The sequence below is a fragment of the Aestuariivivens sp. NBU2969 genome (assembly GCF_019931125.1).
In the GTDB taxonomy this organism is placed as follows: domain Bacteria; phylum Bacteroidota; class Bacteroidia; order Flavobacteriales; family Flavobacteriaceae; genus Aestuariivivens; species Aestuariivivens marinum.
Genome location: NZ_JAIOUU010000004.1, coordinates 115,344 through 173,014 on the forward strand (window position 1 = coordinate 115,344; position 57,671 = coordinate 173,014).

The 57,671-nt window shown below is 34.9% G+C and carries 51 protein-coding genes (1 of these 51 only partly in view); 26 read left to right on the top strand and 25 right to left on the bottom strand.

Annotated features, from left to right (window positions below; translation table 11 throughout):
* Nucleotides 1-157 carry the 3' portion of a hypothetical protein gene (locus K7G79_RS04855; protein WP_223549705.1) on the top strand. Its footprint begins 86 nt before the window's first position, so 157 of the gene's 243 nt are visible here — the last part of the coding sequence; its start codon lies off the left edge, out of view; the stop codon is at nucleotides 155-157.
* On the opposite strand, the gene thiL is transcribed toward K7G79_RS04855, so the two are convergent.
* Entirely contained in the window at nucleotides 147-1,193 is a 1,047-nt protein-coding gene (thiL, locus tag K7G79_RS04860; protein ID WP_223549707.1) for a thiamine-phosphate kinase, read from the bottom strand. The two genes, K7G79_RS04855 and thiL, sit on opposite strands and share 11 nt — an antisense overlap.
* Before the next feature lie 164 nt (nucleotides 1,194-1,357).
* On the opposite strand from thiL, the gene K7G79_RS04865 reads away from it, so the two are divergent.
* The 17 genes from K7G79_RS04865 (at nucleotide 1,358) to K7G79_RS04945 (ending at nucleotide 16,853) form a co-directional block, all read left to right on the top strand.
* Entirely contained in the window at nucleotides 1,358-2,611 is a 1,254-nt protein-coding gene (locus tag K7G79_RS04865) for a choice-of-anchor B family protein (protein WP_223549709.1), read from the top strand.
* Entirely contained in the window at nucleotides 2,601-3,959 is a 1,359-nt protein-coding gene (locus K7G79_RS04870; RefSeq protein ID WP_223549711.1) for a hypothetical protein, read from the top strand. The genes K7G79_RS04865 and K7G79_RS04870 overlap by 11 nt, the downstream gene beginning before the upstream one ends.
* Nucleotides 3,952-4,725, top strand: a complete 774-nt coding sequence (locus K7G79_RS04875; protein ID WP_223549713.1) for an MbnP family protein — start codon at nucleotides 3,952-3,954, stop codon at nucleotides 4,723-4,725. The genes K7G79_RS04870 and K7G79_RS04875 overlap by 8 nt, the downstream gene beginning before the upstream one ends.
* 27 nt (nucleotides 4,726-4,752) lie before the next feature.
* Nucleotides 4,753-5,796: a cytochrome-c peroxidase gene (locus K7G79_RS04880; RefSeq protein ID WP_223549715.1), complete on the top strand. Its 1,044-nt coding sequence runs from the start codon at nucleotides 4,753-4,755 to the stop codon at nucleotides 5,794-5,796.
* A 104-nt stretch (nucleotides 5,797-5,900) separates the two neighbouring features.
* Nucleotides 5,901-6,230: an iron-sulfur cluster assembly accessory protein gene (locus K7G79_RS04885; RefSeq protein ID WP_223549717.1), complete on the top strand. Its 330-nt coding sequence runs from the start codon at nucleotides 5,901-5,903 to the stop codon at nucleotides 6,228-6,230.
* A 48-nt stretch (nucleotides 6,231-6,278) separates the two neighbouring features.
* Entirely contained in the window at nucleotides 6,279-7,730 is a 1,452-nt protein-coding gene (sufB, locus tag K7G79_RS04890) for a Fe-S cluster assembly protein SufB (protein WP_223549719.1), read from the top strand.
* 12 nt (nucleotides 7,731-7,742) lie between these two features.
* Nucleotides 7,743-8,162, top strand: coding sequence for a hypothetical protein (locus K7G79_RS04895; protein ID WP_223549721.1), 420 nt, complete (start codon nucleotides 7,743-7,745; stop codon nucleotides 8,160-8,162).
* A gap of 23 nt (nucleotides 8,163-8,185) precedes the next feature.
* A complete protein-coding gene (gene sufC, locus K7G79_RS04900) occupies nucleotides 8,186-8,938 on the top strand; it encodes a Fe-S cluster assembly ATPase SufC (protein ID WP_223549723.1) in 753 nt (250 codons plus the stop codon).
* Nucleotides 8,939-9,019: 81 nt separating this feature from the next.
* A complete protein-coding gene (sufD, locus tag K7G79_RS04905) occupies nucleotides 9,020-10,333 on the top strand; it encodes a Fe-S cluster assembly protein SufD (protein WP_223549725.1) in 1,314 nt (437 codons plus the stop codon).
* A gap of 120 nt (nucleotides 10,334-10,453) precedes the next feature.
* On the top strand, nucleotides 10,454-11,668 hold the full coding sequence (locus tag K7G79_RS04910; protein ID WP_223549727.1) for an aminotransferase class V-fold PLP-dependent enzyme: 1,215 nt from the start codon (nucleotides 10,454-10,456) through the stop codon (nucleotides 11,666-11,668).
* Nucleotides 11,669-11,816: 148 nt separating this feature from the next.
* On the top strand, nucleotides 11,817-12,908 hold the full coding sequence (locus K7G79_RS04915; RefSeq protein ID WP_223549729.1) for a zinc metalloprotease: 1,092 nt from the start codon (nucleotides 11,817-11,819) through the stop codon (nucleotides 12,906-12,908).
* 81 nt (nucleotides 12,909-12,989) lie between these two features.
* Entirely contained in the window at nucleotides 12,990-13,790 is an 801-nt protein-coding gene (locus tag K7G79_RS04920; RefSeq protein WP_223549731.1) for an META domain-containing protein, read from the top strand.
* Between the two features lie 40 nt (nucleotides 13,791-13,830).
* Nucleotides 13,831-14,253 (top strand): SufE family protein, encoded by a 423-nt coding sequence (locus K7G79_RS04925; protein WP_223549895.1) that lies wholly within the window; start codon nucleotides 13,831-13,833, stop codon nucleotides 14,251-14,253.
* A 65-nt stretch (nucleotides 14,254-14,318) separates the two neighbouring features.
* The gene (locus K7G79_RS04930; RefSeq protein ID WP_223549733.1) at nucleotides 14,319-14,645 is read left to right on the top strand and encodes an SUF system Fe-S cluster assembly protein; all 327 of its coding nucleotides are present in this window, start codon (nucleotides 14,319-14,321) and stop codon (nucleotides 14,643-14,645) included.
* Between the two features lie 148 nt (nucleotides 14,646-14,793).
* Nucleotides 14,794-15,372 (top strand): helix-turn-helix domain-containing protein, encoded by a 579-nt coding sequence (locus K7G79_RS04935; protein ID WP_223549735.1) that lies wholly within the window; start codon nucleotides 14,794-14,796, stop codon nucleotides 15,370-15,372.
* Between the two features lie 21 nt (nucleotides 15,373-15,393).
* Entirely contained in the window at nucleotides 15,394-15,900 is a 507-nt protein-coding gene (locus K7G79_RS04940; protein WP_223549737.1) for a DUF2480 family protein, read from the top strand.
* Nucleotides 15,901-15,908: 8 nt separating this feature from the next.
* Complete coding sequence (locus K7G79_RS04945) at nucleotides 15,909-16,853, top strand: DUF3078 domain-containing protein (protein ID WP_223549739.1); 945 nt, start codon at nucleotides 15,909-15,911, stop codon at nucleotides 16,851-16,853.
* A gap of 362 nt (nucleotides 16,854-17,215) precedes the next feature.
* On the opposite strand, the gene hflX is transcribed toward K7G79_RS04945, so the two are convergent.
* Nucleotides 17,216-18,433 carry a GTPase HflX gene (gene hflX / locus K7G79_RS04950; protein WP_223549741.1) on the bottom strand — a complete coding sequence of 406 codons (1,218 nt, stop codon included), beginning with the start codon at nucleotides 18,431-18,433 and terminating at the stop codon, nucleotides 17,216-17,218.
* A 74-nt stretch (nucleotides 18,434-18,507) separates the two neighbouring features.
* On the opposite strand from hflX, the gene K7G79_RS04955 reads away from it, so the two are divergent.
* Nucleotides 18,508-19,500, top strand: coding sequence for an endonuclease (locus tag K7G79_RS04955; protein ID WP_223549742.1), 993 nt, complete (start codon nucleotides 18,508-18,510; stop codon nucleotides 19,498-19,500).
* 22 nt (nucleotides 19,501-19,522) lie between these two features.
* On the opposite strand, the gene K7G79_RS04960 is transcribed toward K7G79_RS04955, so the two are convergent.
* Together K7G79_RS04960 and K7G79_RS04965 are read right to left on the bottom strand one after the other, a co-directional pair.
* Complete coding sequence (locus K7G79_RS04960; protein WP_223549744.1) at nucleotides 19,523-20,923, bottom strand: DUF5689 domain-containing protein; 1,401 nt, start codon at nucleotides 20,921-20,923, stop codon at nucleotides 19,523-19,525.
* A 10-nt stretch (nucleotides 20,924-20,933) separates the two neighbouring features.
* Nucleotides 20,934-23,702 (bottom strand): TonB-dependent receptor, encoded by a 2,769-nt coding sequence (locus tag K7G79_RS04965; protein ID WP_223549746.1) that lies wholly within the window; start codon nucleotides 23,700-23,702, stop codon nucleotides 20,934-20,936.
* 183 nt (nucleotides 23,703-23,885) lie between these two features.
* Here K7G79_RS04965 and K7G79_RS04970 point away from each other — a divergent pair, with 183 nt between their 5' ends.
* Entirely contained in the window at nucleotides 23,886-24,908 is a 1,023-nt protein-coding gene (locus K7G79_RS04970) for an endonuclease/exonuclease/phosphatase family protein (protein WP_223549748.1), read from the top strand.
* Between the two features lie 32 nt (nucleotides 24,909-24,940).
* Here the strand turns inward: K7G79_RS04970 and K7G79_RS04975 are convergent, their stop codons facing one another.
* The 10 genes from K7G79_RS04975 to uvrC form a co-directional block, all read right to left on the bottom strand.
* Nucleotides 24,941-25,378, bottom strand: coding sequence for a hypothetical protein (locus tag K7G79_RS04975; RefSeq protein WP_223549750.1), 438 nt, complete (start codon nucleotides 25,376-25,378; stop codon nucleotides 24,941-24,943).
* Nucleotides 25,379-25,477: 99 nt separating this feature from the next.
* Nucleotides 25,478-28,027 (bottom strand): TonB-dependent receptor, encoded by a 2,550-nt coding sequence (locus K7G79_RS04980; protein ID WP_223549752.1) that lies wholly within the window; start codon nucleotides 28,025-28,027, stop codon nucleotides 25,478-25,480.
* A 158-nt stretch (nucleotides 28,028-28,185) separates the two neighbouring features.
* Nucleotides 28,186-29,805 (bottom strand): glucose-6-phosphate isomerase, encoded by a 1,620-nt coding sequence (gene pgi, locus K7G79_RS04985; protein WP_223549754.1) that lies wholly within the window; start codon nucleotides 29,803-29,805, stop codon nucleotides 28,186-28,188.
* A gap of 2 nt (nucleotides 29,806-29,807) precedes the next feature.
* Entirely contained in the window at nucleotides 29,808-31,139 is a 1,332-nt protein-coding gene (locus K7G79_RS04990) for a peptidoglycan DD-metalloendopeptidase family protein (protein ID WP_223549756.1), read from the bottom strand.
* The gene (locus K7G79_RS04995) at nucleotides 31,097-32,014 is read right to left on the bottom strand and encodes a tryptophan 2,3-dioxygenase family protein (RefSeq protein WP_223549758.1); all 918 of its coding nucleotides are present in this window, start codon (nucleotides 32,012-32,014) and stop codon (nucleotides 31,097-31,099) included. Before K7G79_RS04995 ends, K7G79_RS04990 begins: the two co-directional genes overlap by 43 nt.
* A 6-nt stretch (nucleotides 32,015-32,020) precedes the next feature.
* Nucleotides 32,021-32,827, bottom strand: a complete 807-nt coding sequence (locus K7G79_RS05000) for a DUF3108 domain-containing protein (RefSeq protein WP_223549760.1) — start codon at nucleotides 32,825-32,827, stop codon at nucleotides 32,021-32,023.
* Between the two features lie 117 nt (nucleotides 32,828-32,944).
* Nucleotides 32,945-34,105, bottom strand: a complete 1,161-nt coding sequence (hppD, locus tag K7G79_RS05005) for a 4-hydroxyphenylpyruvate dioxygenase (protein WP_223549762.1) — start codon at nucleotides 34,103-34,105, stop codon at nucleotides 32,945-32,947.
* Nucleotides 34,106-34,231: 126 nt separating this feature from the next.
* On the bottom strand, nucleotides 34,232-35,389 hold the full coding sequence (locus K7G79_RS05010; protein WP_223549763.1) for a homogentisate 1,2-dioxygenase: 1,158 nt from the start codon (nucleotides 35,387-35,389) through the stop codon (nucleotides 34,232-34,234).
* Nucleotides 35,390-35,585: 196 nt separating this feature from the next.
* The gene (locus K7G79_RS05015) at nucleotides 35,586-37,829 is read right to left on the bottom strand and encodes a patatin-like phospholipase family protein (protein WP_223549765.1); all 2,244 of its coding nucleotides are present in this window, start codon (nucleotides 37,827-37,829) and stop codon (nucleotides 35,586-35,588) included.
* Nucleotides 37,830-37,921: 92 nt separating this feature from the next.
* Nucleotides 37,922-39,715 (bottom strand): excinuclease ABC subunit UvrC, encoded by a 1,794-nt coding sequence (gene uvrC / locus K7G79_RS05020; protein ID WP_223549767.1) that lies wholly within the window; start codon nucleotides 39,713-39,715, stop codon nucleotides 37,922-37,924.
* An 84-nt stretch (nucleotides 39,716-39,799) separates the two neighbouring features.
* On the opposite strand from uvrC, the gene K7G79_RS05025 reads away from it, so the two are divergent.
* From K7G79_RS05025 to K7G79_RS05040, 4 genes are read left to right on the top strand one after another with little or no spacing between them, the layout of a single operon-like run.
* Nucleotides 39,800-40,219, top strand: coding sequence for a RimK/LysX family protein (locus tag K7G79_RS05025; RefSeq protein WP_223549769.1), 420 nt, complete (start codon nucleotides 39,800-39,802; stop codon nucleotides 40,217-40,219).
* A gap of 1 nt (nucleotide 40,220) precedes the next feature.
* Nucleotides 40,221-41,096: a 30S ribosomal protein S6--L-glutamate ligase gene (rimK, locus tag K7G79_RS05030; RefSeq protein WP_223549772.1), complete on the top strand. Its 876-nt coding sequence runs from the start codon at nucleotides 40,221-40,223 to the stop codon at nucleotides 41,094-41,096.
* Between the two features lie 4 nt (nucleotides 41,097-41,100).
* Nucleotides 41,101-42,072: a succinylglutamate desuccinylase/aspartoacylase family protein gene (locus K7G79_RS05035; protein WP_223549774.1), complete on the top strand. Its 972-nt coding sequence runs from the start codon at nucleotides 41,101-41,103 to the stop codon at nucleotides 42,070-42,072.
* Between the two features lie 3 nt (nucleotides 42,073-42,075).
* Nucleotides 42,076-42,639, top strand: a complete 564-nt coding sequence (locus K7G79_RS05040) for a 5-formyltetrahydrofolate cyclo-ligase (RefSeq protein ID WP_223549776.1) — start codon at nucleotides 42,076-42,078, stop codon at nucleotides 42,637-42,639.
* Here K7G79_RS05040 and K7G79_RS05045 read toward each other — a convergent pair.
* From K7G79_RS05045 to panC, 11 genes are all read right to left on the bottom strand, one after another.
* Nucleotides 42,636-44,195 carry a hypothetical protein gene (locus K7G79_RS05045; RefSeq protein WP_223549778.1) on the bottom strand — a complete coding sequence of 520 codons (1,560 nt, stop codon included), beginning with the start codon at nucleotides 44,193-44,195 and terminating at the stop codon, nucleotides 42,636-42,638. The two genes, K7G79_RS05040 and K7G79_RS05045, sit on opposite strands and share 4 nt — an antisense overlap.
* On the bottom strand, nucleotides 44,150-44,518 hold the full coding sequence (locus K7G79_RS05050; protein ID WP_223549780.1) for a hypothetical protein: 369 nt from the start codon (nucleotides 44,516-44,518) through the stop codon (nucleotides 44,150-44,152). Before K7G79_RS05050 ends, K7G79_RS05045 begins: the two co-directional genes overlap by 46 nt.
* Nucleotides 44,519-44,608: 90 nt before the next feature.
* Nucleotides 44,609-45,229, bottom strand: coding sequence for a lipoprotein signal peptidase (locus tag K7G79_RS05055; RefSeq protein WP_223549782.1), 621 nt, complete (start codon nucleotides 45,227-45,229; stop codon nucleotides 44,609-44,611).
* Between the two features lie 231 nt (nucleotides 45,230-45,460).
* Complete coding sequence (locus K7G79_RS05060; RefSeq protein ID WP_223549784.1) at nucleotides 45,461-45,835, bottom strand: TraR/DksA C4-type zinc finger protein; 375 nt, start codon at nucleotides 45,833-45,835, stop codon at nucleotides 45,461-45,463.
* A gap of 5 nt (nucleotides 45,836-45,840) precedes the next feature.
* Nucleotides 45,841-49,245, bottom strand: a complete 3,405-nt coding sequence (gene ileS, locus K7G79_RS05065) for an isoleucine--tRNA ligase (RefSeq protein WP_223549786.1) — start codon at nucleotides 49,243-49,245, stop codon at nucleotides 45,841-45,843.
* Nucleotides 49,246-49,427: 182 nt separating this feature from the next.
* Complete coding sequence (radA, locus tag K7G79_RS05070) at nucleotides 49,428-50,786, bottom strand: DNA repair protein RadA (protein WP_223549788.1); 1,359 nt, start codon at nucleotides 50,784-50,786, stop codon at nucleotides 49,428-49,430.
* 95 nt (nucleotides 50,787-50,881) lie between these two features.
* Nucleotides 50,882-51,358 carry a hypothetical protein gene (locus K7G79_RS05075; protein ID WP_223549790.1) on the bottom strand — a complete coding sequence of 159 codons (477 nt, stop codon included), beginning with the start codon at nucleotides 51,356-51,358 and terminating at the stop codon, nucleotides 50,882-50,884.
* 63 nt (nucleotides 51,359-51,421) lie between these two features.
* Complete coding sequence (locus K7G79_RS05080; RefSeq protein WP_223549792.1) at nucleotides 51,422-52,573, bottom strand: alpha/beta hydrolase; 1,152 nt, start codon at nucleotides 52,571-52,573, stop codon at nucleotides 51,422-51,424.
* 76 nt (nucleotides 52,574-52,649) lie between these two features.
* Nucleotides 52,650-53,606: a lysylphosphatidylglycerol synthase transmembrane domain-containing protein gene (locus K7G79_RS05085; RefSeq protein WP_223549793.1), complete on the bottom strand. Its 957-nt coding sequence runs from the start codon at nucleotides 53,604-53,606 to the stop codon at nucleotides 52,650-52,652.
* A gap of 156 nt (nucleotides 53,607-53,762) precedes the next feature.
* On the bottom strand, nucleotides 53,763-54,113 hold the full coding sequence (gene panD, locus K7G79_RS05090; protein WP_223549795.1) for an aspartate 1-decarboxylase: 351 nt from the start codon (nucleotides 54,111-54,113) through the stop codon (nucleotides 53,763-53,765).
* Between the two features lie 13 nt (nucleotides 54,114-54,126).
* On the bottom strand, nucleotides 54,127-54,978 hold the full coding sequence (gene panC, locus K7G79_RS05095) for a pantoate--beta-alanine ligase (RefSeq protein ID WP_223549797.1): 852 nt from the start codon (nucleotides 54,976-54,978) through the stop codon (nucleotides 54,127-54,129).
* 108 nt (nucleotides 54,979-55,086) lie between these two features.
* Between panC and K7G79_RS05100 the strand changes: the two genes are divergently transcribed.
* The gene (locus K7G79_RS05100; RefSeq protein ID WP_223549799.1) at nucleotides 55,087-55,896 is read left to right on the top strand and encodes a glycogen/starch synthase; all 810 of its coding nucleotides are present in this window, start codon (nucleotides 55,087-55,089) and stop codon (nucleotides 55,894-55,896) included.
* Nucleotides 55,897-55,920: 24 nt separating this feature from the next.
* Nucleotides 55,921-57,585 carry a DUF4270 domain-containing protein gene (locus tag K7G79_RS05105; protein WP_223549802.1) on the top strand — a complete coding sequence of 555 codons (1,665 nt, stop codon included), beginning with the start codon at nucleotides 55,921-55,923 and terminating at the stop codon, nucleotides 57,583-57,585.
* Nucleotides 57,586-57,671: the final 86 nt, after the last annotated feature.

The window sequence follows — 57,671 nt, forward strand, 5'->3', positions numbered from 1 at the left end:
ACACTGTAACAAACAATTTACTACTGATCAATCAGGAAATTTAACTGAGCTCACTCCAAAACTTAAAGAAATAAATGCTGTTCTGGAAAATATACACAACAGACGCCTTTTAAAACGTCAGAAACAATATCCTGAATTATTGGTTTTTAGGCATTAAAGTTTTTCCACCCTTGAGCCTTTAGAGCAATTTTAGTATCTGCTCTAGTTACCAAATGCACCCCTTTTTCTTGTTCAGTCATAAAACCAATCACCGTAAAATTAGGGTTTGCTTTAATTTTAGGATAATCATCCTGAGAAATGGTAAATAAAAGTTCGTAATCCTCTCCTCCATTTAAGGCCACTGTTGTACTATCTATATTAAACTCTTCACATACTGAAATTACTTGAGGATCTAGTGGAATTTTATTTTCATATAAATCGCAGCCTACATTACTTTGCTTGCATATATGTAATATTTCAGATGACAACCCATCACTAATATCAATCATTGCTGTAGGTTTTATATCTAAATGATCAAACAACTTAACAATATCTTTTCTAGCTTCGGGCTTCAATTGTCTTTCAACAATATAAGTATATGGCTGTAAATCGGGTTGATTGTTGGGGTTCACCTTATACACCTCTTTTTCTCGTTCTAAAACTTGTAATCCCATATAAGCCCCACCTAAATCTCCTGTTACTACCAACAAATCATTTGGTTTTGCTCCAGATCTATAAACTGCCTTATCCTTTTTTAAAACACCAAAAGCTGTTACAGATATTAGCAATCCGGTATTGGAAGAAGTTGTGTCACCACCAACTACATCTATATTATACAACCTTGCTGCGGTTTCAATACCACTATATAATTCTTCTAAGGCTTCCAATGAAAATCTGTTGGATACTGCAATCGAAACCGTTATCTGGGTAGCAGAAGCATTCATAGCATAAACATCCGATAAATTAACCATTACTGCCTTATACCCTAAGTGTTTCAATGGCATATAGCTTAAATCGAAATGCACCCCTTCAACTAGCAGATCAGTTGTAACAACAACATTTTTGTTTTCAAAATTTAAAACTGCCGCATCATCCCCAATACTTTTAATGGTCGATTCTTGTTTAATTTCGAAATGTTTGGTAAGATGGTCTATCAGACCAAACTCACCCAACTCACTTAATGATGTCCTTTCTTGGTTCTTATCTTCTATCATGCTGCAAAAATAATAAGCTATTTGTATAAAACACCTATTTCTAGTATGATATTAACCAACATTACAACCATAACCTAATATATTTGAGCATTTTTTAAGTTAAAATTGACATCCTTTAAGGTCAATAACTAATTATCCACTAAATTTGACATAAAACTCTACCTATGAAATTTAACCTCAATAAAATTTTATCAACTTTTATTTTATGCATTTTTATATTGATCAGCTTCCAATATTGCAGTAACGAACCTGTTGATAATATTGATGATTCTTCTGGTGCCTTATTTGAATGTGAAAATGGTTTCGCTGGTATTTATCCTTGTAATGGTTATGACTTAATGGCCCAAATACCATTATCGACATTCAATGCCAATTCAGGAAATGATTCTTGGGGTTGGACAGACCCTGTCAATGGTAGGGAATATGCACTTATGGGCCTAGATAACGGCACTGCCTTTATTGACATTACAACTCCTGAAGAACTTGTTTATCTAGGTAAGCTCCCTACCCAAACCACTAGTAACGATTGGCGCGATATTAAAGTTCACAACAACTATGCTTACATAGTTGCCGATAATGCCGGTAATCATGGCATGCAAATTTTTAATTTAACACGTTTACGCAATATTACTAATCCCCCTGAAATATTTACTGCTGATATGGTTTACACCGATGTTGGAAGTTGTCATAATGTCGTCATTAATGAAAATGAAGATATAGCATATTTAGTAGGGTGTAATTTATATAATGGAGGTGTTGTTTTTGTTGATATTTCAAACCCACTTAATCCGGTAAGTGCTGGCGGTTATGGTGGCTCTGGTTATACTCATGACGCGCAAGTAGTGACCTATAATGGCCCAGACACCGAGCATAATGGCAAAAAACTTTTTATAGGCAGCAACGGGAATTACCTTGGATCCAATACAGTAGTCATTATAGATGTAACAGATAAATCCAATCCGCAACTTATCTCAGACGTTAGCTACCCTAATCCAGGCTATGCCCATCAAGGGTGGTTTACAGACGATATGTCACATTTTATATTCGGTGATGAATTGGATGAGCAGTTCTTTGGAAACAATACAGCAACCTTTGTTTTCGATTTTACCGATTTGGATGCCCCAGTCCTATCTTCAACCTATCATGGCCCAACTTTAGCCATAGACCATAATGGTTACGTTAAAGGCAACACTTTCTATTTAGCTAATTATGCAGCAGGACTTAGAGTGCTTGATATAAGCAATATTGAAGCATCAAGCAATGCCATGACCGAAATTGGATTTTTCGACACCTATCCCGAACATAATAATGCTAGCTATGACGGAGTGTGGAGTATATACCCATTCTTTGAAAGTGGCAATATTATTATAAGCGACATAAATAGAGGTTTATTTGTTGTTAAAAAAAGTGACTTATAACACTGAGATGCTTTTTATTAAGCCCCAATATTATCTTTTATCTTTTCTAATCTTTATTGCATTCAATTGTAGTTCTGATGATTCTGGAAATCCTACAAAACAGGAACCAACAGCAACAATTACAACCTTAGGTGGCGCAGGTAATGAAAGCGGAAAATCCATAGTAAAAACTTCCGATGGCGGTTATGCTATTTTAGGGTACACCCAAAGTATGGATGGAGATATTACCAATAAACAAAATACATCTTTTGATTATTGGCTTTTAAAATTTAGTGCAACCCACGAGTTGGAATGGCAGAAAACCTATGGCGGAAGCGATGAAGATAGAGGCAACGATATCATTCAAACCAATGATGGCGGATTTGCTGTTTTAGGCTTTAGTAAAAGTGTTGACGGTGATGTCTCTGCAAACAATGGCCTAACCGATTTTTGGTTTACAAAGCTTGATATCACAGGAAATGTCATATGGGAAAAATCGTTTGGTTTTTCCGGAGTAGATACGGGTATTTCATGTATTCAAACTAATGATGATGGTTTTTTATTAACAGGTATTTTAGATGTCACAGCTTCAGGTGGCGAAGGCAATAGCAAATCTTTTTCAGCAAAGCGACATGCTGGAGGGGATTTTTGGGTTATTAAACTAGATGCTTCGGGTGTAAAACAATGGAGCAAGTACTATGGTGGCACGTTTACTGATACGCCAAGCGGTATTGTTCAAACACAAGATAATGGCTATATCATTATAGGCTTTTCAGACAGCAGCGATGTAGATATCTCAAATAACAAAGGAAGCTATGATTTTTGGGGTGTTAAAATTTCAGAGTTGGGCAACTTGATTTGGGAAAGATCTTATGGCGGGAGTGAAATAGACGAAGCTTGGGATATTATTAATTCAGGAAATGGAAATTATCTTATCGTTGGCAATACTAGAAGTAATGACAAAGACGTTTCACTAAACAAAGGAGCTTCCGATTTATGGCTCATTAAAATAAATGATAACGGTGATATTGTTTGGGAAAAAGTTTTAGGCGGGAGTAGTTTTGATGCTGGTCGTTCTGTTTCAAAAACCCAAGATAATGGTTTTATCATATCTGGAAACTCCCGTAGCACTGATGGTGATTTAAAAGAAAATAAAGGCCAAAATGATGCATGGGTTATAAAAATTGATGCTAATGCTAATATTATATGGCAAAAAACAATTGGAGGCTCGGGCATCGACTTGGTTTATGATGCAGTTGAGCTAAAAAACAATAGCTTTATAGTAGTTGGAGAATCCAATTCGTCAAACCAGGATATTGTCAAAAATCAAGGTTTTACCGATTTACTAATTATTCAAATAAATGAATAAAACAGTTTCAATAGTAGTATTGTTTTTTACTATCTTTTTATCATGTCATACAGACAATGATGATAAAGCTAATAATACAACAGTAAGTTTTAATTTTTCACATCATTGGGACGGAACACCAGTTACGAATCAAGATTTCAATGTTATTAAATTTACGAATGAAAATGGAGAGCAACTAAGCATTGAACGTTTACGTTATCTTATTTCTGACATAACCTTTACAAAGCAATCAGGAGAAGTTTTGAAAACCAATGACTATAATTTAGTAGATGTCACCAATGGCGAAAATTTAACATTTACATCAACCATGATTATCCCAAATGAGATATATTCAAATCTATCATTTACCTTCGGCTTTAAAAATGAAAAAAATACTGATGCTGTCTACCAAGATTTAAACACAGCGTCATGGTTTGTCCCTGCGATGCTTGGTGGCGGTTATCATTACATGCAATTTGACGGCAAGTTTATAAACAACAGCAGTATTGAACAAGGATTCAACTATCATGCCATTAGAGCTGTAGACACCTCGGGAAGCGAACCAATATTTCCTCAAGACACATTTATCATTGTTAATCTAGGGCCAGTCACTGTAAACAATAACAGCACATTTAATATTGAAATGAACATTGCCGAGTGGTTTAAAAACCCCAATACTTGGAATTTAAACACCTACAATCAAATGCTAATGCCAAATGTATCAGCACAAATTATGATGTTTGAAAACGGTCAAAATGCATTCAGTCTAAAATCAATAGAACAATAAATTTTGAAACTGTGGCTTAAATATTTTATGTTAATTTCCACTTTTATTATATGGTCCTGCTCCAATGAAAGTGTGGATCGTTATAGCCCAACACCAAATCCTTTAAGGATTCCTCAGCTTTTTCAAGATAAAATTCTAAACCCCATACTTCCTCCCAACAACCCCCAAACTATTGAAGGCATTGCTTTGGGCAAAAAGTTATTCTTCGATCCGATACTTTCTGGCGATAATACGCAAGCTTGTGCCGATTGCCATACCCCAGAACATGCGTTTACAGATCTTAATCGGTTTAGTGAAGGCATCGATGGTTCCATTGGAAAAAGAAACTCTATGCCCTTATTCAACTTGGCGTGGAATTACGATGAAAAATTCTTTTGGGACGGTCGTGTATTTAGCTTGGAGCATCAGGCTTTTAGACCCGTTACAGATCCTACCGAAATGAAAAACACTTGGAATCAAGTTACTCAAAAACTGCAAGAACACCCCGACTATCCTACCCTGTTTCAACAAGCCTTTGGGAAAGCTAACATAGACTCTACTCTGGTCACCAAAGCCATAGCACAATTTGAACGTACTTTAATCTCTTCAAATTCCAAGTTCGATAAATTTCTACTGGGACAGACCACTTTAACTGCAGAAGAAGAGAACGGATTTAATGTGTTTATGGATGAAACCAAAGGTGACTGTTTCCATTGTCATGGTAGTGACAATAATCCGCTTTGGACAGATAATCTATTTCATAACAATGGTTTAGACGCTACGTTTACTGACTTAGGATTAGGAAAATTTACTGGAGACCCTGCGGACAATGGCAAATTCAAAACACCCTCACTCCGAAATCTAGCATTTACGGCGCCTTATATGCATGATGGAAGATTTGCCACTTTAGAAGAAGTGATTAACCACTACAGTGAAGGCTTAAAACATTCTACTACCATTGATCCTTTAATGAAAAAAGTGGCGCAAGGTGGTGTCCAGTTATCCAATCAAGATAAGTCCGATTTAAAATCCTTTCTTTTATCTCTATCTGATTACGAATTCGTTAATAATCCCAACTTCAAAAATCAATAATAAAAAACTATTAAACCATATACCAATATAATGTTAGGTTATATGGTTTTGCAGGACTTATATTGTATATTTGCACTCTATTTAGACGAAATCTAATTAAGGCTATGATAAAAGTTTCTGAAACAGCTAAGAAAAAAGTCATTGAGCTTATGACTGAAGACGGATATGATCCATCCTCAGATTACATTCGTGTTGGTGTTAAAAGTGGCGGATGTTCCGGTCTGTCTTACGACTTAAAATTTGACAAAGAAAAACAGGAAGATGACAAAGTGTTTGAGGATAATGGAGTTAAAATTATTGTTGATAAAAAAAGCTTTTTATACTTAATTGGAACTACGCTTGAATATTCTGGAGGATTAAACGGTACTGGATTCGTTTTCAACAACCCTAATGCCAACAGAACATGCGGATGTGGAGAATCATTCTCATTGTAATTCAATTTATACCCCATACAAAAAGATATTGAAAATTAAACTCGACAAATGAGTAATAAATATACAGAAGACGATTTAAGAGAAGAACTAAAGACCAAAGAATATGAATATGGTTTTTATACTGATATTGAATCGGATACGTTTCCTAATGGGTTAAACGAAGATATTGTTAAAGCTATTTCCAAAAAGAAAGAAGAACCTGAATGGATGACTGAATGGCGCTTGGAAGCTTTTCGTATTTGGAAAGACATGATTGAGCCTGAATGGGCCAATGTTAATTACGAAAAACCAAATTTTCAAGGCATCTCTTACTATTCAGCACCTAATAAAAAACCAAAATATAATAGTTTAGACGAAGTTGATCCTGAATTATTAGCTACATTCGAAAAGCTAGGGATTTCATTAGACGAGCAAAAGAAATTGGCTGGTGTTGCCATGGATGTTGTTGTTGATTCAGTTTCAGTAGCGACTACTTTTAAAAAAACCTTGGCCGAACAAGGCATTATTTTTATGAGTATTTCCGAAGCTATTAAAGAGCATCCCGATTTAGTAAAAAAATATATAGGAACGGTTGTCCCTAAAAAAGATAATTTTTATGCCGCTTTAAATAGTGCCGTATTTAGTGATGGTAGCTTCTGTTATATCCCTAAAGGTGTAAAATGTCCTATGGAATTGTCAACCTACTTTAGAATTAATCAAGCTGGAACTGGACAGTTCGAGCGTACATTAGTCATCGCTGATGAGGGCAGTTATGTAAGCTACCTTGAAGGTTGTACAGCACCAAGTAGAGACGAAAACCAATTACATGCCGCCGTTGTAGAGCTTATTGCCTTGGACAATGCTGAAATAAAATACAGTACCGTACAGAACTGGTATCCTGGAAATGCCGAAGGAAAAGGAGGCGTTTATAATTTTGTAACCAAAAGAGGCCTATGTGAAACCAATGCAAAGATTTCATGGACTCAAGTTGAAACAGGTTCTGCAGTGACATGGAAATATCCTAGTTGTGTGCTAAAAGGAGACAATTCAGTTGGAGAATTTTATTCCATTGCTGTTACCAATAATTTTCAACAGGCCGATACGGGAACTAAAATGATCCACTTGGGGAAAAACACCAAGTCTACCATTATTTCAAAAGGTATATCTGCAGGAAAATCGCAAAATAGCTATCGTGGATTGGTTCAAATAAATTCCAGAGCAGAAAACGCGCGTAACTTTTCGCAATGTGATAGTTTACTTATGGGTAACGAATGTGGGGCCCATACCTTCCCATATATTGAAGCAAAAAATAAATCGGCTAAAATAGAACACGAGGCTACAACAAGTAAAATTGGTGAGGACCAAATTTTTTACTGTAACCAAAGAGGTATCGATACCGAAAAGGCTATTGCATTAATTGTAAATGGTTTTAGTAAAGAAGTATTAAATAAACTTCCTATGGAGTTTGCAGTTGAAGCTCAAAAATTATTGGAAATAAGCTTAGAAGGATCTGTAGGTTAAAAATTATCATCAATGAAAAATTTATTTTTTGTCTCAGTAGTTTTATTTGCGTTTTTAAGTTGTAAAAATGAGGCTAGATCAAAAGAGGCAGACAAAGATGTTGTTACAGATGGTCCAGAGCGTACCGCTAAACAAAGTGATGGTCTTACCCTTTTAAAGGGTGATTTTGTGTATTTCGATGGCGCTGCTGTATTACAGACCCATGCGAACATTTATGGTGTTTTTGTTACTGATAAAATGCACGAATTAAACAAACTTGTCCAACCATATAAAAAGGTCCCTACAGATATGATTCCCGTAGAAATACGTGGAAAAATTACAGATAAAGAAGATGATGTAATCCTTTGGGAACAAAAAGTAGAAATTAAGGAAATCCTTAATGTTTTTGAACCCAAAAAAGAAAATAACGACGTTATAGAACTAGGAAGCTAATTAATGAGACTTAAAATAAGTATATGTTAAAAATAGACAATTTACACGCAAGTGTTGAAGACAAAAGCATCTTACAAGGTATTAATCTTGAAGTTAAATCAGGCGAAATCCATGCCATTATGGGACCAAACGGTTCTGGTAAAAGCACATTAGCTTCTGTTATAGCTGGCAAAGAAGAGTATGAGGTTACCAAAGGTAGCATCACGTTTAATGGTGAGGATATTGAGGAATTGGATGCCGAGGAACGTGCACACAAAGGCGTGTTTTTGTCTTTTCAATATCCCGTTGAGATCCCTGGAGTATCAGTTACCAATTTCATCAAGACAGCTATTAACGAATCCCGTAAAGCACAAGGTTTGGAAGAAATGCCCGCTAAGGATATGCTGAAACTCATCCGTGAAAAAGCCGATTTATTGGAAATCGATAGAAAGTTCCTGTCTCGTTCATTAAATGAAGGATTTTCTGGTGGTGAAAAAAAGCGAAACGAAATCTTTCAAATGGCCATGTTAGATCCCAAATTAGCTATTTTAGATGAAACCGATTCCGGATTGGACATTGATGCCCTTCGAATAGTTGCCAATGGCGTTAATAAATTAAAAAACAGGAACAATGCTGTAATCGTCATTACACACTATCAGCGTCTTTTAGATTATATCGTGCCAGACTATGTACATGTATTACATAATGGTAAAATTGTAAAATCGGGGACTAAAGAGTTAGCACTTGAGCTTGAAGAAAAAGGATACGATTGGATAAAACAAGAAATTGGCGCTTAATACTTGTAACCAGTTATCATTCTATAGTAAGCAGTTCATATACTCCTGCAACTAAAGATTATATACTGAACAATTGAAAATATGGATTTAAAAGAAAAGCTATTATCATCATTTATGATTTTCGAGGACAGGATAAACACCAATGCCTATGTTCACGATGTAAGGAATGATGCCATAAAAACATTCGAAAAAAAGGGCTTCCCGTCAAAAAAAGATGAGGCATGGAAGTATACGTCTTTAAATAAAGTATTAAAAGAGGATTATAGTGTTTTCCCAAAACAGGAGAATGCTCTGGAATATAGGGATGTAAAAAAATATTTCATTCATGATATAGATACTTATAAAATTGTATTTATAGATGGTAAGTACTCCTCACATTTGTCCCAAACCACACATGAAGGCATGGATGTTTGCCTTATGTCTGCTGCATTATCGAAGCCCAAGTACAGATTGGTTATTGAAAACTATTTTAATAAAGCAGCAAACAATGACAGTTTAGCATCTTTAAACACAGCTTTCTCAAGTGAGGGTGCATATATTTATATTCCTAAAAATAAACTAGTTGAAAAGCCCATTCAAATTATCCATTTTTCTACAGGAAATGAATCGGCTTTAATGCTTCAACCAAGAAACCTAGTGGTTGTTGGAGAGAATTCGCATATACAAATTATTGAACGTCACCAAAGCCTAACTAGCAACCCTGTTCTTACTAATAGTGTTACTGAAATTTTTGCAAGCAAACGGGCTATTGTTGATTATTACAAAATTCAAAACGATAGACTAAACGCATCGTTAATTGATAACACCTACATCAAGCAAAAACAGGAAAGCATAGCGTCAGTACATACCTTTTCATTTGGTGGAAATTTAACTCGAAATAACCTTAATTTCTATCAAGAAGGCGAGCGTATTGATTCTACCTTAAAAGGAGTTACTATTATTGGCGATAAGCAGCATGTGGACCACAACACATTAGTTCACCATATTAAGCCAAACTGTGAAAGTCATCAAGATTACAAAGGTATTTTTGCCGATAATTCAACAGGCGTTTTTAATGGCAAGGTTATAGTAGAAAAAGAAGCTCAAAAGACCAATGCATTCCAAGCCAACAATAACATTTTGGTGAACGATAAAGCGACTATCAATACCAAACCCCAGCTGGAAATTTTTGCAGATGATGTAAAATGCTCACATGGTTGTACTATAGGACAGTTGGACGAAAGCGCATTGTTTTATCTACGTTCCCGTGGTATTCCCGAAAAAGAAGCTAAAGCTCTATTAATGTTTGCCTTTAGCAATAATGTATTGAGCTCGGTTAAAATACCTGAGCTTAAACAACGTATCACTAAAATTATTGCCAATAAATTAGGAGTAAACATTGGGTTTGACTTATAAAATATTTGAAGTGTTTTCCATACTAAGTAGTCACTTATCATTTTTAAGAACAAAGAGTTTATAAGTCAAGAAATATAAAAAAACATTAATACTCGCCTTAATCTAAGTTATACTCTAATAATGTACAATATAGAAAACATCCGAAAAGATTTTCCAATACTATCTCGAAAAGTAAACGGTAATCCTTTGGTATATTTTGATAATGCGGCTACCTCACAAACCCCTCAGCAGGTTATCGATTGTATTGTAGACTATTATTCCAATTACAACGCCAATATTCATCGCGGTGTTCATAGCTTAAGCCAGGAAGCCACAGATAAATACGAACAGGCTCGCAAAACCATTCAGCAGCATTTTAATGCAAGGCATACGCACGAAATCATTTTCACTTCTGGAACTACACATGGTATAAACTTGGTGGCCAATGGATTTTCTTCATTGTTAAAGAAGGAAAACGAGATTATTGTATCTGCCCTAGAACACCATAGTAATATTGTGCCTTGGCAAATGCTATGTGAGCGTACAGGAACCACCTTACGAGTTATCCCTATGAACGACCAAGGTGAATTAGTGATTTCAGAATTTGATAAACTACTTTCAACCAATACCAAACTGGTATTTGTCAATCATATCTCAAACGCTTTGGGAACCATAAACCCTATTAAATATATTATTGAAAAAGCCCATGAGGTTGGTGCTGCTGTTTTAATTGACGGTGCACAGGCTTGTCCACACATAAAAACAGATGTACAAGAACTAGATGTCGATTTTTACGTGGCATCGGCCCATAAAATGTGTGGCCCAACAGGGGTGGGCATGCTTTATGGAAAAGAGGAATGGCTAAAAAAATTACCGCCTTATCAAGGTGGCGGGGAAATGATTGCTGAAGTGACTTTCGAGAAAACCACTTATGCAGATTTACCCCATAAGTTCGAGGCAGGCACCCCAAATATTTGTGGCGGTATTGCCTTTGGTGCTGCAATGGATTATATGAATACGGTTGGTTTTGACACTATTGCTTCTTACGAAAATGACCTCTTACAATATGCCACCAAAAAGCTTTTAGAGATAGACGGTCTAAAAATCTACGGAACATCAAAACAGAAAACTTCGGTCATATCATTTAATTTGGAAGGCATACACCCCTATGATGTTGGAACCATTCTAGACAAACTAGGTATTGCCGTTCGGACCGGTCATCACTGTGCACAGCCCATCATGGACTTTTACAAGATTCCCGGTACAGTAAGAGCCTCTTTTGCATTTTATAATACCAAAGCAGAAATAGATGCTTTGGTTAAAGGCGTTAAAAAAGCAAAAATGATGCTTTCTTAAAGTGTCTATATCTACCTAATTATACCCCTTAATTTTTTATAGCTTAAATCCTCTTTATCGATTATTTAATGCTTTCAGTGTAAAATATTTAATTTGTTTCCCGAAAAAAATTATCTTCAACATTAACTAATCCAAAAACTATTTAATAATGAAAAAAGCTTTCTTAAGTATGGCTACTTTAGCCTTATTTTTCACAGCTTGTAATGACGATATTCAAGCCCCTGTTCAAGAGCAGCAAATTGACATGAGTGATTTTTATGTATACACAGACATTCAAACAGATTTAACATCAAAATTTACAGAAAATAAAAATCAAAATAGAACCTGTTACACCATGAACAACTTAAATAGGCTATTGGATGAAAATCCTGGACTGGAAAAGCGTATGTATGACATAGAATATCAAACCAGGAAGTTTATTGCAACCAAAGGCAAACCCTCTAATGGTGGTGGCAAACCTGACAACAACACAGGGGATACAGATGTAAATGTTGAACCAATTAGTGGAAGTCTAATCAAAATTCCAGTTCATGTAAATGTACTTTATAATACGAACGATCAAAATGTTTCCACTCAACAAATTGTTGATCAAATTACAGTATTAAATATAGATTTTAATAACCAAAATACAAATATTAGTAAATTACCCGGGGATTCTACTTTTGCGAATGATGTGGCAGACACTGACATTGAATTCACATTCGACCCTTTAACAGATATTACAAGAAAATACACTGATGTTTCAGCTTGGAGTACCAATGATGATATGAAAAAATCTTCTCGCGGAGGTATTGACCCAACAAGTCCTGAAACTACTATGAACATTTGGATTTGCAATATGGGTGGTGGTATTTTAGGCTATGCACAATTCCCAGGTGGTCCATTAAGTACCGATGGAATTGTATTGTTGTATTCAAGTTTACCAGGGGGGACAGCAGCCCCTTACAACGAAGGAAGAACAGCTACTCATGAAGTTGGTCATTACTTAAATTTAAGACATATTTGGGGAGATGGTAGATGTAGACAAGATGACTTTGTAGCAGACACTCCCAGTTCAGATCGACCAAATTATAGGTGTCCTTCCTACCCAACAGTACATTGTCAAACAGCCGATATGACTATGAATTATATGGACTATACAAATGATAGCTGTATGTACATGTTTACCGATGGGCAAAGCAACAGGATGCGAGCCATTTTTCAAGAAGGTGGGGCAAGAGCTTCAATGATTGGAAACTAAATCTTAATTTCAAAAGATAATTTAATAGACGCCTACTTTGGCGTCTTTTTTGTATCTTAAAAATAAATATAAAATAGCTTCATGAAATTGATTTTAATAACATGCTGCATCATCGCTTTGAGATGCTGTTGGGGAGGGTCTTCAAATTATACCTTAATGTTGAAATTACAAGAGGATCAAAATGTTCTGAAGGAACTTAACGGCAATTACTTAATAAAGGAATTAGACGGAAAAGATGTCTCCTATTTTAACCTCAACATAACCTTCAACAATAACACAAAACAAGTTTTTGGTTTTTCGGGTTGTAATCGCTTTTTCGGATCCTTTTCATTAAATAACAATACCATAGCATTTAGTGCCTTGGGCAGTACTAAAATGATTTGTAACGACAATGCAAACCGTATTGAAGAAAAACTTTTTAAAACCTTTCAAAAAGCAAACCTTGTACTCTTTTCCCAAAATGGCATTTCGTTTTTCAACGACAAAAAGCTATTGTTATATGCGACTACAGAAATAGCTTCAGATAATATCAAAATTGAATATTCAGCTTCATCAAGAGGATTTCACAAACAAATTGTAATTACTAAAGACTCTATTTCAATAACAAGCAAAAGAGATAGCAAGTCTGTTACCAAACAGATTAGTCCTGAACATTGGAAGCAACTTATAGAATTCTTAAAATCTGTTGACATAACTGCTTTATCCACATTTGAACCTCCTTCCAAAAACCATCAGTTTGATGGTGCTGCAATTGCTAGACTAACTATAATTTCTGCTAATGGTAAAACATTCAAAACACAAGCTTTCGACCATGGTAATCCACCTAAAGAAATTGCTGAACTTGTTAAAGAAGTCCTATCTATTTCAGAAAACATTGAATAGCAACTTTTGTTGTTGTATTTTTGCATAAAAATTTATGATTGTGACCATTGAAGCCATTCAAAATGAAATAATAGACGAATTCTCAATGTTTGACGATTGGGAAGAACGTTACCAGTATATGATAGACCTGGGCAAAGAACTGCCCTTAATTGACGACCAATACAAAACCGACAGTAATTTAATAAAAGGGTGTCAAAGTAAGGTTTGGGTTCATGCAGAAATGAAAAACGATAAAATAGAATTTACCGCCGACAGTGATGCCATTATCACCAAAGGCATCATTGCTATTTTAATACGAGTATTTTCTAATCAGCACCCTAAGGATATTATAAATGCCGATACTAATTTTATTGATGAAATTGGATTAAAGGAACACCTGTCACCAACTCGGGCCAACGGACTGGTAAGCATGGTTAAGCAACTTAAAATGTATGCCATAGCATACCAAACACAACTTAATTAATGTGGAATTATTTCGTTTAATCGCTTACAAACAGTTAAACGCATGAAAAAATAAACCTATAGAAAATGAGCAACACAACAATAGATACCAACGCACTAGGTGAGAAAATAGTAAACGTTTTAAAAACAATTTACGATCCAGAAATTCCTGTAGACATTTATGAATTAGGGCTAATTTATGATGTTTTTGTTAATGAAGATTATGACGTAAAAATTTTAATGACCCTTACCACACCCAACTGCCCAGTGGCCGAAACACTACCTTTGGAAGTTGAGGAAAAAGTAAAATCCATAAACGAAGTAAAAAGTGCTGAAGTAGAAATTACTTTCGATCCCCCTTGGACACAAGAACTCATGAGCGAAGAAGCGAAGTTGGAATTAGGGATGCTTTGATTTAGTAGGCACTTGGTAGTATTCAGTTAGCAGTAACCTTAGAAAACATAGGAACAGACACAAATGCCGTAAAAATGTCGTATAAAGACCGTTATCAAAAAGATGCTTTCATAATTAGTTTTGACCAAAATTTAAAATCAAATTGATTATGAACAACATCGGAGAAAAAATTAAAAATGTAAGAAAACAAAAAGGCCTGTCCCAAGAAGATTTGGCCGAAACAGCAACGGTAAATTTAAGAACCATACAACGCATTGAAAATAACGAAAGTGAACCAAGAGGAAAAACATTGCATTTAATTTGTGAAGCATTAGACTTAAACGCTGAGGATATTTTAGATTACGGAAAAAAAGAAGACAATAGTTACTTAGTTTTTATTCACCTGTCCGTATTAATTGGGTTAATCATTCCTTTAGCAAATATTATAATACCTGCTATTTTGTGGTTAACCAAAAAAGACAAAATAATTGGTTTAAGCAGTATCGGATCCAACCTTTTAAATTTTCAAATTATTTGGACGTTTATTTCGTTTTTAGTGCTTACTATTGGAGCCTTTTTTAAAATTATTCATTTTGAAGTCGGACCATTTACGGGCAATTCTCTTATTGTAACTACATACTTTGTGTTCTATATCCCCAATATTATCCTACCCATCATTTTTGCAACAATGATACGAAATGGAAAAATCAAAAATTATTACCCATGCATCATTGGATTTATAAAATAATTTATAAATTCAAACCTAAATATGGCAGACGAAATTATAAATCGCGTTGCGAATAGTAAATTAATGACCTTTAATCTTGAGGATTTTTATCCGCAGGGCAAACGTATTATCTTCGATATTAAGGATTGGCTGCTCGAAGGTTTTGTACTGCGTGAAAAAGAGTTTAGAAAATTAGCCCTAGAACACGATTGGTCGAAATACAAAGACACTTATGTTGCACTAACCTGTAGCACAGAGGCTATTATTCCAGGTTGGGCTTATATGCTTCTAAGCATTCATTTATATCATTATGCAAAACATGTGGCTATTGGAAACCTAGAAACTTTGGAGACAGCAATTTTTCAGGATGTATTGAACAAGCTTGACCTTTCAGAGTTTAAGAACAAACCTGTTATTATAAAAGGGTGTTCCAACAAACCAGTACCTCAAAATGCCTATATAATGGCAATAAATAAACTCAAACCAATAGCAAAATCAATTATGTATGGTGAGGCTTGCTCATCTGTACCGCTTTATAAAAAGAAATAACTATTCACATGAAGAGAATTATACTTATAGGCTTACTGTTTTTTGGAGTTATTGTTATAAATGCTCAAAGCAAGGAAGAATTACAAACCAAAAAAGCCGAAAAGCAGGCTGAAGCGAACGCCGCTCAAAAAGAAGCTAATGCCCTTCAAGCACAGATTGATGCTCTACCTGGATGGCGTGTTGGCGCTTTTGGAACTATTGGCGGGAGTTTATCCAATTTTAAAAACTGGTATGCCCAAGGCACACCTAACAATGCTTCTGGTAATTTTGGCATTACGTTTAATGGTTTTGCAAATCTAATTGAGAAAAAGTTTTTTTGGAGAAATACATTAACTACCAATTTGAATTGGGTAAAATTGGACAATAAAGACATTGATACAGATGACAGTAGCTTTAAGCCGACTACCGATGTCTTTAACCTATCATCATTATACGGTAGAAACCTAAGTAAATCCTTTGCTATATCTGGATTGTTAGAATACCGCTCCACTTTACTTGACAATTTTAACGACCCTGGTTATTTAGATGTTGGTATTGGTGGTACATGGACACCTGTTACCAATCTTATTGTTGTAATACATCCATTAAACTATAATTTCGTGTTTAGCAGCGGAGACACTGTTTTTGAATCTTCAATGGGATCTAAAATTGTAGCAGACTATACTAGAAAAATAGGCGCTATTAATTTTAAAACTAATCTTTCGGTGTTCCAAAGCTATAAAAGTAATGACTATTCCAACTGGACTTGGACCAACTCATTTAGTTACACACTTTGGAAGATAATTGGTATTGGTTTCGATTTTGGTTTGAGAAGCAACAAACAAGAAGCGCTTAACTTTGCCTTAGGACAATACGATCCATTGGCTGTACCAACACAAACAGAGCCCTCATTTGACAACATTGATAACAAACTACAATCTTACTATACAATTGGTTTAAGTTATAAATTCTAACTAATTTTAAACCGACTAAAAAAAGCGTGCTTTAAAAATTTAAAGCACGCTTTTTAATTTTAGCAAATATCAATAACTCTATTCTGTTCTAATAATTTTTCTTTTATTACGATTCCCAAACAACTTTTTAAAAATCCATCCCGTTTTTCAGGCTCACAGTTAAATCATCTCATACATTGTCAGAAGGTTTATCAAAAAATCTTTAATTGGTAGTTTGCTAAAAGCCCTAAGAATACACTTAAATAAATGACTAAAAAAAAAGTCCAACAATTGAAACTATAGCCAACAACGATCTCCTCAACCATTTTTGTTTTAACAATACCTTAATCTGTTACATTTTAGAGGCAGTTTGTCTCTTTTAATTAAGATGGTAAAGTATCGTCGTAATCTGGATACAAAAAATGATTGTATGGAAAACGGGTAACATGAATTTCCCTAACCTCATCGTATACTCGTTTTTTAAAATCGTCTAAGTTTTTTTTGTTTAACGCAGAAATAAACAATGCATTGTTCCCTACTTTGGCCATCCAGGTACTTTTCCATTCATCTAAGGTGTAATGCTGTTCGGTTTTTTCGATTTCCAAATCGGTTTCATCAAAGGGTTCTGCCTCGTAAGCATCAATTTTGTTAAATACCATGATAGTAGGTTTATCACTACTATCTATTTCACCTAAAATTTTATTTACAGACTCTATATGTTCTTCAAAATTAGGGTGAGAAATGTCAACTACATGCAATAACAAATCAGCTTCTCTAACCTCATCTAAAGTACTTTTAAAACTTTCTACCAATTGTGTTGGTAATTTACGGATAAACCCAACGGTATCACTCAACAAAAAGGGCAAGTTTTGTATTACTACTTTCCTTACTGTTGTGTCAAGTGTCGCAAAAAGTTTATTTTCTGCAAAAACCTCGCTTTTACTGATAACGTTCATTAGGGTAGATTTACCTACATTAGTGTAGCCTACCAAAGCAACACGAACCATTTTTCCCCGGTTACCCCTTTGAACGGCCATTTGTTTATCTATGGTTTTTATACGCTCTTTTAATAATGCTATCTTATCACGCACAATACGTCTATCTGTTTCAATTTCAGTTTCTCCAGGCCCACGCATACCAATTCCTCCTTTTTGGCGTTCTAAGTGTGTCCACATCCCTCTTAAACGTGGAAGTAAATATTCGCATTGTGCCAATTCTACTTGTGTACGAGCATAACTGGTTTGAGCTCGTTGCGCAAAAATATCAAGAATAAGATTAGTTCTATCTAAAACTTTTACATTAAGAATTTTACTAATATTCCGTTCCTGTGCAGCCGATAGTTCATCGTCAAAAATAGCAGTACCAACCTCATTATCTTGAATAAACCGACGAACATCTTCCATCTTCCCCGAACCAATAAAAGTCCTAGGGTCTGGTCTTTCCATTTTTTGAGTAAAACGCTTTACCACTTCACCTCCAGCCGTGTATGTTAAAAACTCCAATTCATCCAAGTATTCCTTAGATTTATCTTCATTCTGGTCTTTGGTAATAATGCCTATTAAAACCGCTTTTTCTAAATCAATATCCTTCTTCTCTATCATATGAAAAAATAATGCACAAAGTTACGTAATTGTGTGCATTTTAATTTTTATATTTTTAAGGTCAATTTTGATTTATGACGGATAACTTCACATACGATGAGATACGACACGATATGCAAACCATTGCCTTTTATAACCTTGAAAATCTATTCGATTTAACAGATGACAAGCATACTAATGACAATGATTTTTTGCCAATGTCGGTTAAAAAGTGGACCCCTAAACGTTATGACAATAAGCTTAGAAAACTAGGCTTTGCTATTTCGAATATTGGTAAATCAGAAACTGGAAAACACCCTGCTCTAGTAGGATTGGCCGAAGTTGAAAACGCTAAGGTTATTGAAGACTTAATCACTTCACAACATTTACAAGATTACAATTATAGTTATGTACATTATGATTCCCCCGACGAACGTGGGATTGATGTTGCTTTATTATATAACCCCAACGCTTTTAAGGTTATTAATTCTGAAACTTTTTCAATTGAGTTAACCAATGGAATAGGTTTACCTGATTATACACGAGATATTTTATTGGTAACTGGTTTATTGGATGAAGAAGAAATTCATATAATCATAAACCATTGGGCTTCCAGACGAGAAGGTGAAAAAGAAACCGAATTTAAGCGTTTGGCTTCCTCCAATAAAGTAGGCGAAATCATATTGCGTTTAAGGCTACAATATGAAGACCCAAAAATTGTGGTTATTGGTGACTTTAACGATGAACCCCATAACAAAAGCATCAAACAGCTACTAGACGGTTTCGAATTGCATAACCCTATGGCAAGCATTCGTTCATATAGTCGGGGTTCAACTTACCACAATAGAAAATGGAATTTGTTCGATCAAATTTTATTGAGCGTCAACTTTTTAAAAAGTTCTAACCATTCCTTAGAGCTTTATAAAGCCAACATTTTTGATGAAGATTTTTTAAAACTCTTCAATGGCCCTTATAAAGGTTCTCCCTTTAGAACATATGTAGGTAAAAAATATAAAGGCGGTTATAGTGATCATTTTCCGGTTTATGCTGTTTTAAAAAATAAAAAAGCCTACATAATGCAGGCTTAATCAATTAATTTTATTTCAGGAATTAAGGCACAGTCACCGTTACATTTTCAACATGTAAAGTCATGTTTTGGTTACCTGTATCGCTCCCCGAGTATTTAAACGCAATATAAGCTGTTCCCGTATACGAAGATAAATCTATCTCACCAGAACTAGTGAAATTATACCATGTCCCGTAATCTATTTTATAACTTACGTCAAAATCCAATGGCGACCAAGTGGCATTAGCAATACCCCCTTCGGTGCCATCAAAATCTGTTGATATAAGTACCTCCAAAGGATCATGACCAAAATCTGGGTAGGCGTGTTCGGTTTGGAAGGTTAATATTTCACCTTCTTGGGCATCCATATCTATCCCTGGAGTAATTAACCATGATATCACAGATACATCTCCCGAACTAAACGGATTCAATTCTGCATAACCATTACCTCTAAACACCTGCTCTGTCCATAAAACACTACCTGCTTCGGCAAAATTGATCCAACCGTCTAAATTTAAGACCGTATTATCTATTGCAGAATTGAAGCTTTCTTCAAAAACAGGGTCGCAACGATCATCAATAAAGTTTATATCATCAGTACTATTTAACACCATAACACGCTCATCACCACCAAAACTTTGAGTTATAACTCCAGAAATAGAACCTCTAGCATCTACTGGTAAAGGTTCTTGAATAAAACTTGCAAAAGAACTGGTTTCAACAGGGAATTCGGTACCATCTGCACAACTCACAAGTGTACGCTGTGTATCGAAATCATCATTAGGATCTAAAAAAGCTTTTCCAACTAGGCTTAATGGAAACTGTACATTTTCAAAAGTTACAAACATTCCAAAGTGGGAATCATTAACCAATGAAGGTTCAACCACTAATGGAACAATTTCCTCTGTAGTTTGAGATCTGAAAATATGTTTTGGTATTTGTTTCCCGGTTAACTGGTCTACCTCATTACCATCAATAGTACCTCCAATAACAAGAACTTCTGATGAATTCTCACCCAAATACAGACCTTTAAGGTTAACGTAAACCTCCCTACCAATATTAAATTGGTTATAAGAGTCTACTTGATTTAAAACTATTCCAATAGCTGCTGTTGGGTTTTCAGGGGCATCTTGCATATAAAATTCTTTATAAAAATTCCCTGTTCTATCGGAAGATGTTACATAGCCTTTTACTACTATGTTCGATACAATTTCAGTTGGTTGCCCAGTATATAAGGTCAACAATTCGGCTATGCTTACTTCGGACATTACACCACTGCTCAATCCATCCATAATCGCTTGTAACCCTGCATTCTCTTCACTTCCCAAACTCTCTGGTATGGTATAGTCGTCATCTTGAACACAAGATATTAACATTGCTAGTACAATTAATAATGAGGTTAAAATTCTATTGGTTTTCATAATGCTGAATATTATATTTTTCATAATCATTTTTTTAAAATCTAAAATTTAGGTTTACAAAAAAGGTCGTGCCACGCCCATACCAATATTTTGGTCCAAAAACACGTTTTGGGCTAGCGTTATCATCACGTAATTCACGATAATTAGCATTACGCCCCTGCTCGAAACCACCTGTTTTATATTGTTTGTCCAGAAGGTTATTGACACTAGCAAAAAAGCCAATGTATTTGTCATTAATTTTCCAAGACTTACCTCCAATTAGGTTTACCACCATATAATCATTAAACTTTTCTTGTTTTAAAAGAGCCCGGGCTATATCTACATCATAATCGTTAAAAGGCAACCCATCTGAATCTAAATATAAATTTTCAGTTCTTGTTAACGGGTTAACATCTATGTAAGTGTTCGTAAAAAAATTTGCTGTAGCACCAAACCACCAATAGTCTGGGTCTCTATATTCAAAGCCTGCCGAGAAGGCTTGTTGTGGACCGGTAGCTAGTTTATAATCTTTTAAGTTAGCCTTTCCGTAAGAAATTGATCCATCCTCAGAAGTAAAACTTGAAGAAGTTAAGTATAAATCTGGATTGTTATCATAAGTAAATTGCCCCATTGAAGCTACACCCTTTAACTTTATAGTAGGTGTTACCTGTGCTTCAAGGCCTAGTTCTACACCAAATTGTTTTTTACTAATCCCCTGTAACACTTCTTGTACAAAAGCAGAAGTATCATTATTTTCAATATCCTCACTACCACTTAAACCATCAGCAAAATAGAAACTCACCTCATTAGCATCCTCTGTTTTGGTATAATAACCTGTTAACTTTGCTTTAACAATAGGCGACCTGTAAATATAACTTGCATCAAATACTGTTATTTTTTCTTCTTCAATATGTCTTACTATGTTATGGTTTTCTCTTGAGTTAGAAAATGTATTTCGTAATGTAGGCGCCTTAGTAATGTAACCCGCATTAATATCAAACAAATGTTTACCTGTTATTTTATAGGTTAATCCAGCTTTAGTACCTATACCTGTAAAGGATAATTTTTCTCCTTTACCAAACGATAAATCTCCTAAAAAACGACTGTGCTCCCAAAGACCTTCCCGTTGGTATTGGGTATTGGTCACACTTGCTGATAGATAAAAATCTACTTTATTGTATTTAAATTGCCCTTGAGCAAATCCAGAAATCACATCGGCATATAGATTGTAATTGTATCTAAATTTATCTCCTTCATTAACAAACTTATCCGGATTTTGATTATCATATTGATAGTTATCAAAAGAATCTACATTTGACACTCCAACTATTGATCCTAATGTACTTATAATTTCTCCAAAATTTTCAGACTTAAACTTTTTATAATCAATTGACATATTCAACAAAATATGTTCGTTAAGTTCGGAATTCAAAATAGAATTTAAGGTAAACTGCTTATCGTCACTACGATCTTCGTAAAGTACATAGGCTGCCGATGTACCACTAATATTATTGGTAATGTTGGCATCAAGAATACGTTCCCAATCTATCTGTCCGTTGGTTATAAATTCTTGTTCCAATTGATAAGCGGTTGCAAAATCTGGTCCATCTGGGTCTGCTAAGGCATAACTTGGTAGGTTTTGATAATATGTTGGACTTGGATTTGACCCTCCTGAATAATCTAATCGACTATTACCTAGTTTCCCAAACTGATAGCCAATATTTGTATTCAATGATGTTTTACTCGACATGTCCCAGTAATGGTTCAACATTAAAATAGGTTCTTCAACTTCCTTTATACGTGAATTACGTTTTTCACCATCTAACCACCCCCAATACTCATTATATTTTATATCCTTTAAATCGTAAACTTCTTGTGTGTTTGGTGATGATTTCCCGCGTCTGTTAGGCGCATAAATTGAAACAAAGTTAAGGCTATGTTTATCATTAATTTTCTTTTCGATTGAGGCAAAAACTGAATTGGCATCATATAGGGAGGCATCTTGATAGCCCTCGTTACCCCACCGTCTGCCCAATGACACTGTAAATGCCCAATTGTTTTTTAACAAACCAGAAGCATAAGTAGCCATTAAACGATTTGTATAACTTCTATTTGAAGAGGAATACGTTATTCTACCCCCCGGTCTTGCTTGGGAAGCCCTTACGTTAATATTTGTTGTTCCCAAAATACCTCCAAAATTATATGCTGAAGGCGTTAGACCCCAAGTTAATTCTTGGTTACGCAATACATCGTTTATTCCTCCCCAGTTACTCCATTGTGGTCTTCCGTTATACAACTTATTCATTTCAATTCCATTAATTAAAACCTTCCCGTTTTCGGAATCCAGACCTCTGGCCCTAAAAAAGGATGAACTCCACTCAAACGCTGCTGTTCTTTGGAATACATCTAAAGATGAAGCCAATAATCCAGAAATATTATCTGCGCCACTGGTATCATCATTAAGTTCATCATCAGAAAGCGTAATGGTAAATAAATCGCTTGATGAAGCATCTACCTCCATCGTCATATCGGTAATATCTATTGTTTGATTTTCATTAACCACAATAGGGTACCTTTTAGTAATATAACCCGCTTTGGAAATTTTCAAAACTTGCTCTCCTAAAGGAATATTCGTTGTAAATTGAAATTCACCAAGCGTATTAGTTTGTGTGGTTTGGGTGGTTTCTTCAATGGTAACAAAAACATTTGCCATTGGCTTGAAAGAAATTGCTTCCTTTACACTTCCCTTAATGAGAGTCTGCTGTGCAAATGATGTGAAAATTGAAAAAACCACTAATAAATAAATAAGTGTTTTTTTCTTCATGTTTAGTTAATAAATTAGTCACTCCCTTAATTTTGATTTTAAGGTGTATAAATTTACGTTTTTTATAAGAATATTATACTTTTGATTAGAAATTTGTATTTAAAATAACCTTGATTTAATATTTTATTAATGACTAAATTTAAGCTCTATTTATTTTGGCTAGTATTTTGTTTCTTTTTCAAGATGTATACTCAAGAAAAAACCTATAAAATACATACCATTGCCTTCTACAATCTAGAAAACTTATTCGACACTATAAATGATCCTAAAAAGTTTGATGAAGCAAGTCCAATAATGGAATTAAAGGTAAATAAGTCTGAAATATTCAAAAAGAAAATAAACAATATGGCCAAGGTCATTGCTGATATTGGAGCAGATGTAGTCCATAATTCACCTGCTATTCTTGGAGTTTCAGAAGTAGAAAACAGAGAGGTTTTGGAAGCTTTGGTAAATCATCCTTTACTTTTAAAAAAGGATTATGGAATAGTACATTTCGATTCTCCAGATGCCCGAGGTATAGATGTAGCTTTACTTTACCAAAAACAAATTTTCATACCTAATAGTACAAGCAATCATGAACTAAAAATTTTTGATGATAATACTAAAGAGCGTATTTATACCCGTGATCAATTATTGGTTAGCGGTATGCTTGATGGTGAACTTATCCACGTTATTGTAAACCACTGGCCATCAAGGAGAGGTGGTGAAGCTAGAAGTAGACCTAAACGTGTGGCCGCTGCAAAACTCAACAAACAGTTAATAGATTCTCTACAATCCATTAACCCTTATGCTAAAATATTTACTATGGGTGACTTAAATGACGATCCAACCAACGCTAGTGTAAAAGCTATATTAAAAGCAAGAAAAGATAGAAACCAAGTAGGTCTTAAAGGGATTTACAATCCATTTGAAAGCTACTTTAAAAAGGGTTTGGGTACTACGGCATATAGGGACGCTTGGAGTTTATTTGATCAAATACTCATTACAAAACCATTATTGGAAAAAGACTATTCGTCATTTCGTTTTTATAAAGCAGGAATTTTTAATAAAAATTATTTAATAACTAGAAAAGGTCCTTACAAAGGTTATCCTTATAGAAGTTTTGCAAATGGAGGTTTTACCGATGGGTATAGCGACCACTTCCCTGTTTATATTTATGTAATTAAAGAAGCCTCCTCTACTCTAAAGAAAATCTCCCCCAATTGAAGAAAATAAAATTATAGAAGTTAATCTAAAAATTAAGCCATCCATGTACTCCAAGGAATTCTTGATAAAATCAATATTAAGGCAATACAATAAAAAACAGCCAATACTTTTAATTTTGATACTGAAGTAAGCTTCTTTTTATGTTTTGAATACCCAATGGTTATCAATGCTACGGCAATGATATTTACCAATGGATGCTCTACTAAATATAACCTTGCTAATCCATTTCCCATAACACTACCTCCTAATTCACTCCACAAATCAAATCTAGGAGATATAAAGTATAGCACTAAGCCTATTAACAATTGAATATGTGATACTATTAAAGTGAACAACGATATCCTAAAATCCTTGGCACCGTATTCTTTTCCAGAAATAGATTTAAACAATGCATTTAATGAGGCTAGTATTAAAATTAAAAACACTAAATAAGCCCAATAAGAGTGAAGTATTAGTATGGTTTCGTACATTGGTATAATGGTTTAAGTTTATAGCAAAGGTAAGCATAAAAGGCATAAAAAAACCGCTTCAAATGAAGCGGTTTAATATTTCTATGGAAAAATTGTGTTTTAGAAATTGTAACGCATACTAACGTTCCAGGTTCTTCCATAACCAAATCTACCCGTATTTGAAGTATTTATACCTTTCCAGTTTTCAGAAGGATTTGAAGAAGCCGCTTCATTTCCTGACACTGATTCTAAATAAAGTTCATCTGTGATGTTATAAATATTCACTCTAAACTGTAGAGATTTGCTATCATTTTCACCCAATAAAACTTTATATGATAAACCTGTATCAATCGTATTATATGAGGGTAATTTTAAAGCATTAGATCCAGCTCCAATATTAGAGTATAGATTTTTATACATATTCCAATTAGCATCTAAGCTTAATCTTGGAATGAACTCATATCTTCCAGATATACCTGCTGTAAATTGAGACGCACCTCCTACTTTTTCTCCGTCTAAAGGTGCAACAGTTGTCGTTAGCTCGGTTGAAGAAATATCTGTTCCATTATTATCAAATGCACTTATATCACCATTACCGTCAAATTCCCAATCTCCTATAGAAACAAATCCATTCAAATCCATATTATCAGTTGGTTTAGTCATTAGTTCCAACTCAACACCCATATGCACTTGTTTTACCCCTCTAGTTTGATAACTAATAAAATCGTCTCCAACTTCCCCATTATTACTTACAAGTGTTCTATTATCCCATGTTGTATGATAAATATTAAAATTTGCTTTAACATTGTCTCCTCCTAATTGATAACCAGCTTCCAATCCAGTTATTTTTTCGTTGTCAACTTCTGGATCTAATAACAAGTTACTATTTCTGTCACTTTGAAACAATAAACTATGAAAAGGTTGGCGCGAATAGTACCCTGCATTAACAAAAACTTTATTAAAATCATTTAAAGCATAGGCTGCACCAGCTTTAACATTGAACCCTGGGTTATTAACTTTTTTAGATTCTTCAGATTGCCCCTCATTTGTAGCATTTAAAAATTCTGTTCTTAAATGAGATTGTGTTGACACTGCTCCTTGAAAAAAAGCAGAAAATTGATCGTTGGAATATTCTAATTGACCAAAAATACCTGCATAATTAATTTGCTCTTCATAATCATACCCAAAGCGTTCTCCATGATCTGTATTGGGCTTAAAGAAAACAGTCCAAGGATTGATTCCCCCTGCTTCAGTTAACTGATAATTACCACCATTATAATCGCTAAATGCATTAACAGAATTAACACTTATAAACTCCCTAACATCTCTAAAGTGAATACCATTATAAAAACGAAAATCTGCTCCAATATTAAAGTTTAGATTCTCATTTAGTTGATTGTTATAATTTGAAACCAACCCATACCAGTTATGATTATTATTGGAACCCCTAGCATAAGTAACTTGACTGCCTGATGTTCTTGCTTGAGCAAAACTACCTCTACCCATAGAACCATATAAAACTGTTGAAAGTGAAGAGTTGTCATTAATATTTAAATCCCAACTAATGTTTGCCACTGGTTTATGATATATATTTCGCCCTCCTGGATATTTACCCCCATTCAATAAATTAGGGCTTTCAACACCCGAGAAATTCCAAGAATTATACTTTCGTCCGTTATCTAAAAAGGACTTAATAGAACCACTTCCTGCTGCTGCATGCCATTGAGGTGCTCCAGTTAACAAAAAATTAAACGTATTATTATCATTTGGCTTATAACCAACCGAAAAGAAATATGTTTGCCCTTGTCCATCAGTAAAGTCCACATAACCATCTCCTTGCCAGTGTCCGAGTAAAGCCGCAAAAGACCATCCCTTTGTATTAACTCCAGTTGAATAGTATGCAGTTGTTTTCGTATAGTTGTCGTTTGCCACCATTTGCTGAACAAATCCACCCTTTCTTCTATCAATAGTTTTTGTTACAATATTCACTGTTCCTCCAACTGATGAAATGGCTAATTTTGAGGCTCCTAATCCACGTTGTATTTGAACGGCATTTGCTACGTCCAAAACACCTGACCAATTTGACCAGTACATTTTACCATCTTCCATACCATTTATTGGTTGTCCATTTAATAAGAAAGCTGTATTGGTTTGATCAAAACCTCTTAAAAACATTTGACCATCACCAAATCCACCTGCTTGAACAGACTGTACAGAAGGTGTCGACTTTAAAACCTCAGGTAAATCTGAATTACCAGCTTTTTCCTGAATTTGATTCGCTCTAATGGTAGAAACTGCTATAGGTGTTTCCCTGTCTTCTGCTAAATCTATTACCCCAGATCCTATGATTACTATTTCATCCAAAGAATTATCAGAAGTTAATTTGATACTTCCTAAATTAGTATTTCCATTAAACGATAAAGTTACAGAACCATAACCCACATAAGAAATAACAATTTGTCCAGAAGTAGCTTGGCTGGTTAATGAGAACTTTCCATCAAAATCTGTAGACGTACCGTTTGTGGTACTTTTTTCAATAACATTGGCACCTGGTAAAGGTGAATTGAGATCGGCATCAAGAACTGTACCTGTAATGGTACTTTGCGCAATGATAACTGAAGAGCATAATAATGCCACAGCTAACATCAATAAATGAGTAGTTTTTTTCATAATTAATTATTTGAATTAGTCACAGCAAAAATACCCATAAAAGACTGATTACCATTACCTAAATGTTAAAAAATTTAACAATTGTTAATAAATAAAAAACTGTTAATATTTGCATATTAACAGTTTTAATTGAATTCCTCTGATATAATCTTACTTTATTAAGATTTTCCCTTATAATAATTTAATAAATTTTGAGTAGAGCCATCGTGCTTATTAAGAATAGTCCCGCTAAATTCCTTTAAAATTCTTGTTGCCAATTGTTTCCCTAATTCCACTCCAAATTGGTCATAACTAAATATGTTCCAAATTATACCTTGAACAAAAATTTTATGTTCGTACATCGCAATTAGCTTACCTAAACTCTCTGGTGTTAGCTTATCTATAAAAATAGTATTGGTAGGTTTATTGCCCTTAAATATCTTAAAGGGAACAATATTTTGCGTGGTTCCTTCTTCAACTACCTGTGTTTCGGTTTTTCCGTTTAACAACGCTTCGGTTTGTGCTAAAAAGTTGGAAATCAATTTATCTTGATGATCTTTATTTCCATGCAAAGAAGATACAAAACCAATGAAATCGGCTGGTATTAACTTAGTTCCTTGATGTATCAATTGAAAAAAGGCATGCTGTGAATTGGTTCCTGGCTCACCCCAAATAATAGTCCCAGTTTGATAATCTATGGGATTACCACTTCTATCAACACTTTTGCCGTTACTTTCCATTATACCTTGTTGCAAATAGGTGGCAAACTGGTATAAATATTGAGAATATGGAATAATAGCTTCACTTTCGGCTTTAAAAAAGTTGTTATACCAAATACTTATTAATGCTAAAACTACAGGTATGTTATTTTTAAAATCTTCATTTTTAAAGTGATTATCCATTTTATTGGCGCCACTAAGTAGGCTATCAAAATGGTCATAACCTACAGCCAAACTAATACTCAGTCCAACAGCGCTCCACAATGAAAAACGACCACCAACCCAATCCCACATAGGGAAAACGTTGTTTTCGTCAATGCCAAAACCTTTTACGGCATCTAAATTTGTAGATACAGCTACAAAATGTTTGGCGATATCTTCCTGCTTAGCCGATTTTAAAAACCATTCTTTAATAGTAGTTGCATTCGAAAGGGTTTCTTGAGTAGTAAAGGTTTTAGAAACCACAATAAACAAAGTCGTTTCTGGGTCCAACTTTTTTATAATCTCGTTTACATGATCACCATCTACATTACTTACAAAGTGAGTTGTTAAATGGTTTTTGTAATATTGTAACGCTTCTACAACCATTGCTGGCCCTAAATCTGAACCGCCAATCCCTATGTTAACCACGTTGGTAAACGCTTTACCTGTATAACCTTTTAATTGGCCATTAACAACCTGATTTGTGAATCCCTTAATTTTTTCCTTAACCTCATGTACCTCTGGAACGACATTAACCCCATCCACATAAAACTCTTCTAATTTTGGTGCTCTTAAAGCGGTATGTAGTACCGCACGCCCTTCGGTTTGGTTGATTTTTTCTCCAGAAAACTGACTTTCTATAGCCTCTTTTAATTTAACCTCCTGGGCCAATTGCAAAAGTAATTCTAATGTTTTATCGGTAATTCTATTTTTAGAGTAATCCACATAAAAATCGTCCCATTCAATTGTGAATTTATTTGCCCTTTGTTCATCTTTAACAAACAAATCTTTCATATGCACATTAGAAACTGTTTTAAAGTGGTCTTCAAGTGCTTTCCAAGCCTTTGTAGTTGTTGGATTTATAGTTGGTAATGTCATGATTATGATTCTGCTTGTTTAATTACAGGTGTTTCCAATTCAATATTGTCTGTGGGGTCTGGTTCAAAAAAGATGTTATCCAATTGGTATTTTATGGGTTTTATAAAGTCTAGATACTTAACCTTTAAACTATCCGAAATAGGTTTAGCTTCTGGTAATTTCTCCCTAAATGGATCTACTTGTCTCCCGTTTTTCCAAAAACGATAACACACATGAGGGCCCCCTGTATTCCCTGTCATACCTACATAACCAATTACGTCTCCTTGCTTTACAAACTGGCCCACTTTAACATTACGCCTACTCATATGTAAGTATTGGGTTTCATAAGTTGCATTGTGCCTTATTTTTACATACTTGCCATTGCCACCACGTCTAGTAGACTCAGTAACAGTTCCATTAGCGGTGGCTCGAATTGGCGTTCCTATTGGTGCTGCAAAATCAGTGCCTTTGTGAGGACGCACTTTGTATCCATAGTAAGCAATACGTCGTTTTAAATTATATCTGGATGATATTCTACCAAACTGTATTGGAGATTTAAGAAAAGCCCTTCTTAGATTCTTAGCCTCTTCACTAAAATAATCGACTATTCCTTTAACAGAATCAGTTTGAAAACGAAAGGCATAAAAGGGTTCATTGTTATGTTCAAAATAGGCTGCTTTAACATCGTGTACTCCTGTATAAATGGTATCGTCTATATATTTATCGGTATAAATAACCTTAAAACGGTCGCCTTTTTGCAAACGGTTAAAGTCTATGGTCCATGCATAAATTTCATCGGCCAATTTATTGGTTAATACCGGACTCACTCCTAGTTCATCAATCGTTTCTGAAATACTGCTTGTAACAATTCCCGTAATGGATTTTTCAACATATTTTATGGGCTTTCTACTTCTATATGCGTGTATGGAATCCTTAAAATTAATAACTATATACTCCTCTTTAGTTGGCTGATAAATAAACGCCTCTGGAGATTCTAAAGAGTCTTTAGCACATAATAATGTATATGGTTTCCCTTTTTGAAAATATCTAGCAATATCATACGTTTTTTTAGTTTCCTCTGCAATGTAAAATATCTTAGGATAACCTATTTTATTTTGTTCTAAAACCTTTCCAAAGCTTTCCCCTGCTTTTACAGTGTCTCTTTTAACAATATAATCATTAAGTTTAAACCCAAATTCAAAAACTTCTTTAGGTTCTTCGACCTTAGCAATTTTTTCTTTTAATTCTTGTTCTGTTTTGTTTTGGTTATTTTTACAGCTATAAAAATTTATAGCTAATAATACTATTATAATTAAATATTTGTTCCCCAATCTTCTAGTTCTTTTTTTGTCCATAATTCTGGAAAGAATATTCGCTTTTGATATTTTGGATGCATGTATTTCACCCACTCACTTCCACCTGTGGCCTCAGCCGTTTTACCCCCAATATTTAAATAATGGTTAGCGGTATTGTAATGCGCCATAACCCATTTAACATTAACGGTATAATCATAATGACGCATGGCCTTAATCAAAGCTTTATCGGCCTTCACTTCGGCAGGTAAACCCTTAAATTTAGTCCACAAATTATTTTTGTTATAAAATTGCGTAAATCTAATGAATTCATCTTTATAACGTTCTTCAAAAATTGTTAAAGTATAGCTCTTTTTGCCTGTCTCATAATCTTTACCCGCTGCCTGCCAATACAAATGTTCAAAGGCATTTTCATAGGATGAATTTCGGTCTATTGTTTCCCTAAAACGCTTATCAATAAGATTGATGAGTTCGGTAGAAGCAAATTCAATTTTTCTATATTGTGCGCTTTGAAAACCACTAGCAGGAGTCAATGTTGTTCTAAATTTATTATACTGCGCTACGTCCATACCATCTTTCATAATGCTGAAAGACGAGGTGAGTACATCAAAATACCGACTCACCCGCATGATCTTATCGGCAAAAACTTCGGCAGTCAATGACGGATGCTTAGCGACTTGCTCAATCTCACTAAGTATCATTTTAAATAAGAGTTCTGTAACTTGGTGGTACATAATGAACACCTTCTCATCTGGAAGTGATGTTCTGGTAACCTGAAGGTTCAAGAGCACATCGGTTTGTATATAGTCCCAATAGGTCATGGGCTTACTGTGCAATAACCCTTCTACATGCGTTTCGACATCCTGACCTATGCTATTGTATTTTTCTTCAAGTTGGTGGGTTAGTTTTTTACTCAAAGTGCCTTAATTTTTTACTACGATCTTAAATGGGTGTTTTAATCCTTTAAAAGCTTCAAGGTCTGCCCTTAACGAGCCTACGGCCAAATCGGCCTTAATACGTAAAGGTACTTTATTTTTGTCTTTTGACACCCATAGTGTTAAACTTTCCTCCTCTTTAAAAACACGTCCTGCCATTACATAAGGCCTGAATTTTAATGCTTCAATAGTACCAAAGTCTGTATCAATAATATCTTCACCTAGGTATTTTAATTTAAAACCATAGTTTTCTTCATCAAAAAACATATCTACCCTTACTTCATCTCCTACTTTTAATTTTTTGGTGTCTAAATTATTTCTAAGGTAATAGAACGTAGATACCATATCCTGAATATTAGGTTTGGTATCGAACACCGATTTTTTGTTATGTTTTTTATCATTGACATGCGCTTTATGATTCTGCTGATCGAAATTAATTTCAATATCCTTGGTATGTCCGCCTTCATCTATATTTCTAATAAACCGATATGGCTTGATAGAATCTTTATAAAAATAACTCTCATAACGATCCTTTACCTTAAAAAACCACTTGATCATACCAGTAGTCCACCCTTTGCCAACAACATGATAGGTGTCCTTGTTATTATATTTCGATTCTTTTACTGTTAATGTTGCATTTCCTGCTTTTAAAAATCCACTATAACTCATTCTAAACTTAAACCATTCTCCAGCACCAAAAGCCGATTCACTGGTTTTGGTTTTTAACAAACTGGTTTGCGCAACAGCTACTTGAGTTAGCAATAAAAGAAATACTATATGTTGTCTTTTTTTCATAGCTCACATTATAATTGCTTTTTCAATACATAAATTACAATTACTGTTCCAAAAGTATTAAAACAAAAAACGCCATCAAAAAATAAAATTCGATAGCATTTTATTTAATGCATAACTCTACAAAGTTCCTCTTTTTGCCTGTTCTCTTTCTATTGATTCAAATAACGCCTTAAAGTTTCCTGCTCCAAAGCCTTTTGCCCCCATTCGCTGAATGATTTCGAAAAATAGTGTAGGCCTGTCTTCGACAGGTTTAGTAAATATTTGAAGCAAATAGCCTTCTTCATCAGCATCAATCAGAATTCCTAGGCTTTTAAGGGTTTCTATATTTTCACTTAACTCATGACTGTGTTCTTCTAAACGCCTAGGGACTGACTTATAATATTCCTCTGGTGGTGTTGATAGAAACTCTACACCTCTTGCCCTTAATTGACTTACCGTTCCTATAATATCGTCTGTTGCAACAGCAATATGTTGCACTCCTGGACCTTCATAAAAATCAAGATATTCTTCAATTTGTGATTTTTTTTTGCCTTCTGCAGGTTCATTAATTGGAAATTTTATGCGTCCGTTGCCATTACTCATTACTTTACTCATAAGTGCCGAATACTCGGTATGGATTTGCGTGTCATCAAAAGACAAAAAGTTTTCAAATCCCATAACCTCTTCGTACCATTTAACCCAAGTATTCATTTGCCCCCAACCTACATTCCCCACCATGTGGTCTATATATTTTAAACCTACTGGTGTTGGGTTATAATCGCTGTCCCAAGCCACGAACCCTGGTAAAAATATCCCATTATAATTCTTGCGTTCAACAAACATATGAACTGTTTCGCCATAGGTGTAAATACCTGCCCTTACCACTTCACCGTGTTCATCATTTTCCTCAGTTGGCTCCAAATACGATTTCGCTCCACGAGCTGTAGTCTCTTGATAAGCCTTTCGGGCATCTTCTACCCAAAGCGCAACGACTTTAACACCATCACCATGCTTTACAATATGGTCATTAATAGGTGACTTGCTATTAAGTGGTGTTGTTAATACTAATTTAATTTTGTCCTGTTTTAGCACATAACTTACTGTTTCTTTAGACCCTGTTTCCAGTCCTTTGTAGGCATACGATTGAAAACCGAATGCCGTTTTATAAAAATGTGCTGCCTGTTTGGCATTACCCACATAAAACTCTACATAATCTGTTCCCAGAAGTGGCAAAAAATCTTGTGCTCCTTTAAATATTTTTTCTAAACCGTAGTTTACTGATTCTATGTTTTTACTCATAATCTTAATGGTTTATTATTGATGAAATTAATTGTTCATCCTCTGTCTTTGCTGCAAATGCAGGAATCTTATCGTTTTGAATAAAACTTTGATAATAAGAATTCCCACCTTCGCGGGAATGACAATTTATTCCAACCAAGATTTATAATAATCTTCATCGGCTATTTTCATAGCTTCCTCCGTAACCATTAATGGTTTGAAGGTGTCTACCATAACCGCTAACTCTTGAGTCTCAACTTTGCCAATACTCCTTTCGGTTGCTCCAGGGTGAGGCCCGTGAGGTATTCCTGCCGGATGTAGCGATATGTGCCCAGCCTCAATGTCATTTCTACTCATAAAATCACCATCTACATAATATAACACCTCATCGCTATCTATATTGCTATGGTTATATGGCGCAGGAATTGATTGTGGATGGTAATCGTACAACCGTGGTACAAAGCTACACACCACAAAAGCATCAGTTTCAAAGGTTTGGTGCACTGGTGGTGGTTGATGAATACGTCCCGTTATAGGCTCAAAATCATGAATTGAAAACGCATAAGGAAAATTATAACCGTCGTATCCAATAACATCAAAAGGATGTGAAGCATAGACCATTTCAATGATTTCACCTTTCTTCTTTACCTTTATTAAAAAGTCTCCCAACTCGTTATATGTTTCCAACTCCTGTGGCCTACAAATATCACGTTCACAAAATGGCGAATGCTCCAATAATTGTCCAAACCAATTGCGATAGCGTTTTGGAGTATATATCGGGCGATGTGACTCTACAATAAACAATCGATTGTCCTCTGTATCAAAATCTATTTTATAAATAATCCCTCGTGGAATTAAAAGATAATCACCGTATTTAAAATCGAGGTTACCCAACATGGTACGCAATTTACCCGTTCCTTTATGAATAAAAATCAACTCATCGGCATCGGTATTCTTGTAAAAATAATCTTTAGTGGAATGTTTTGGCGCTGCCAAAACAATGGCACAATCACTATTTACCAAAATAGTTTTACGGCTTTCTAGAAAATCGTTCTCTGGTTTTACTTCGAACCCTTTTAAACGATACGATTGGATATTATTTGCTCTAGCTATTTTTGGTGCTACACTATATTGTTTTTTAATAGCTTTCACCTGTGTAGGGCGTTGCTCGTGGTAACTATTGGTGTATATACCATCGAAACCAATAGTTCCAAACAATTGCTCATAGTATAAGCTTCCATCTGGTTTTCTAAATTGTATGTGACGCTTATGGGGTATTTCCCCAAGTTTATGATAAAATGGCATTTTTTTATTTTAAGTTAGATATAAAAAGTAAATAAATTCTACTAAAGATAATAAAATTATAGGTGATTCCTGCCTTCGCAGGAATGACAATAATGCCAGCTTATTCAGGATTTCTCTTGATAAGGTAATGAAGAAATAGCAATAAATCGTTCCAAAAAGATTGCATATTGAACAAATATCGCGATTTTTAAATCAATTAAAACCAAAATCCCACATTAAAGAACCAAATACTTTGTTTCAGCTCAGGAGAATAGGAATATTTAGCTTCTATTGGCCCAATAAACGTATTTATGGCATATCCTAATGCATAACCTCTATAGTCTGGTAAGGTAAACCACTCACCTGTTTCAAATATATCATCATCAATATTAGCCCAATTACCTTCTAATGTAATGTGGTGGTTTTTAATTATCTCATAATCTGCTTTAGCCATTAGCTTTACATAGCTATTACCTGTGAGTGAGATAAAATCATAACCTAAAAACGGAATAAAATTGTTAATTAAGTTGTTACCATAGCCCCCCAAAGCAAAATCTAAGGTTTGTGTTGATTTATCACCCAACTTAAACCCACCACTAACATCTAGATTAAAAGCTACTCTATCTAAAACCGAAAATGCATAGCCCATATTCGCCTTAGCAACAGAGAAATCGTCGAAGCCTTCATTAAAATGAGAAGCAAAAATATACAAGTGCACATCTCCATTAAAATACACTCCTCTTGTAGGAAAGTATCTGTTATCGTAGGTATCTAATTTTAAATTCCCGAATACACTAAAATAATCGGTATTTTCAAAAATAAACTCATCATTAGGATTGGATGATGATATGGTTTCAGATTTAACTTCCAAACGTTTGTGTTCAACTCCTAAACTCAATGCAAAATCTTTTCTAAATAATGTTTGCAAATAGAATTGATTGGTTTGGTCTTCCAATTCTACATCTATTTTATTTATCCCATTTGCAGCAATTTCCCCTTCATCCAACAATAACTGTGCGCTAATGTTTTTATTAAAAGCATTGAATCTGGAACGCAACCCTATACTCCAATAGAACCCCTTATCGATTAAATATTCGAAATTATAACGTACATGATCCCCCAAAATAATATCTAGAGAGGTTACATCATTGTTAAATAAAAAGCGCTTTTTAGTAATATTTACTAATGCTGCACTTTTATATAAATTGTCATAATGTAAACCCAACTTCAAAAAGTTCGTTGTTTTAGTTTCACTTACATTAGCACGTAAATTAAACTCATCAGGAAGTTTATCTTTTTCCAATTCATAATAAAACGAATCAAAATTATTAGTGGCCACCAAATTATCTACGCCTTTTTGAAAAGCTTTATAGCTAATTTTTTCCTTATCCTTCAACTTTAATTTACCCAAAATATAGGCTCTTGTATAGCGATTATTTCCATTGATACTAACCTGGTTAATTTGAATACTATCGCTTTTGAATTTTTCTATTTTATTTTTTGGACACCTCCTCATACGCTTAGTTAAAGCCTCAAAATCTTTTATTTTTTCCAATGCTGCATCTTCTCCTCTTTTCAGAATAGCATCTCCTTCATCAAAAGATACCACAGAAAAATCCCTGATATTAGGTTTAATATAAATATCCGTTTTTTTGGACTTTGACGCCATGGCCTTTATCGTCCTAAAATTATTTATCTGAAACAATACCTCTGGTGCAGAACCCAATTCTTCCCTCGTTAACAACCCATCCTGCACATCCACTCCTATAATAACATCTAGCCCTTTTGCGCGCAATTCATCAACAGGATAATTGTTCACCACACCACCATCTGTTAGTACTTGATTATCTATAACTACCGGTTGAAACAATGATGGCAATGCCCCGCTGGCCATTATAGCCTGAGCCAAATTACCCCGATCTAAAAAAACGGGCTCTCCTGTTTCTATGTTTGTCGCTATACAGAAAAACGGGATAGGTAGATTTTCAAACAATTCAATATCACTTACGTGCAATAACAATTTAGATAAGGCATTGTACGCATTTTGCCCTCTGGACAAAGCCGAAGGCAATTTCAACTTGAAATCCTCAAAAGGAAGGGTAAGGGCATATTTTTCAGAATTCCCCCGTTCGAAAAAGGCTTTAGAAGTACGGGGCAATTCGTCGTTTATTATTTTATTGAAATCTATATTTCTAAAAACAGAATCCAATTCCTTTCCCGAATACCCTGATGCATAAAGAGCTCCTATAATGGCTCCCATACTGGTACCTGCTATATAATCTATCTTAACCCCAAGACTATCCATTACCTTTAGGGCTCCAATATGTGCAAGCCCTTTAGCCCCACCACCACTTAACACCAAACCAATTTTAGTCTCGGACTGTTCAATTTCTTTATGTTGCGCTTTTGCAAAAAAAAGAACCAAAAGGAAAAGAATTAATATGATGGTTTTTTGTTTCAAATTAGTCTTTTTGATTTCTATCTCCAGTTTACATCTTAGCACATCAACACCCTTAAGATAAACTTAACGATTCTAAATGACAAATCATTAATTTAATTCCTATGATAATAATTATACACTTTTTCTGCCTTGAATTTTCCGATCACATCTTCTAGTTCATCCAATTTGGCATTGGCCACACGTTTTGCCGATTTAAAATGCTTTAATAGCTCTACAACTGTTTTTTCACCGACGCCATTTATGGTTTCCAACTCTGTGTTTAACGCATTTTTACTGCGTTTGTTACGATGGTGCTCAATACTAAACCGGTGGGCCTCGTTTCGCAACTGCTGGATTATTTTTAGGGTTTCGCTTTTTTTATCTAAATATAAGGGAATTGGATCATTTGGATAAAATAATTCTTCCAAACGTTTGGCAATACCAACAATAGCAATCTTTCCTCTTAAGTTGAGTGCATCCAAACTTTTTAATGCAGATGACAATTGCCCCTTGCCTCCATCAATAATTATAAGTTGCGGTAAGGGTTGTTCTTCATCTAACAAACGTTTATAACGTCGGAATACTACTTCCTCCATCGAGGCAAAATCATCTGGTCCTTCAACGGTTTTTATATTAAAATGACGATAATCCTTTTTACTGGGTTTTCCATTTTTAAACACCACACAAGCAGCAACGGGGTTTGTCCCCTGTATGTTACTGTTATCAAAACACTCTATATGCCGTGGTTCTTCTGTAAGTCTTAAATCGGCTTTCATTTGTACCATTATACGGTTAGCATGTCTATCGGGGTCAACAATTTTCATTTGTTTGAACCGTTCCATCCTAAAGTATTTGGCATTACGAAGTGATAAATCTAAAATGTGCTTTTTGTCTCCCAGCTTTGGGACCGTAACTTTAATAGCCTCTCCTAAGTCGACTTTAAAAGGCACATAAATCTCTTTAGACTTGGAATGAAATCGCTGCCGTATTTCTGTGATGCCCAATTCCAACAATGCTTCATCGGTTTCGTCCAACCTCTTTTTTAATTCTAATGTATGCGACCTAATTATGGAACCGTAGGACAACTGTAAAAAGTTAATGTAACCATAGCTTTCGTCACTAACTATAGAAAATACGTCTACATTACTAATTTTTGGGTTTACTATAGTTGATTTAGCTTGGTAATTCTCTAAGACCACTATTTTTTCCTTTATTTTTTGCGCTTCTTCAAACAGCATAGCCCCTGCAAAATCTTGCATCTGATTTTTAAATTGCTGTAAAGAATCCTTAAAATTTCCTTTTAAAATCTGCTTAATGGCCTTGATGTTCTTGTTGTATTCCAATTCGGTCTCCAAACCTTCACAAGCCCCTTTGCAATTCCCTAAGTGATATTCCAAGCAAACCTTAAATTTACCGGCATTAATTTTTTCTTCAGATAATTGATAATTACATGTTCGTAAGCTATACAGGCCTTTTATTAAATCCAAAAGAGTGTGTACCGTTTTCACACTAGTGTAAGGACCAAAATATTCACCACCACCTTTAAAGATACGTCTTGTAGAAAATACTCTGGGAAAGCGTTCATTCTTTATGCAAATCCACGGATAGGACTTATCGTCCTTAAGCATTACATTATAGCGTGGTTTATGTTTCTTTATCAAATTGTTTTCCAGTAACAACGCATCGGTTTCCGTTTCGACTACAATATGCTTTATATAGGCTATTTTCTTTACTAACACACTAGTTTTACCGTTATCATGGGTTTTGGTAAAATAAGAACTTACCCGCTTTTTTAAATTTTTAGCTTTTCCAACATAAATGATGGCACCTTCCTTATCAAAATATTGATAAACGCCAGGTTGGTTTGGCAGAGTTTTTAATTGAATGTCTAACGCAGGAATGTCCATTGACTCAAAGGTAAATAATATTTAAAATCTAATGTATTTTGAATAAACTAATTTGCTACCTTGCGCCACTTTTTAAATACGCTAATGAGCAAAAAAATTATTGGGCGGGTTGATAAGATTGACTTCCCAAAACTGGGATTATACGACATAGATGTAAAAATAGATACAGGAGCTTATACTTCTGCTATTCATTGTTCTGAAATCATAGAAGAAGACCGTACATTAAGATGTATTTTTAATAGTGAGGTTCATCAAAATTTTGGCAAAACCGAAATTGTTTTTGATACATTTTCACATACCAATGTAAAAAGTAGCAATGGTTATAAGGAAAATCGCTATAAAGTGAAATCAGAAGCCATATTTTTTGGAAAAACGTACAAGATTAACTTAACTTTAAGCACAAGAGACGATATGAAGTTTCCCGTATTGATTGGCAGGCAATTTTTAAGACGGAAATTTTTAGTTGATGTTGATTTGGAAAACGTGTCTTACTTAACACATTAGTATGAACATAGTCATTCTATCTAGAAACCCTAATCTTTATTCTACCGAGCGTTTGGTTGAAGAAGGTGAAAACAGAGGCCATTTAGTCGAGGTTATCGATCCCTTAAAATGCGACATCATTATTGAAAAGGAAAAACCTACCATCTATTATAAAGATCGTTATTTAGACTATGTTGATGCTATAATACCCCGTATTGGTGCATCGGTAACGTTCTTCGGTTGCGCAGTGGTAAGACAGTTTGAAATGATGAACGTTTTTACTTCGGTTACTTCAGATGCTATAATTAGGTCTAGAGATAAACTGCGTAGTTTCCAAAGGCTTTCAAAAGCAGGTATTGGAATGCCTAAAACGGTATTTACCAATTATTCGCGGGATATAGAACAAGTACTTTCACATGTTGGTGGCACGCCAGTAATCATTAAATTGTTGGAAGGCACGCAGGGTTTGGGTGTTGTTTTAGCAGAAACTAAAAATGCGGCCGAATCAGTTTTAGAAGCATTTAATGGTTTACAGGCCAGAGCTTTAGTCCAAGAATATATTGCCGAGGCAAAAGGTGCTGACTTAAGGGCTCTTGTTGTAGATGGCCATGTAGTTGGCGCTATGAAACGTCAAGGGAAAGAAGGTGAGTTTCGTTCCAATCTTCATCGTGGTGGTACGGCTAAAGTTGTTAAACTCAGTGAAGCCGAATTACGCGTTGCCATGAATGCCGCTCGTGCTTTAAAACTCCCCATCTGTGGTGTAGATATGTTACAGTCCAGTAGAGGTCCTTTATTATTGGAAGTGAATTCTACCCCTGGTTTAGAAGGTATTGAAGGTGCCACAGGAAGAAACATAGCCAAAAGCATTATAACTTATTTAGAAAGAAATAGACGTTAATGTTATGAGCACAGAAAGTAATCTACTTTTTATACTTAACGAAAGGATAAAGCCCGGTGAAAGTAAAGAAGTGAATTTTAGTGTTGCCAACCTACACACCTCATCACCTGTAAACGTCCCTGTTATTATTGAGCGCTCCAAGAAACCTGGTCCTACTGTATTGTTTACAGCTGGTATTCATGGCGACGAAGTTAATGGGGTTGAAATTATACGTCAACTTATTGCTAAAGGCATTAACAACCCTAAAATTGGCACTATCATATGTATGCCCATCATTAATATTTTTGGATTCATTAATTTAAAGCGAGAATTTCCCGATGGCCGTGACCTAAATCGGGTTTTTCCAGGTAGTCCAAATGGATCTTTGGCCAGCAGAGTGGCTTTTAAACTAATTAATGAAGTTGTCCCCCATGCCGATTTAATTATTGATTTCCATACGGGTGGCTCGGGAAGGTTCAATGCCCCTCAGCTAAGATGTTCTAAAGACAAAAAAGACCTTGAAATATTAGCTAAAATTTTTGGCGCACCTTTTGTCCTATACTCCAAAAATTTATCAAAATCCTTTAGAGCAACATGCAACAAATTGGGCAAACCTATGTTACTTTTCGAAGGCGGCAAATCGTTTCATATTGATGAGACAATTACTAATTCTGGGATAAACGGTTCAAAACGTATTTTAAAACATTTAGGTATGCTGAAAACAGTTTTTAAATCTACAAAACCTAAAAAGGACTGTATTTTTATAACCGAGAGTAAGTGGCAACGCGCGAAATATTCAGGCATGTTTAAGACCTCTGTTGCAATTGGTTCAAAAGTTAAAAAGGAAGATATTATTGGTAATATAACTGACCCCTACGGTAAGTTTAATTTTTTTGTTAGGGCTTTAAATTCTGGTTATATAATTAACATTAACGAATCTCCTATAGTTTACCAAGGTGATGCCCTTTTTCATATTACCACCAAACTAAAACGATAATACATGACTAAAGCTGAGTTAAGAAAAAAATATAAAACCTTTCGCCATAATTTAACTCCAAACGACATAGAAGATTTTAGTTTAGCCATCGCGAACCAACTTTTAAAACTACCTATTTGGGACTATTCTTTTTACCATATTTTTCTTTCAATTATAGAGCACAAGGAAATCAATACTGATTATATTTTAAATATCCTCTCAGGAAAAGATAAAAATATTGTAGTTTCTAAAAGTAATTTTAAAACCAATACACTTACTAATTATTTGCTAACCGATAATACTGTACTTAGTAAAAATTCATGGGGTATTCCTGAACCTATTGATGGGATTGAAATTGACAACAAAAAAATAGATGTTGTTTTTGTCCCGCTTTTAGCTTTCGATAAGAATGGCCATCGAGTTGGTTACGGAAAAGGGTTTTATGATAATTTTTTAATTAACTGTAAACCAAACACCTTAAAAGTAGGCCTTTCCTTTTTTAAAGCTGAAGACCGCATTGAAGGGGTTTATGAGGGCGATATTAAGCTGGATTATTGTGTGACGCCAGAGCGCGTTTATAGGTTTTAGTCATTACAGTTTTCACAATAGGTCTTCCTTAAGTATTCATTTTCCAATAATTGAAATGTTACGCCCCCTTTTTCTTTATTGTTAAACAATTTACAATATCTTTCCTTGTTCATGTTGATAGCATTCAGCATAATTGTTCTGTAATCTTCGTCTTTGGTTAATGCTTTGTCGACCAATGTGAGGTTTAAATAATAAAAGAGCAAATCCACATTAATATCAATACTACGTGCTTTAGCACTAAGTAAACCTACTGCATCTTCCGATTTTGAATAATAGGTTAAAAATTGAGCTAGACTGAGATAATCAAAATCTGATAACGTGAAATTGTTGTAATGTGCTTTTATGAAATCAATCGATTTATCTTTAGCTCCATAATTTCTTTTCTGCATATATTTTTCAGCTTTCACAATGTGGAAATTTACAAGCATTCTATCTATCAAAGATGCATGGATACCATAATTTCTTAGATTCTTTATCTGCTTTTCAAAATCCAATTCATTAATTTTCATCCAATTGTAACGCCAAATGGGAAAGGTTGTAGCCACGATATTATATTTTAGTTTGGGGTCTTTAGGCGCCAATTTTTCCAATTCCTTCAATTCATTATGAACAATGAGGCCCTCACGGATATCCCTCATAAAACGAAATGCCGAATTTTTATTGAATATCTTAACAAAGCGCTCTTGTTTTGGAATATTCATTTTATGTAATAAATCTGGCGAAATATTATTGCGTTTAATTCTTTCAAAAATGGCATTTTGAATTTCTGTAGCTTGTTCCAATTCATCTTCATTTAAAGCTTTATTGAATCGCAGAATCAATGCTTCTTCAGAGATATCCTTATAATTATCTTTCCGTTCTAATTCTAATTTTATAACCGCTTTTCGATGGTTTTTCAAATAGGGTTCTAATTCTTCTGAAAGACCACTGGCTAAACGGTTTTTGACTTCAGCCTTATTCAATTTTTTTATGTAAGAATACTTGGATTCTGAAATATCATTTAAAAATTCCACCCAGTTTTCACTTGCCTGAATATTTGTCACTACTGTAGGCTCTTGAAATGATTGAAGCGCTTTAGCTATACTGGCAGCTCGTTTGGTTTGCAGCTCTTTGTTTCGCTCCAAAGTTCCCTCCACCGAAGCATAGGCGCGGATGGTTATGGTTTTGATATTAAAATCAGTTAACCTTAAAGAATCATACAAAGGTTTAATATCTTCAGGTGAATAATCGGCCTTATTTTTTTTAAATGGGATTGTAAACACCAAAGTTTTTTGCTTTAAAACATAGCCTTCCTTAACGGTGGTTATCTTTTTTGTACTAAAAGTTAAAGAATCGAGATACATGCCCATATCCAACAACTCCCAAGGATAAGATTCCAAATTGTAAATGGTTTGGTAGCGGCAAAAGGTTTTATTATTAAGGAAAAGAATGTTGTATTCTAATTCCCTTTTTAAATAGGTATCCGGCAGCTTACCAACAAAAACCCTAAAATAAGCATCACCGTCTTCCTTCAATCCACTTTTAAGCCTTTGTGCATAAATAGGCTTAAGCAGCATGCCCTTATTTGCTCATTTACAATAGTATCGTTCGCACAATCATACCGGTTTTTATCAATAACATCAATCGCCATGCCATCTGTTGGATTTTTAAAAAAGTTAAGAAACCAGTTCTTATCTGTTATTTTAAAATAGAGGTTGTTCCGCTCACGTTCAATTGAAAAATAAACTTCCTTAGGCTTTTGTTGAAACATTTGGACACAACGTTGGCACTTTTGATTGCGCTCAACATCGGTTTTTGGAAAAATAATATCAAAAGTGTTTTGTGAAAAGCAAAAATTGACAAATACTATGAATATCAGGAAAGAAATTTTAATTTTCATTAACTAATAATTTTTATACACATCTTATTGAAAATTAAAATTAACAAACATAAATGAGGTAAAAAAATACTTACTAAATAAAGATTTGGGTTACTTTTTTGAAAACGCCTTTTTATTGAACACAATAAGCATAACAAAGCCTGTGCTAATAGCTACATCGGCAATATTAAAGACAGGCTCAAAAAAGGTAAAAAATTGTCCTCCATAAAATGGTAACCATTCTGGCAAATAACCTTTATACAATGGGAAATAGAGCATATCTACAACCTTACCATGAAATAGGGTATCGTAACCACCTGTTTGCGGAAAAAAGCTAGCTACTTGACCATGACTATCACTAAAGAAGACCCCATAAAAAACAGAATCTATAATATTACCTAAGGCTCCAGCAAAAATAAAAGCGATGGCCAGTATAAGCACTTTAGGACTTTGCTTTTTTATGGCACTGCATAACCAATACCCAATACCAAATATGGCCACAACACGAAATAGTGACAATACAATTTTTGCTGTTCTATCTGAAATAAAAGAAACAAAATCACTAATTTTTGTTCCCCATGCCATACCGTCATTTTCTATAAAATAAATTTTAAACCAGTTAAAAACAGGCACATCTTCCCCTAGTATAAAATGGGTCTTTACATATATTTTACTGATTTGGTCGACCAATAAAATAAGGATAATGATTATGATAGATTTTTTTAGTGACATAAGATTTTCTAAAGACCTTTAGACGGAGCCTGTACTGAGCGCAGACGAAGTACTTGAGGTGACATTAGCTATTACTTAAATAAAAAACGTCTCAACAAAGAGACGTTTCAAAAGTACATGATTTTTTTAGTTTATTATACGTCATTTTTCAAATTAAAAAAATCATGTGCTAAAAAGTGATTACCCTGTAAATTTAAGTTTTTACAGAGAAAATATATCATTTTAAATAAACTATTGCATGTTTTTTGCTTCAATGCTTAAGGTGGCATGCGGCACTAATTTTAAACGCTCCTTATTAATAAGCTTTCCAGTAACACGACACACACCATAGGTTTTATTCTCTATTCTAATCAAAGCATTTTTTAAATCGCGAATAAATTTTTCCTGACGAATGGCTAATTGTGAATTCGACTCCTTACTCATTACTTCGCTACCTTCATCAAAAGCTTTAAATGTAGGCGACGTATCGTCTGTACCATTGTTATGATCGTTCATATAAGCACTTTTAATAAGTTCAAGATCGTGCTGCGCCTTTTTAATTTTATCTTGGATTAACGCTTTGAACTCGGCTAAATCTTTATCTGAATATCTTACACTTTCTGACATAATTTCTAATGTTTTTGAATAAATAATTTGGTATTTACATCATCAAAAGCAACTTCAATACCTTCATTTATAGTATCTCTAATTTCTAATTCTTCAGTTAATGTTTCTGTTTTAATATAATCGATGTTAGTTTCAACTGCATTAACAATTTGCTCGTCTTTTTGAAGCATCACATCAATTCTATCGGTTACTTCAAAACCTGAATCTTTTCGTAAGTTTTGAATACGATTAACCAATTCCCTCGCAATGCCTTCTTTACGCAATTCGTCTGTAATGGTCACATCTAAAGCTACCGTTAAAGAACCTTCGTTCGCCACTAACCAACCTTCAATATCTTGCGATGTAATTTCTACATCTGTGCGTTCTAATGTAATATTTTTTCCATTAATGGCAACATCTAACTTGCCATTTTGTTCTATTTTGTTAATATCTTCTGCAGTAAAGTTAATTACGGCATTGGCAATGGCCTTCATATCCTTTCCAAATCGTGGGCCAAGCACTTTAAAGTTTGGCTTTATTTGTTTCACCAAAATATCTGAAGCATCTTCAAGGAGTTCAATTTCCTTAACATTCACTTCATGCTTTATTAAGTTTGAAACCGCTGCAATTTCTTCCTTTTGCTGTTTGCTATCAATAGGAATCATAATTTTTTGAAGCGGTTGGCGTACCTTAATCTTTTCTTTAGCCCTTAACGACAATACCAACGAAGATATTGTTTGGGCGCTTTCCATTTTACGTTCCAAAGGCTTATCTACATAAGTAGCATTGTAAGTTGGGAAATGCGCCAAATGTACACTTTCAAACGGTTCCTTTTTGGTTACGGCGTTTAAATCTAGGTATAGCCTATCCATGAAGAATGGTGCTATTGGCGCACCTAGTTTCGCTATGGTAACCATACAGGTATAAAGCGTTTGATAAGCCGAAATTTTATCTTGTTGGTAATCGCCTTTCCAAAAACGTCTTCTACTTAAACGTACATACCAGTTACTTAAGTAATCTTGTGTAAAATCTGAAATAGCCCGTGCTGCCTTAGTTGGTTCATAATCGGCATAAAAAGCATCCACTTTTTTAACTAGGGTATGTAATTCTGAAAGGATCCAACGATCTAATTCAGGGCGTTCTTCTATAGCAATATCGGCTTCACTGTAATTGAAACCATCCAAATTGGTATACAAAGAGAAAAACGAATAGGTATTGTAAAGGGTTCCGAAGAACTTACGCTTAACTTCCTCTACACCTTCGATGTCAAACTTAAGATTATCCCACGGATTGGCGTTTGAAATCATGTACCAGCGCGTAGCATCTGCCCCATAATTACCCAATGTTTCAAACGGATCGACGGCATTACCCAAACGCTTGGACATTTTTTGTCCGTTTTTATCCAATACCAATCCGTTGGACACTACATTTTTATAGGCCACGGAGTCGAACACCATAGTACCAATGGCATGAAGTGTATAGAACCACCCACGGGTTTGATCGACGCCTTCAGCAATGAAGTTGGCCGGATAAGTAGTTCCTTTATCAATCAGTTCTTTGTTTTCGAACGGATAGTGCCATTGAGCATAGGGCATAGAGCCAGAATCGAACCAAACATCTATCAAGTCACTTTCCCTTTTCATAGGCTGGCCGCTATCGGACACAAGAACAATTTGATCGACTATGTTTTTATGTAAATCTATTTTAGCGTAGTTCTCATCAGACATGTTACCAGCTTCAAAATCTCCAAAAATGTCCTTATCTAAAACACCTGCTTCCACAGCTTTTGCCATTTCAGCCTTTAACTCTTCTACAGAACCAATACATTTGACTTCTTTACCATCTTCGGTTCTCCAAATAGGTAATGGAATACCCCAATATCTTGAGCGTGACAAGTTCCAATCATTGGCATTGGCTAACCAGTTACCAAATCGTCCTGTTCCTGTCGCTTTTGGCTTCCAGTTGATGGTTTCATTAAGTTCAAACATACGATCCCTTACATCTGTGACTTTAATAAACCATGAATCTAGAGGATAGTATAAGATTGGTTTATCGGTTCGCCAACAGTTCGGATAGCTGTGTTTGTATTTCTCAACCTTAAAGGCTTTGTTTTCTTCTTTTAGTTTGATGGCAAGCTCAACATCAACCGAACGTTCTGGTGCTTCACCGTCATTGTAATATTCATTCTTCACATACTTACCAGCAAACTCTCCCATTTCTGGTCTAAACTTACCTTGTAAATCCACCAATGGCACTAAATTACCATTCTCATCTTTTACCAACATAGCCGGCACTTCTGGCACGGCTTGCTTGGCTACCAAGGCATCGTCGGCACCAAAGGTAGGTGCAGTGTGTACAATTCCTGTACCATCTTCGGTAGTTACGAAATCTCCAGAAATCACCCGAAATGCATGTTCAGGATTATCGTTAGGCAGTGCATAAGGCAATAACTGTTCGTATTTGATGCCTACCAAGTCCTTTCCAAGAAACTCTTTTAAGACATAAAACGGGATTTTTTTATCGTTTGAATTATACCCTAACAATTCAGATGCATCTTCTACCTGATTAAACTTTCCTGAAAATTGGTAATTCACCAATTTCTTGGCAAGTATCACATTTATTGGTTCAAAAGTATATTGATTGAAGGTCTTAACCAGTACATAATCAATTTTAGGTCCAATAGTCAATGCCGTATTACTTGGTAAGGTCCAAGGTGTAGTCGTCCAAGCTAAAAAATGGATATCACCTTCATTTTGTAAAAAACTAGGTAAAGTGTCCGAAATGGCTTTAAATTGGGCCACCACTGTGGTATCGGTCACGTCCTGATAGGTTCCGGGCTGATTCAACTCATGCGAGCTTAACCCCGTTCCTGCCTTTGGTGAATAGGGCTGAATGGTGTAGCCTTTGTACAAAAGTTTTTTGTTGTAAATCTGCTTTAACAACCACCAAACACTTTCCATGTACTTAGGCTCGTAAGTAATGTACGGATCGTCCATATCAACCCAATAGCCCATTTTTTGGGTAAGATCATTCCAAATATCGGTGTAACGCATCACAGCTTTACGACAAGCGGCATTATAATCCTCAACCGAAATGGTTTTTCCTATATCCTCTTTGGTAATACCCAATTCTTTCTCAACACCAAGTTCAATAGGTAACCCATGTGTATCCCAGCCTGCTTTACGTTTTACCTGAAAGCCTTTTTGGGTTTTATAACGACAAAAAATATCTTTAATAGCACGCGCCATAACGTGGTGAATCCCTGGCAATCCATTTGCAGATGGTGGGCCTTCAAAAAAAACGTACGACTCCTGTCCTTCACGTGAGGTTATACTTTTCTCAAATATGTTATTATCCTGCCAATAGCTTAGAATCTCTTCGGCCACTTTTGGAAGGTCAAGTCCTTTATATTCAGGAAATTTAGCGCTCATTATATCATATTTCTTTTCGATGCGCGAAAATAAGGATTTTTGATAAAATAGACCGTATGGAAAACCACTTTATATCCATTGTCATGCTGAACTTGTTTCAGCATCCATATTAAAGCAGTGTTAAGACCCTGAAACACGCTTCGAGATCCTTAGCGACCGTTTAGGTTGACAACTTTACGGTATTAAACAATAAAATCCACCAAATCCTCAATTTTGGAAACCAATTGGAATTTGATTTTCGTGTTTTTCAGGGAAATTTTATTGTATTTGGATACAAAAATGGTTGAAAAGCCTAATTTTTCAGCTTCAAGGATACGTTGTTCCACACGTTGCACCGGGCGAATTTCTCCTGATAAGCCTACCTCGGCTGCAAAGCAAATATCCTTTTGAAGCGGCTCGTCTTCATTAGATGATAATATCGCTGCAACAACAGCTAAATCTATAGCAGGATCATCTACGGTAATACCTCCTGTTATGTTTAAAAACACATCTTTTGCTCCCAAACGAAAGCCTGCCCGTTTTTCTAAAACAGCCAGAAGCATATTCAAGCGCTTGGCATTAAAGCCGGTTGCCGAACGTTGTGGCGTGCCATAAACTGCAGTACTTACCAAGGCCTGAACTTCTATCATAAGTGGACGCATGCCTTCCAAGGTTCCCGCAATGGCATTTCCCGACAACTCTTCATCTTTTTGGGAAATTAAAAGCTCTGACGGATTGGATACCTCCCGTAATCCAGATCCCTGCATTTCGTAAATGCCCAATTCGTTTGTTGAGCCAAATCGATTTTTATGAGCCCTTAAAATACGGAACACATGGTTACGATCGCCTTCAAATTGCAAGACGGTATCGACCATATGCTCCAAAATTTTAGGTCCCGCTATATTCCCATCTTTAGTAATATGACCAATTAACAACACTGGTGTTGCCGTTTCCTTTGCAAATTTTATGAGCTCAGTGGTACACTCCTTAATTTGTGAAATGCTTCCCGAAGAGGATTCTATATAGTCGCTATGCAAGGTTTGAATGGAATCGATAACCACAATATCGGGTTCTAACTCCTCTATTTGCCTAAAAATATGTTGTGTTTTTGTTTCGGTTAAAATGTAGCAATTGGTATTACTTGAATGGATACGCTCTGCCCGCATTTTTATTTGTTTCTGACTTTCCTCTCCCGAAACATAAAGGGTTTTATAGGGCAGTTTTAAAGCAATTTGAAGCAGTAAGGTGCTTTTACCAATACCTGGTTCACCTCCCAATAAGGTTAATGACCCTGGCACAATACCGCCGCCCAACACGCGATTAAACTCCGCATCGAAGGTATCCAATCGAGGTTCTTTTGAAGTATCAATATCATTAATTCTCAAAGGGACTGCCACTCGTTTAGTGTTAGATGTTGGTGATTTCCAATCGCTTTTTTCTGGTTTTTGGATAAGTTCCTCAACAATGGTATTCCATTCCTTACAGGCATTGCACTGGCCTTGCCATTTGGCATATTGCGTGCCACAACTCTGACAGAAAAAAACGGTTTTTATTTTGGCCATGGGTAGTTATTTGTTATTGAGTTATTAGGAGTTTGCTCTTATTTATATGAATAATATCAAATTTATCATAATCGCATACATTACTCTAAATTTTTTTAATATCCTCGTCCAAAAACTTTTTTGTTAGCTATCATTTTTTTTGTTCTTGTATTTCCAAGAAAAGCAAAAATCAAAGTGAAAATTGGTAAATAGAATGAAAGTTTTGATTTGAAAAAATAATAAATCAAAAAGTCTAGAACAATTCCAAATACTATATATTTTATTTTGTTGGATCCTTTATGTCTAAAATCCCTTTCATAGATTAAATAACGTCCTGCCTTAAGAATATATTTATTATATAATTCTAGTTGGGTTATTTTTCCTGTTGGCAAATCAGTCGTTTTTAATTCGTCAATATATTCGCCAATCAAAGCTTTATATTTTTCTGATTCTCTATTATGATGAAATTTTAATAGCTGATTTCCAATATTCAATGTTGAATTAAAATTTACCTGCCTTTTTACTTCGTCACTTTCAGATTCAAATAATTTTATGAATTCTTCTAACTTTTCTTTTAAAGCCTCGTTACTCATTAACTATAGATATGTTTCAAACATTTGCCAACTACTATTAACTATTAGCCCAATAACCCAAAATCAATACCCAAAATCTGCTTTAATAGCATCAGACTTCTCCAACACCAAATCTTTTGTTATCCCTGCTATTTCCTCTAAGATGTAAGCTGACTGATAGGTACGCATCGCTTTTTTGGGCTCCCCTGTTTCTTCATAAAACCGAGCCAAATAGTAATTGCCCAACATGGTTTCTGGGTAGTGTTTTCGTGCTATTTTACCCAATTCTTCGTAATACTCAAACTGTTCATTCTTCTCAATAGCGGCTGCTATGGCCTTAAAATCATTAATTAATATTTGTTTGTCTATGGCAAACAAATCGCTAATGGTTTGATATTTCTCTTGGAGATAGGCTACTGGCGATTCGTCTAACTTAAGTATGGTGTCTTGGTATTCTTTTTTGGAAATGGGTTGGTACACAAAAAAGATGCTTTCCAACGCTCGTGGAATCGCGTGCGCTGGCACCGAATAGTGTGAGGGATTTTCAAAACTATCAAACCTATAGAATACATTTTTACTTTCTATGGTCTTTATACTGGCATCCAATGCCTGGGTCATGTCCTTGATGGATTTGGAGTCGTTTTTGGTGTTAGCCAAATAATAAAAGGTTTTAGATTCAAGTTCAGCCAAGCGCTCGGGCACATAATCTAACATATTTGGCGCCAACTCTGGACTAACCACCACATAGGCCTGAAACAAAGGTTGTGGTTTCAACAGGTAATAATTAATAAAATTGGCGGTTTCACCATGTCCAACAACTGTCCTAAAATTAACCGTTCGGTATTTGTTTTCAATATAAGGCAAGAGCTCCATACCAATAAATTCGAAAAACGCAGCCCCAGTTTCAATGGGCAGTGAGTTTTGTTCAGAGTACATGCAATCGTCATAACGTTTATCCAACTGGTTTACCCCAACAACTATAGCTTCGGGCATGTCTTCCCAATAGGAATAATAATCAACATTTCCCGCAACCGCTTCAAACAAATAATCCCCATCCAAAACAATAAAAATGGGATAGGCTTTATCCTCATTATTCTTATAGCCTCGAGGCAACTGTATTTTAAGCTGACGGGATTCCCCCAACCTTGAAGATTCTATGGTTTCGTAAGTGACTTGGGCATGTGCAGTACTAAATACAAAAAAAAATATTAAAACATAAAAGATAGATCGATTCATCCTTATACATGATTTGAGATTATAGGAGCAAGGTAAGAAATTAAGACTAGTTTAAAAAAAGAAGTCTTGGTTTTACTTAAGACTGTTTTCTATTAAAAACAGGAAGATAAATTAAGGACACCCCTCCCAATAAAATAATCATAAAAGTTTGTGATGCCCACATAATCCAACCAAATGCGTAACTGGGGTCTTTATCAATTCCGAAGATCGAAAAGGCTCCATAGACCGCTAAAGGATATAATCCTATACCGCCATTAGTAGCTGCAATACTAAAACTAGCTGATATAAACCCTATTAAAATGGCTCCAAAAGGCACACCATGCAATTCTGGAACTGCAAATGAGGTAACATAAAACATAAGCACATACATCCCCCATATAAATAAGGTATGGAAAATGAATGCCCACTTTTTTTTCATTTTAAAAATGCTTAGTGCTCCTTCAACTAAACCACTTGTAAAATGCTTGATTTTTACTGCAATTTTAGAATCACTTTTTCTTACATATAATGTGAAAAACAAAAGAACAATTATTATTAATCCTAAAGCCATTATAATTTTTTCGGGATTAAACCTTTCCATTAGGAAAGCATAAATAAAGTCGAATTGCAAAAACAGTGTTATGATGATAATTCCAAGCATTACCAACAAATCCGCTATACGTTCGGCCACAATGGTACCAAAACCTTTTTCAAAAGGTACGTCTTCATAGTTGGTTAAAATAGAGGCCCTAGCCACTTCTCCAGCCCTAGGAATAGTATAATTAATTAAATAGGTGGCAAATACTGCCATAATACTATTGCCTAGTCTAACTTGGTATCCCATAGGTTCCAATTGAAAACGCCACCGATACGCTCGCGACAAATGACTTAATAGACCGAGAAACACCCCCAACAAAATCCAGTTTTTACCGGAAGCTTTCCAATATTCCAATATTTTAGATAACGGAACGTCATTTAGAGAATACCAGACCAAAAAAACTCCCAGTAATAATGGGAGCATAATCTTAAGTATTTTTTTTATGGTCAGTTTCATGTGTTAACACCTATTTTTTTATGGTCACATAGAATATACAAATTATCATACCGCTATGTGATAAAATTTAATCATGGATGTTTCATGATTTTCAAACCTTGCAAGTAAAATATTTATAGTACTAGGTTAGGTCATTATCCCAGCGTCCCTAAACATTTATCTTAGCAGGTTAGTAGCTTCATCAGGAAAAACCAAAGAAGGCTTAAACGTTTTGGCTACTTCAAAATCCATAATAGCGTAAGTTATTAAAATTAAAGTGTCACCTACTGAAACCTTTCTCGCAGCCGCACCGTTAAGCGTGATTTCCCCACTCTTTCTTGGTCCGGGAATAACATAGGTTTCAAGACGTTCCCCATTATCGTTATTAACTATCTGGACTTTCTCTCCTTGTATAATGTTGGCAGCATCCATTAAGTCCTCATCAATAGTAATACTACCAATGTAATTAAGGTCTGCTCCAGTACATTTAACTCTATGAATCTTAGATTTTACTACTTGAACTTGCATGTGGCAAAGATAATTAATTTAGTGCGATATTATCTATTAGTCTAATATCATCTATAAATACAGCTATAAAAGCTCTATATGTTCTTTTCTTTGATTTTCTTTTTATAGGCTTTAAGGTCTCTACGTCTGCTATAATAAAATACTCCAACTTAAACACCTTATGGTTAGCAAACTGTTTCTCAGCCCATTGTATCACTTTATTAGCACTTTTTGTGCCAAATTGTCTTTTGGCAGTTATTAAAGTTTTATAAATAAAAGGCGCTGCTTCCTGTTGTTCTTTGGTTAACCTAGTATTACGGGAACTCATTGCCAAACCATTTGTTTCCCGATATATTTTACAGCCAACGATATTCACCGGAATTTGATATTTATCAACCATTTTTTTTATGATTGCCAATTGTTGAAAATCCTTTTTCCCAAAATAGGCGTTATCAGGTTTTACAATCTCAAATAATCGTTTAACAACTGTACCAACACCATTAAAATGGCCTGGTCTAAATTTACCTTCCATCTCTTGTTCCAAACCATCAAAATCGAAACTTTGAGATACTGCGTTACCCTCATAAATATCTTCTACCGTTGGCGCATATACCAAAATATCATTCTTGCTTACAGTTTCAAGTAATGCAAGATCACTATCTAAATTTCTTGGATATTTTTCTAAATCGGTGGTATTATTAAATTGTGTTGGATTAACAAAAATACTTACCACAACTTTGCCATTATTTTCCAAGGCTTCTTTTACCAAAGTCAAATGTCCTTGGTGCAACGCGCCCATGGTTGGAACAAAACCAATAGTAATCTGTTTGGATTTGAGCTGTTCTATTTCAGCCTTAATTTGTTTTTTTTCTTGATAAACCTGCACTTTTAATAAAAAATTAACGCGTGCAAACTTAAGATTTTACAGCCAATCTGCATAAATTTTTGTACTTTTGCGTGTTTTTTATTTTGAATCTTCAAAAGCGAACTGTTTATGAAAGATAAGAGGATATTGTATGTATCATCTGAAGTAGTACCTTATTTACCCGAAACCGAAATTTCTTCAATGTCGTTTGAAGCCCCAAGGCTGGTGAACCAGCAAGGTGGACAAATTCGCATTTTTATGCCCAGATATGGTAATATTAATGAAAGAAGACATCAGTTACACGAGGTAATTAGACTTTCTGGAATAAATTTGGTAATTAATGATTTGGATATGCCTCTTATTATAAAGGTGGCTTCAATTCCTAAAGAGCGTATACAAGTTTATTTTATAGATAACGATGAATATTTTAAAAGAAAGGCCACATTGACAGACGAAGATGGAAAATTGTTTTCTGATAATGATGAACGTGCCATTTTCTTTGCCAAAGGTGTTATAGAAACCGTTAAAAAATTAAACTGGTCTCCAGATGTTATTCATGTTCATGGGTGGCTGGCCTCTTTATTGCCTTTATATTTAAAGGAGTACTATAAAGATGAACCTTTATTTAATGAAAGCAAAATTGTTACCTCAATATACAATCAAAGTTTTGATGATACGTTAAACAAAGACATGTTTGACAAGATTAAATTTGACAATATTGATGATAATGCAATCAAACCACTTGAAGAACCGACCTATAATAACTTAATGAAGGTAGCTATAGACTATTCAGATGCATTGATAGTTGGTTCTGAAACCATTCCAAACACCTTGGATACTTACCTAAAAGATTCGAAAAAACCTGTACTGGAACACAAAAGTAAAGATGAGTTTGGTGAGGCCTACACAACTTTCCTTAATGCTGAAGTTGTAATCTAGACCCGAAAAATTCGTAAAAATCATATGGAAAAAACATATAAAGCCCTAAACCCCTTATTCATTCTTGTATTTATTATTACATCCTTTATTGCTTGCGACAAAGACTTTAGCTCCATAGATAGTGATGTGCTAGGCAAGGATAATGCCAATTTTAACACTAATAAGATTAATATTGGAGCATTACTTGCCTATAATAAAAAATTAAAAAATGTTCAGGTTAACGGACTAAATGCGAATCTATTGGGTGTTTATAACGATCCCGTTTATGGACAAACAACAGCTAGTATTGTTTCACAAATTACACCTACTTTTTACAACCCTGATTTTGGCGACAATCCAGTTATAGATTCTGTTATACTAAACATCCCTTATTTTAGTAGAGAGAATGGTGTTGACGATGATGGAAATACTAAATATGTTATTAATGAACAGGATTCTTTATATGGTAATGACAAAATAATTTTATCCATTTATCGTAATAATTATTTTTTAAGGGATTTTAATCCAAATACTCAGAACCAAGAAACGCAAAGTTATTTTTCTTTTGCCGAGAACACTTCAAATAATACTGAAAATTTTATTGTTACAGAAAACAGTGAAGTTAATTTTGACTCCTATAAGGATCAGCTAATAGCTGTAGACAGTGCGTTTATCCCATCTAGCAACCCAATTGTTACATTAACTGGTGAAGGGGAAGAAGCCTCTCTTTCTTACGCTGCTCCTGCTTTAAGAATTGATTTATACAACCCTGATAATACATTCTGGGAAGATCATATTTTTGCTAAGCAAGACGGCAGTGAACTTAGCAACGTCAATAATTTTAAAAACTATTTTAGAGGCTTATACATTAAAGCAGAGCCTAAAGAAGATCTTGGCAGCATGACACTTTTAAACTTAGGGTCATCCAATGCTACAATTACCATTTATTATTCAAAAGATCCAATTTCAGATGGTGATCCAAGGATACAGGCTACTTATGCTTTTAACTTTAATGGCATAAAACTTAACACGCTAATAAACGATTTTAGTATTGCTCCTGCACTATTGGCTGATGGTAACAACTCCGAGGGGGACCAAACACTCTATTTAAAAGGTGCCGCTGGTTCTATGGCTGTTATCGATTTATTTGGTAACGATTACACTTACGACCCTAATCAGGATGTCCCTGATGCCTTAATAGATTTGAGAAATGAATTTAGAGACGACGGTAATCCTACAAGACTAATTAACGAAGCCCATTTGGTTATACTTGAAGACCAAGCCTTAACAGTTGGTGATGACCATACTTATGACAGGCTTTATGTTTACGATGTAAAAAACAACATACCATTAATAGATTACAGTTTTGATCCTTCAGAAAATACGGTTTCCCCTGTATCATCAAAAATTGTTCATCTTGGTAAAAGGGATACATTATCAACAAGCCCCCTAATAATTGGTTATAAAATTCGTATTACTGAGCACATAAAAAACTTAGTGTTTAAAGATTCTACCAATACTAAATTAGGGCTAACAATATCCAATAATGTGAATTACACGAGTAATGCTAAAATTTTGAATACCACAGACGATGTCTCGAATATCCCTGCAGCAACACTTCTAACCTCAAGAGGAACAGTTTTATATGGAAGCAATACTGTTGATGATAAAAAAATAAAGTTAGAAATTTATTTTTCCGAACCAGAATAAGGTTTCTTAAACATTAAGTATACATACAAATACCCAAGTAAAACCCCAAGGAATGCCTTGGGGTTTTTTATTCATAATAAATCGGC

Coding starts and splice junctions, on each gene's coding strand:
- K7G79_RS04880 (WP_223549715.1), top strand. CDS start 4,753: ATGTTAATTTCCACTTTTATTATATGGTCCTGCTCCAATGAAAGTGTG.
- pgi (WP_223549754.1), bottom strand. CDS start 29,805: ATGACATTACCAACTATAAATCCAACAACTACAAAGGCTTGGAAAGCA.
- K7G79_RS05010 (WP_223549763.1), bottom strand. CDS start 35,389: ATGCCATTTTATCATAAACTTGGGGAAATACCCCATAAGCGTCACATA.
- K7G79_RS04940 (WP_223549737.1), top strand. CDS start 15,394: ATGGCAGACGAAATTATAAATCGCGTTGCGAATAGTAAATTAATGACC.
- K7G79_RS05055 (WP_223549782.1), bottom strand. CDS start 45,229: ATGTCACTAAAAAAATCTATCATAATCATTATCCTTATTTTATTGGTC.
- K7G79_RS04865 (WP_223549709.1), top strand. CDS start 1,358: ATGAAATTTAACCTCAATAAAATTTTATCAACTTTTATTTTATGCATT.
- hppD (WP_223549762.1), bottom strand. CDS start 34,105: ATGAGTAAAAACATAGAATCAGTAAACTACGGTTTAGAAAAAATATTT.
- K7G79_RS04930 (WP_223549733.1), top strand. CDS start 14,319: ATGAGCAACACAACAATAGATACCAACGCACTAGGTGAGAAAATAGTA.
- K7G79_RS05040 (WP_223549776.1), top strand. CDS start 42,076: ATGACTAAAGCTGAGTTAAGAAAAAAATATAAAACCTTTCGCCATAAT.
- K7G79_RS05075 (WP_223549790.1), bottom strand. CDS start 51,358: ATGAGTAACGAGGCTTTAAAAGAAAAGTTAGAAGAATTCATAAAATTA.
- K7G79_RS04975 (WP_223549750.1), bottom strand. CDS start 25,378: ATGTACGAAACCATACTAATACTTCACTCTTATTGGGCTTATTTAGTG.
- thiL (WP_223549707.1), bottom strand. CDS start 1,193: ATGATAGAAGATAAGAACCAAGAAAGGACATCATTAAGTGAGTTGGGT.
- ileS (WP_223549786.1), bottom strand. CDS start 49,245: ATGAGCGCTAAATTTCCTGAATATAAAGGACTTGACCTTCCAAAAGTG.
- K7G79_RS04980 (WP_223549752.1), bottom strand. CDS start 28,027: ATGAAAAAAACTACTCATTTATTGATGTTAGCTGTGGCATTATTATGC.
- K7G79_RS04915 (WP_223549729.1), top strand. CDS start 11,817: ATGAAAAAAGCTTTCTTAAGTATGGCTACTTTAGCCTTATTTTTCACA.
- K7G79_RS04965 (WP_223549746.1), bottom strand. CDS start 23,702: ATGAAGAAAAAAACACTTATTTATTTATTAGTGGTTTTTTCAATTTTC.
- sufC (WP_223549723.1), top strand. CDS start 8,186: ATGTTAAAAATAGACAATTTACACGCAAGTGTTGAAGACAAAAGCATC.
- sufD (WP_223549725.1), top strand. CDS start 9,020: ATGGATTTAAAAGAAAAGCTATTATCATCATTTATGATTTTCGAGGAC.
- K7G79_RS04875 (WP_223549713.1), top strand. CDS start 3,952: ATGAATAAAACAGTTTCAATAGTAGTATTGTTTTTTACTATCTTTTTA.
- K7G79_RS04955 (WP_223549742.1), top strand. CDS start 18,508: ATGACGGATAACTTCACATACGATGAGATACGACACGATATGCAAACC.
- uvrC (WP_223549767.1), bottom strand. CDS start 39,715: ATGGACATTCCTGCGTTAGACATTCAATTAAAAACTCTGCCAAACCAA.
- K7G79_RS04920 (WP_223549731.1), top strand. CDS start 12,990: ATGAAATTGATTTTAATAACATGCTGCATCATCGCTTTGAGATGCTGT.
- panD (WP_223549795.1), bottom strand. CDS start 54,113: ATGCAAGTTCAAGTAGTAAAATCTAAGATTCATAGAGTTAAATGTACT.
- K7G79_RS05085 (WP_223549793.1), bottom strand. CDS start 53,606: ATGAAACTGACCATAAAAAAAATACTTAAGATTATGCTCCCATTATTA.
- K7G79_RS04895 (WP_223549721.1), top strand. CDS start 7,743: ATGAAAAATTTATTTTTTGTCTCAGTAGTTTTATTTGCGTTTTTAAGT.
- K7G79_RS05105 (WP_223549802.1), top strand. CDS start 55,921: ATGGAAAAAACATATAAAGCCCTAAACCCCTTATTCATTCTTGTATTT.
- K7G79_RS05080 (WP_223549792.1), bottom strand. CDS start 52,573: ATGAATCGATCTATCTTTTATGTTTTAATATTTTTTTTTGTATTTAGT.
- K7G79_RS04970 (WP_223549748.1), top strand. CDS start 23,886: ATGTATACTCAAGAAAAAACCTATAAAATACATACCATTGCCTTCTAC.
- K7G79_RS05060 (WP_223549784.1), bottom strand. CDS start 45,835: ATGTCAGAAAGTGTAAGATATTCAGATAAAGATTTAGCCGAGTTCAAA.
- K7G79_RS05100 (WP_223549799.1), top strand. CDS start 55,087: ATGAAAGATAAGAGGATATTGTATGTATCATCTGAAGTAGTACCTTAT.
- rimK (WP_223549772.1), top strand. CDS start 40,221: ATGAACATAGTCATTCTATCTAGAAACCCTAATCTTTATTCTACCGAG.
- K7G79_RS04945 (WP_223549739.1), top strand. CDS start 15,909: ATGAAGAGAATTATACTTATAGGCTTACTGTTTTTTGGAGTTATTGTT.
- K7G79_RS04935 (WP_223549735.1), top strand. CDS start 14,794: ATGAACAACATCGGAGAAAAAATTAAAAATGTAAGAAAACAAAAAGGC.
- radA (WP_223549788.1), bottom strand. CDS start 50,786: ATGGCCAAAATAAAAACCGTTTTTTTCTGTCAGAGTTGTGGCACGCAA.
- K7G79_RS05000 (WP_223549760.1), bottom strand. CDS start 32,827: ATGAAAAAAAGACAACATATAGTATTTCTTTTATTGCTAACTCAAGTA.
- K7G79_RS05050 (WP_223549780.1), bottom strand. CDS start 44,518: ATGAAAATTAAAATTTCTTTCCTGATATTCATAGTATTTGTCAATTTT.
- K7G79_RS04910 (WP_223549727.1), top strand. CDS start 10,454: ATGTACAATATAGAAAACATCCGAAAAGATTTTCCAATACTATCTCGA.
- K7G79_RS05025 (WP_223549769.1), top strand. CDS start 39,800: ATGAGCAAAAAAATTATTGGGCGGGTTGATAAGATTGACTTCCCAAAA.
- K7G79_RS04960 (WP_223549744.1), bottom strand. CDS start 20,923: ATGAAAAATATAATATTCAGCATTATGAAAACCAATAGAATTTTAACC.
- K7G79_RS05045 (WP_223549778.1), bottom strand. CDS start 44,195: ATGCTGCTTAAGCCTATTTATGCACAAAGGCTTAAAAGTGGATTGAAG.
- hflX (WP_223549741.1), bottom strand. CDS start 18,433: ATGATAGAGAAGAAGGATATTGATTTAGAAAAAGCGGTTTTAATAGGC.
- sufB (WP_223549719.1), top strand. CDS start 6,279: ATGAGTAATAAATATACAGAAGACGATTTAAGAGAAGAACTAAAGACC.
- K7G79_RS05035 (WP_223549774.1), top strand. CDS start 41,101: ATGAGCACAGAAAGTAATCTACTTTTTATACTTAACGAAAGGATAAAG.
- K7G79_RS04885 (WP_223549717.1), top strand. CDS start 5,901: ATGATAAAAGTTTCTGAAACAGCTAAGAAAAAAGTCATTGAGCTTATG.
- K7G79_RS04990 (WP_223549756.1), bottom strand. CDS start 31,139: ATGGACAAAAAAAGAACTAGAAGATTGGGGAACAAATATTTAATTATA.